Origin of the sequence: Bradyrhizobium sp. AC87j1, assembly GCF_002936975.1 — a bacterium.
Lineage (GTDB): Bacteria > Pseudomonadota > Alphaproteobacteria > Rhizobiales > Xanthobacteraceae > Bradyrhizobium > Bradyrhizobium shewense.
The window spans coordinates 1-55,136 of sequence record NZ_PTFE01000053.1; the positions used below are offsets into that span (position 1 = coordinate 1).

The 55,136-nt window shown below is 64.5% G+C and carries 49 protein-coding genes and 1 tRNA gene; 25 read left to right on the forward strand and 25 right to left on the reverse strand.

Features of this window, described 5'->3' with window-relative positions:
- The 6 genes from CV770_RS24595 to CV770_RS24620 all read left to right on the forward strand — a co-directional run.
- On the forward strand, nucleotides 1–399 hold a 399-nt coding region (locus tag CV770_RS24595; RefSeq protein ID WP_146101342.1), incomplete at its 5' end, for an ATP-binding cassette domain-containing protein.
- The gene (locus CV770_RS24600) at nucleotides 396–1,406 is read left to right on the forward strand and encodes a branched-chain amino acid ABC transporter permease (protein ID WP_091961973.1); all 1,011 of its coding nucleotides are present in this window, start codon (nucleotides 396–398) and stop codon (nucleotides 1,404–1,406) included. The genes CV770_RS24595 and CV770_RS24600, both read left to right, overlap by 4 nt.
- Nucleotides 1,403–2,488 (forward strand): branched-chain amino acid ABC transporter permease, encoded by a 1,086-nt coding sequence (locus tag CV770_RS24605; RefSeq protein WP_201760019.1) that lies wholly within the window; start codon nucleotides 1,403–1,405, stop codon nucleotides 2,486–2,488. The genes CV770_RS24600 and CV770_RS24605 overlap by 4 nt, the downstream gene beginning before the upstream one ends.
- A 174-nt stretch (nucleotides 2,489–2,662) precedes the next feature.
- Nucleotides 2,663–5,785: a bifunctional diguanylate cyclase/phosphodiesterase gene (locus CV770_RS24610; RefSeq protein WP_201760020.1), complete on the forward strand. Its 3,123-nt coding sequence runs from the start codon at nucleotides 2,663–2,665 to the stop codon at nucleotides 5,783–5,785.
- Nucleotides 5,785–6,864, forward strand: a complete 1,080-nt coding sequence (locus CV770_RS24615; RefSeq protein ID WP_104464202.1) for a sensor domain-containing diguanylate cyclase — start codon at nucleotides 5,785–5,787, stop codon at nucleotides 6,862–6,864. The genes CV770_RS24610 and CV770_RS24615 overlap by 1 nt, the downstream gene beginning before the upstream one ends.
- Nucleotides 6,865–6,926: 62 nt before the next feature.
- A tRNA-Arg gene (locus CV770_RS24620) sits at nucleotides 6,927–7,003 on the forward strand.
- Nucleotides 7,004–7,076: 73 nt separating this feature from the next.
- Here the strand turns inward: CV770_RS24620 and CV770_RS24625 are convergent.
- The 8 genes from CV770_RS24625 to CV770_RS24655 all read right to left on the reverse strand — a co-directional run bounded on the left by CV770_RS24625 (nucleotide 7,077) and on the right by CV770_RS24655 (nucleotide 17,731).
- A complete protein-coding gene (locus tag CV770_RS24625) occupies nucleotides 7,077–7,559 on the reverse strand; it encodes a DUF2867 domain-containing protein (RefSeq protein ID WP_091962016.1) in 483 nt (160 codons plus the stop codon).
- An 18-nt stretch (nucleotides 7,560–7,577) separates the two neighbouring features.
- On the reverse strand, nucleotides 7,578–8,099 hold the full coding sequence (locus CV770_RS24630; RefSeq protein WP_161500025.1) for a DUF2867 domain-containing protein: 522 nt from the start codon (nucleotides 8,097–8,099) through the stop codon (nucleotides 7,578–7,580).
- A 296-nt stretch (nucleotides 8,100–8,395) separates the two neighbouring features.
- Nucleotides 8,396–8,716: a hypothetical protein gene (locus CV770_RS24635; RefSeq protein WP_091962022.1), complete on the reverse strand. Its 321-nt coding sequence runs from the start codon at nucleotides 8,714–8,716 to the stop codon at nucleotides 8,396–8,398.
- A gap of 57 nt (nucleotides 8,717–8,773) precedes the next feature.
- Nucleotides 8,774–13,597: an NAD-glutamate dehydrogenase gene (locus CV770_RS24640; RefSeq protein ID WP_104464204.1), complete on the reverse strand. Its 4,824-nt coding sequence runs from the start codon at nucleotides 13,595–13,597 to the stop codon at nucleotides 8,774–8,776.
- A 304-nt stretch (nucleotides 13,598–13,901) separates the two neighbouring features.
- Nucleotides 13,902–14,027 carry a tripartite tricarboxylate transporter substrate-binding protein gene (locus CV770_RS43820; protein ID WP_146101343.1) on the reverse strand — a complete coding sequence of 42 codons (126 nt, stop codon included), beginning with the start codon at nucleotides 14,025–14,027 and terminating at the stop codon, nucleotides 13,902–13,904.
- A complete protein-coding gene (locus CV770_RS24645; RefSeq protein WP_245453855.1) occupies nucleotides 14,024–16,501 on the reverse strand; it encodes a polyamine aminopropyltransferase in 2,478 nt (825 codons plus the stop codon). Before CV770_RS24645 ends, CV770_RS43820 begins: the two co-directional genes overlap by 4 nt.
- Before the next feature lie 482 nt (nucleotides 16,502–16,983).
- Entirely contained in the window at nucleotides 16,984–17,193 is a 210-nt protein-coding gene (locus CV770_RS24650) for a hypothetical protein (RefSeq protein WP_091962029.1), read from the reverse strand.
- Nucleotides 17,194–17,287: 94 nt separating this feature from the next.
- Nucleotides 17,288–17,731 carry a TspO/MBR family protein gene (locus tag CV770_RS24655; RefSeq protein WP_104464205.1) on the reverse strand — a complete coding sequence of 148 codons (444 nt, stop codon included), beginning with the start codon at nucleotides 17,729–17,731 and terminating at the stop codon, nucleotides 17,288–17,290.
- Nucleotides 17,732–17,774: 43 nt separating this feature from the next.
- Between CV770_RS24655 and dinB the strand changes: the two genes are divergently transcribed.
- Both dinB and CV770_RS24665 read left to right on the forward strand, forming a co-directional pair.
- Complete coding sequence (gene dinB / locus CV770_RS24660; protein WP_104464206.1) at nucleotides 17,775–18,875, forward strand: DNA polymerase IV; 1,101 nt, start codon at nucleotides 17,775–17,777, stop codon at nucleotides 18,873–18,875.
- Between the two features lie 104 nt (nucleotides 18,876–18,979).
- Complete coding sequence (locus tag CV770_RS24665) at nucleotides 18,980–20,392, forward strand: sensor histidine kinase (protein WP_104464207.1); 1,413 nt, start codon at nucleotides 18,980–18,982, stop codon at nucleotides 20,390–20,392.
- 92 nt (nucleotides 20,393–20,484) lie between these two features.
- Here CV770_RS24665 and CV770_RS24670 read toward each other — a convergent pair whose 3' ends face one another.
- The 3 genes from CV770_RS24670 to CV770_RS24680 all read right to left on the reverse strand — a co-directional run bounded on the left by CV770_RS24670 (nucleotide 20,485) and on the right by CV770_RS24680 (nucleotide 21,990).
- Nucleotides 20,485–20,778: a hypothetical protein gene (locus CV770_RS24670; RefSeq protein WP_018319488.1), complete on the reverse strand. Its 294-nt coding sequence runs from the start codon at nucleotides 20,776–20,778 to the stop codon at nucleotides 20,485–20,487.
- 201 nt (nucleotides 20,779–20,979) lie between these two features.
- Nucleotides 20,980–21,273: a DUF1330 domain-containing protein gene (locus CV770_RS24675; RefSeq protein WP_104464208.1), complete on the reverse strand. Its 294-nt coding sequence runs from the start codon at nucleotides 21,271–21,273 to the stop codon at nucleotides 20,980–20,982.
- A gap of 30 nt (nucleotides 21,274–21,303) precedes the next feature.
- Nucleotides 21,304–21,990, reverse strand: a complete 687-nt coding sequence (locus CV770_RS24680) for a DNA-3-methyladenine glycosylase I (RefSeq protein WP_104464209.1) — start codon at nucleotides 21,988–21,990, stop codon at nucleotides 21,304–21,306.
- Nucleotides 21,991–22,145: 155 nt separating this feature from the next.
- On the opposite strand from CV770_RS24680, the gene CV770_RS24685 reads away from it, so the two are divergent.
- Nucleotides 22,146–22,973: a metallophosphoesterase family protein gene (locus CV770_RS24685; RefSeq protein ID WP_091962051.1), complete on the forward strand. Its 828-nt coding sequence runs from the start codon at nucleotides 22,146–22,148 to the stop codon at nucleotides 22,971–22,973.
- On the opposite strand, the gene CV770_RS24690 is transcribed toward CV770_RS24685, so the two are convergent.
- From CV770_RS24690 to CV770_RS24710, 5 genes are all read right to left on the reverse strand, one after another.
- A complete protein-coding gene (locus tag CV770_RS24690) occupies nucleotides 22,912–23,397 on the reverse strand; it encodes a Crp/Fnr family transcriptional regulator (RefSeq protein WP_091962054.1) in 486 nt (161 codons plus the stop codon). The two genes, CV770_RS24685 and CV770_RS24690, sit on opposite strands and share 62 nt — an antisense overlap.
- A gap of 78 nt (nucleotides 23,398–23,475) precedes the next feature.
- A complete protein-coding gene (locus tag CV770_RS24695; RefSeq protein WP_104464210.1) occupies nucleotides 23,476–24,012 on the reverse strand; it encodes a GNAT family N-acetyltransferase in 537 nt (178 codons plus the stop codon).
- Between the two features lie 122 nt (nucleotides 24,013–24,134).
- Entirely contained in the window at nucleotides 24,135–24,875 is a 741-nt protein-coding gene (locus CV770_RS24700; protein WP_104464211.1) for a di-trans,poly-cis-decaprenylcistransferase, read from the reverse strand.
- Nucleotides 24,876–24,906: 31 nt separating this feature from the next.
- The gene (locus CV770_RS24705) at nucleotides 24,907–25,281 is read right to left on the reverse strand and encodes a winged helix-turn-helix domain-containing protein (protein ID WP_165637569.1); all 375 of its coding nucleotides are present in this window, start codon (nucleotides 25,279–25,281) and stop codon (nucleotides 24,907–24,909) included.
- Nucleotides 25,268–25,885 (reverse strand): hypothetical protein, encoded by a 618-nt coding sequence (locus CV770_RS24710; protein WP_091962069.1) that lies wholly within the window; start codon nucleotides 25,883–25,885, stop codon nucleotides 25,268–25,270. The genes CV770_RS24705 and CV770_RS24710 overlap by 14 nt, the downstream gene beginning before the upstream one ends.
- Nucleotides 25,886–26,080: 195 nt before the next feature.
- Here CV770_RS24710 and CV770_RS24715 point away from each other — a divergent pair, with 195 nt between their 5' ends.
- On the forward strand, nucleotides 26,081–27,328 hold the full coding sequence (locus CV770_RS24715) for a S1C family serine protease (protein ID WP_104464212.1): 1,248 nt from the start codon (nucleotides 26,081–26,083) through the stop codon (nucleotides 27,326–27,328).
- Between the two features lie 12 nt (nucleotides 27,329–27,340).
- On the opposite strand, the gene CV770_RS24720 is transcribed toward CV770_RS24715, so the two are convergent.
- Nucleotides 27,341–27,619 carry a DUF3551 domain-containing protein gene (locus CV770_RS24720; protein WP_104464213.1) on the reverse strand — a complete coding sequence of 93 codons (279 nt, stop codon included), beginning with the start codon at nucleotides 27,617–27,619 and terminating at the stop codon, nucleotides 27,341–27,343.
- A gap of 149 nt (nucleotides 27,620–27,768) precedes the next feature.
- Nucleotides 27,769–28,743, reverse strand: coding sequence for a Bug family tripartite tricarboxylate transporter substrate binding protein (locus CV770_RS24725; protein ID WP_091962081.1), 975 nt, complete (start codon nucleotides 28,741–28,743; stop codon nucleotides 27,769–27,771).
- 125 nt (nucleotides 28,744–28,868) lie between these two features.
- On the opposite strand from CV770_RS24725, the gene CV770_RS24730 reads away from it, so the two are divergent.
- Nucleotides 28,869–29,279, forward strand: coding sequence for a VOC family protein (locus CV770_RS24730; protein ID WP_104464214.1), 411 nt, complete (start codon nucleotides 28,869–28,871; stop codon nucleotides 29,277–29,279).
- Between the two features lie 246 nt (nucleotides 29,280–29,525).
- Nucleotides 29,526–31,106, forward strand: coding sequence for an AMP-binding protein (locus CV770_RS24735; protein ID WP_104464215.1), 1,581 nt, complete (start codon nucleotides 29,526–29,528; stop codon nucleotides 31,104–31,106).
- Nucleotides 31,107–31,240: 134 nt separating this feature from the next.
- Here the strand turns inward: CV770_RS24735 and CV770_RS24740 are convergent, their stop codons facing one another.
- The 3 genes from CV770_RS24740 to CV770_RS24755 all read right to left on the reverse strand — a co-directional run bounded on the left by CV770_RS24740 (nucleotide 31,241) and on the right by CV770_RS24755 (nucleotide 35,484).
- Complete coding sequence (locus CV770_RS24740) at nucleotides 31,241–32,335, reverse strand: HD-GYP domain-containing protein (protein WP_104464216.1); 1,095 nt, start codon at nucleotides 32,333–32,335, stop codon at nucleotides 31,241–31,243.
- 375 nt (nucleotides 32,336–32,710) lie between these two features.
- On the reverse strand, nucleotides 32,711–34,996 hold the full coding sequence (locus CV770_RS24750) for a xanthine dehydrogenase family protein molybdopterin-binding subunit (RefSeq protein ID WP_104464218.1): 2,286 nt from the start codon (nucleotides 34,994–34,996) through the stop codon (nucleotides 32,711–32,713).
- Entirely contained in the window at nucleotides 34,993–35,484 is a 492-nt protein-coding gene (locus tag CV770_RS24755) for a (2Fe-2S)-binding protein (RefSeq protein ID WP_028139556.1), read from the reverse strand. The genes CV770_RS24750 and CV770_RS24755 overlap by 4 nt, the downstream gene beginning before the upstream one ends.
- A gap of 488 nt (nucleotides 35,485–35,972) precedes the next feature.
- Here CV770_RS24755 and CV770_RS24760 point away from each other — a divergent pair, with 488 nt between their 5' ends.
- The 4 genes from CV770_RS24760 to CV770_RS24775 all read left to right on the forward strand — a co-directional run bounded on the left by CV770_RS24760 (nucleotide 35,973) and on the right by CV770_RS24775 (nucleotide 38,542).
- A complete protein-coding gene (locus CV770_RS24760) occupies nucleotides 35,973–36,737 on the forward strand; it encodes an alpha/beta fold hydrolase (protein WP_104464219.1) in 765 nt (254 codons plus the stop codon).
- Nucleotides 36,738–36,759: 22 nt separating this feature from the next.
- On the forward strand, nucleotides 36,760–37,101 hold the full coding sequence (locus CV770_RS24765) for a hypothetical protein (protein WP_091962096.1): 342 nt from the start codon (nucleotides 36,760–36,762) through the stop codon (nucleotides 37,099–37,101).
- Nucleotides 37,102–37,266: 165 nt separating this feature from the next.
- Complete coding sequence (locus tag CV770_RS24770; protein WP_104464220.1) at nucleotides 37,267–37,938, forward strand: dienelactone hydrolase family protein; 672 nt, start codon at nucleotides 37,267–37,269, stop codon at nucleotides 37,936–37,938.
- A gap of 121 nt (nucleotides 37,939–38,059) precedes the next feature.
- Nucleotides 38,060–38,542, forward strand: a complete 483-nt coding sequence (locus CV770_RS24775; RefSeq protein ID WP_104464221.1) for a hypothetical protein — start codon at nucleotides 38,060–38,062, stop codon at nucleotides 38,540–38,542.
- Between the two features lies 1 nt (nucleotide 38,543).
- On the opposite strand, the gene CV770_RS24780 is transcribed toward CV770_RS24775, so the two are convergent.
- The 3 genes from CV770_RS24780 to CV770_RS24795 all read right to left on the reverse strand — a co-directional run bounded on the left by CV770_RS24780 (nucleotide 38,544) and on the right by CV770_RS24795 (nucleotide 40,751).
- On the reverse strand, nucleotides 38,544–39,290 hold the full coding sequence (locus tag CV770_RS24780; RefSeq protein WP_104464222.1) for a polysaccharide biosynthesis/export family protein: 747 nt from the start codon (nucleotides 39,288–39,290) through the stop codon (nucleotides 38,544–38,546).
- 289 nt (nucleotides 39,291–39,579) lie between these two features.
- Entirely contained in the window at nucleotides 39,580–40,236 is a 657-nt protein-coding gene (gene msrA / locus CV770_RS24790; RefSeq protein WP_091962113.1) for a peptide-methionine (S)-S-oxide reductase MsrA, read from the reverse strand.
- 197 nt (nucleotides 40,237–40,433) lie between these two features.
- Nucleotides 40,434–40,751, reverse strand: coding sequence for a hypothetical protein (locus CV770_RS24795; RefSeq protein ID WP_104464224.1), 318 nt, complete (start codon nucleotides 40,749–40,751; stop codon nucleotides 40,434–40,436).
- 378 nt (nucleotides 40,752–41,129) lie between these two features.
- Between CV770_RS24795 and rpsT the strand changes: the two genes are divergently transcribed.
- From rpsT to murA, 9 genes are all read left to right on the forward strand, one after another.
- A complete protein-coding gene (rpsT, locus tag CV770_RS24800) occupies nucleotides 41,130–41,396 on the forward strand; it encodes a 30S ribosomal protein S20 (protein ID WP_018319466.1) in 267 nt (88 codons plus the stop codon).
- 1,239 nt (nucleotides 41,397–42,635) lie between these two features.
- A complete protein-coding gene (dnaA, locus tag CV770_RS24810) occupies nucleotides 42,636–44,045 on the forward strand; it encodes a chromosomal replication initiator protein DnaA (RefSeq protein WP_091962116.1) in 1,410 nt (469 codons plus the stop codon).
- A 260-nt stretch (nucleotides 44,046–44,305) separates the two neighbouring features.
- Nucleotides 44,306–45,424 carry a DNA polymerase III subunit beta gene (gene dnaN, locus CV770_RS24815; RefSeq protein WP_018319464.1) on the forward strand — a complete coding sequence of 373 codons (1,119 nt, stop codon included), beginning with the start codon at nucleotides 44,306–44,308 and terminating at the stop codon, nucleotides 45,422–45,424.
- Nucleotides 45,425–45,623: 199 nt separating this feature from the next.
- Nucleotides 45,624–46,760 carry a DNA replication/repair protein RecF gene (gene recF / locus CV770_RS24820; RefSeq protein WP_091962119.1) on the forward strand — a complete coding sequence of 379 codons (1,137 nt, stop codon included), beginning with the start codon at nucleotides 45,624–45,626 and terminating at the stop codon, nucleotides 46,758–46,760.
- A 119-nt stretch (nucleotides 46,761–46,879) separates the two neighbouring features.
- The gene (locus tag CV770_RS24825) at nucleotides 46,880–47,623 is read left to right on the forward strand and encodes a hypothetical protein (RefSeq protein ID WP_104464225.1); all 744 of its coding nucleotides are present in this window, start codon (nucleotides 46,880–46,882) and stop codon (nucleotides 47,621–47,623) included.
- A 157-nt stretch (nucleotides 47,624–47,780) separates the two neighbouring features.
- The gene (locus CV770_RS24830; RefSeq protein ID WP_104464226.1) at nucleotides 47,781–49,937 is read left to right on the forward strand and encodes a hypothetical protein; all 2,157 of its coding nucleotides are present in this window, start codon (nucleotides 47,781–47,783) and stop codon (nucleotides 49,935–49,937) included.
- 339 nt (nucleotides 49,938–50,276) lie between these two features.
- Nucleotides 50,277–52,712, forward strand: coding sequence for a DNA topoisomerase (ATP-hydrolyzing) subunit B (gene gyrB, locus CV770_RS24835; RefSeq protein ID WP_104464227.1), 2,436 nt, complete (start codon nucleotides 50,277–50,279; stop codon nucleotides 52,710–52,712).
- 234 nt (nucleotides 52,713–52,946) lie between these two features.
- The gene (yidI, locus tag CV770_RS24840) at nucleotides 52,947–53,405 is read left to right on the forward strand and encodes an inner membrane protein YidI (RefSeq protein ID WP_104464228.1); all 459 of its coding nucleotides are present in this window, start codon (nucleotides 52,947–52,949) and stop codon (nucleotides 53,403–53,405) included.
- Nucleotides 53,406–53,522: 117 nt separating this feature from the next.
- Nucleotides 53,523–54,818 (forward strand): UDP-N-acetylglucosamine 1-carboxyvinyltransferase, encoded by a 1,296-nt coding sequence (gene murA, locus CV770_RS24845; RefSeq protein ID WP_028139540.1) that lies wholly within the window; start codon nucleotides 53,523–53,525, stop codon nucleotides 54,816–54,818.
- A gap of 131 nt (nucleotides 54,819–54,949) precedes the next feature.
- On the opposite strand, the gene CV770_RS24850 is transcribed toward murA, so the two are convergent.
- On the reverse strand, nucleotides 54,950–55,136 hold a 187-nt coding region (locus CV770_RS24850), incomplete at its 5' end, for a transposase (RefSeq protein ID WP_146101290.1).

Genomic DNA, 55,136 nt, shown 5'->3' on the forward strand with positions numbered 1-55,136 from the left:
CTCGACGACACCCAGCTCGACTGGATCTTCGGCTTCTTCCCGGCGCTGCGCCGGTTCTGGCTGTCGCGGGCGGGAAGCCTCTCGGGTGGGCAGAAACAGATGCTCTCGATCGCGCGCGCCATCATCGAGCCGCGCAAGCTCTTGCTGATCGACGAGCCGACCAAGGGGCTCGCACCGGCGATCGTGATGGCGCTGATCGAGTGCCTGAAGGAGATCAAGCGCAAGGGCGCGACCATCCTCCTGGTCGAGCAGAATTTCTTTGCCGCCCGCGAGCTCGGCGACAACGTGCTCGTGATGGACAACGGCACCATCGTTCATCGCGGCGAGATGGCGGCGCTCGCCGCCGACGTGCCGCTGCAGGAGCGGCTGCTCGGCCTGAGCCTGGAGACGCATCAGTGACTGACCTTGCCGCAACCGATCCGCTGCCGAAGCCGAAGCGCGATATCGCGCCGATCCTGCTGCCGGTCGCGCTCGCCCTCGTGACCATCCCCCTGATCGGCTCGCCCAGCACCTGGCTGACGCTGACCGCGGCGAGCCTCGCCATGGGCATGATGATCTTCATCATGGCCTCGGGCCTGACGCTGGTGTTCGGCCTGATGGACGTGCTCAATTTCGGCCACGGCGCCTTCATCGCCGTCGGCGCCTATGTCGCGACCCTGGTGCTGGCGCCGTTCGCAGCGTCCATGCAGGCGGATTCGCTCTGGATGAACCTGGCGGTGCTGGCGCCGGCCGCTCTGCTCTCGATGGCGGTGTCGGGCGCCCTTGGCCTCGTCGTCGAGCGCGTGCTGATCCTGCCGGTCTACGGCCAGCACCTGAAGCAGATCCTGATGACGACCGGCGGCCTGATCGTCGCCGAGCAGACGCTCTATGCGCTGTGGGGACCCCAGATCATCCCGATGCCGCTGCCGGCGTCGCTGCGCGGCTCCTTCATCCTCGGCGACGTCGCGATCGCCAAATACCGCGTGCTGGCGATGCTGATCGGCCTTGCCGTCTTCATCGCGATCCAGCTCGTGCTCAACCGCACCAAGCTCGGACTCCTGATCCGTGCCGGCGTGGAGAATCGCGAGATGGTGGAAGCGCTCGGCTATCGCATCCGCCGGCTATTCCTCGGCGTGTTCATGACGGGATCGGCGCTGGCCGGCCTCGGCGGCGTGATGTGGGCGCTCTATCGCGAGCAAGTTCATGCCTCCATGAGCGACGATCTCACCGTCTTGATTTTCATCGTGGTCATCATCGGCGGCCTCGGCTCGATCGGCGGCTGCTTCATCGGTGCGATCCTCGTGGCCATGGTTGCCAATTACGGCGGCTTCCTGGTGCCGAAGCTCGCCCTCGTCTCCAACATCCTGCTGATGGTCGCCATTCTGATGTGGCGGCCGCGCGGCCTCTATGCGGTGACCAGCCGATGATGATCCTGTCAGGCGATCCGCCGCGTAGCCGGATCCTCACGCTCGTTCTCGTCGTCATCATCCTGGCGCTGGCGGCGACGCCGTTCCTGTTTCCGGGTGCCAAGGCACTGAACGTCGCAGCCAAGATCTGCGTGTTCGCCGCGCTGGTCGCCTCCTACGACCTCCTGCTTGGCTATACCGGCTCGGTGTCGTTCGCCCACACCATGTTCTACGGCATCGGCAGCTACGCCATCGCCATCGCGCTGTACGGGATGGGCCCGAATTGGGCCGCGGTCGCCACCGGCATCGTCGTCGGCCTGCCGCTCGCAGCCCTGCTCGCGCTCGCCATCGGGCTGTTTTCGCTGCGCGTCGCCGCGATCTTCTTCGCCATGATCACGCTGGCGGTCGCCTCCGCCTTCCAGGTGCTGGCTTCGCAGCTGTCCTGGCTGACCGGAGGCGAGGACGGACGCAGCTTCCAGCTGCCGGAGCTGCTGCGGCCCGGCACGGTGCTGATCTCGAAAAACCTGTTCGGCTTCGAGGTCAACGGCCGCATCCTGACCTTCTATCTGGTGTTCGCCGTCTCAGCCCTGATGATCCTCGCTTTGCTCCGCGTCGTGAACTCGCCGTTCGGGCGCGTGCTGCAGGCGATCCGCGAGAACCGCTTTCGCGCCGAGGCGCTCGGTTTCCGCACGGTGTTCCACCTGACCTATGCCAACTGCATCGCCGCGCTGGTCGCTGCCAGCGCCGGCATCCTGAATGCGCTGTGGCTGCGCTATGCCGGTCCCGATACCTCGCTCAGCTTCTCGATCATGCTGGACATCCTGCTGATGGTCGTGATCGGCGGCATGGGCACGATCTATGGCGCGATCATCGGCGCCACCATTTTCATCCTCGCCCAGAACTATTTGCAGTCGCTGATGGGGGTCGCCTCCACGGCGGCGTCGGAGGCCGGCCTGCCGCTGCTGCCGGGGCTGCTGCATCCCGACCGTTGGCTGCTGTGGCTCGGCCTGCTGTTCATCGCCAGCGTCTATTTCTTCCCGACCGGCGTGGTCGGACGGCTGCGCAATCCCGCTGGCGACAAGAGCGCCGGCAGCTCGCATTAAGGCGCGATTAATGATGCGGTGCGGCGATTGCTGCGCCGGCCACACAACCAAGGCGCGATTCCCGCTCCGCTGCACACGGACGCGATTGCGCAACTGGATTAATGCTTAGGTAACTGGCTTTCCTAAGGTTTAGGCCATTTGTGCGGTGTATTCGTGTTCCTCCAGGGAGGGGGAATGCGCGAGGTTTTTTCCACGGTGGCAGCCGGAATGTCTCGAGCCGCAAGGAACGGCTGGGAGGCTTTGGCGCGACGTGGTCCTGTCCTGTGGCTGACCCTGTGCGGCGTGTTGCTGGTCGCGGGCATCTTCGGTGTCACGGCCGTGGCCGTCGGTGAATTTCGCGAGCGCACCCTGGCCAACCGCGAGCGCGAGCTGGAAAACACGGTCCAGCTGATCGCCCGGCATTTTGATCAGCAATTCGAGGACTCCGACGTCGTCGCCGCCGATCTGATCGGTCAGATGAGCCTGACGGAGATCACCTCGCCGACGATGTTCCGCGAGCGCATGTCCGGAGCTGCGGCGAACCAGATGCTGCGCAGCAAGATCAGCTCCGTGTCTTACCTCGGCGATATCGCGATCTACGATGCCGACGGCGAGCTGATCAACTGGTCGCGGGCCCAGCCCCTGCCCAAGATCAACGTTTCGTCGCGGGCCTACTTTCAGACATTCAAGACCAATCCGCAGTCCGAACCGGTGCTGCTGGAATCAGTCCGCAGCTTCATCATCAACAAATGGACCACGATCGTAGCGCGCCGCTTGAACGGCGCGGACGGCACCTTCCTCGGCGCGATGGTCCGCCGGATCGATCCGGACAGCTACCAGCATTATTTCGCATCGGTCGCGCTTGCCGAGGGCACGGCCATCTCGCTGTTCGATCGCGAAGGCAAGATGCTGGCGCGTTATCCGCATCATGAGGAGCTGATCGGACGGAGCTTCAAGGATGCACCGCTGATGCGGAAGGTGCTGACCAAGGGCGGTCAGCAGACGCTTCGCGTCAGGAGCCCGCTCGACGGCGAGGAGCGGCTCGGCTCAGCGGCGTCGCTGACGCATTTTCCGCTGGTCATCGTCGCCACCAACACGACAATCGCGGCTCTGGCGGACTGGCGGCAGCAGACCGGCTTCATGGTCACGACCGCCGCCCTTTCGGCTGCCGTGATCGCACTGATCCTCTATCTGATCATCCGCCTGATCAACCGGCAGAACCGCGAAGCGCAGGAACGGCTGGAAGCGGAGCGGCTGCGGCTCGACACCGCCCTGAACAACATGACGCAGGGGCTGATCCTCTACGACGCGAGCGGCACCATCGTCACCTGCAACCGACGCTACGCCGACATGTTCGGCCTCTCCCACGACGTCATCAAACCCGGCTGTCACATCCGCGAGGCGATGTATCATCGCCAGGAGCGCGGCGCGTTTGACGGCGACGTCGAGGAATTTTGTGCGGACGTGATGAGGGTCGTCGCCGAAGGCACGGTCTCCACGCGAATTCATCAACTGGCCAATGGCCGCGCCTTCCAGGTCATCAACACCCCGCTCGCCCAGGGCGGCTGGGTCGCCACGATCGAAGACATCACCGATCGCCGCCACCTGGAACAGGAGCGCGATCGCAACCACACCTTCCTGCGCGAGATCATCGACCATATTCCCTCGCGGATCACCGTGAAGGATGCCCGAACGCGGCGCTACCTCCTGGCCAACCAGGTGGCCGAGCAACAGCTCGGCGAAACCCCTGACACGATCGTCGGCAAGAGCGCGTTCGACCTTTACCCGACGGAAGACGCCGAGATCATCACCCGGGACGACGACAAGCTGCTGCAATCGCCGAACGGCCTGTTCCTGGATGAGCACATCTGGAATACCCCGGCCACCGGACGGCGCTATATCACCTCGACCCGGATCGGCATCCGCGACAAGTCCGGCGAGCCGCGCTACATCATCAATGTCGTCGAGGACGTCACCGAGCGGCGGCGCGCCCACGAGAAGATCGCGCATATGGCGCATTACGATGCGCTGACCGACCTGCCGAACCGCACGCTGTTCCGCGAGCAGATCGAACGCGAGCTGGCGAGGGTCGCCGATGGCGGACAGTTCGCGCTGCTCTACATCGACGTCGACGAATTCAAGGGCATCAACGATTCGCTCGGCCACCACGTCGGCGACGAGCTGTTGAAGGCGATCGCGGGCCGCCTCCGTGGCTGTCTCAAGCACGGCGATCTCATCGCGCGACTCGGCGGCGACGAGTTTGCCGTCATCCAGACCGGGATCCAGTCCTCGGCCGACGTGGTGTCCTTCGTGACGCGGATCTACGAGGCGATCCGGCAGCCCTATCATTGTCTCGGCCATCAGCTCTCTACCGACGCGAGCATCGGAATCGCGCTGGCGCCGCAGGACGGCACCGATCTCGACCAGCTCATCAAGAACGCCGATCTCGCGATGTACGGCGCCAAGGCCGAGGGACGTCGCACCCACCGTTTCTTCGAGCCGGAGATGGATGCCTGCGCCAAGGCGCGCTTGAGCATGGAGCAGGATCTGCGGCAGGCCCTGGTGAACGGCGGCTTCGAGATTCACTATCAGCCGCTGGTCGACCTGCGCACCAACGACGTGGCGGGCTGCGAGGCGCTGCTGCGCTGGCGCCATCCCGAACGCGGCATGGTGTCGCCGGCGGAGTTCATTCCCGTCGCCGAGGACACCGGCCTGATCAACGAGCTCGGCGACTGGGTGCTGCGCATGGCCTGCAACGAGGCCGCGACTTGGCCGTCGCATGTGCGCGTCGCGGTCAACGTGTCGCCGGTGCAGCTCAAATGCGACACGCTGGCGCTGCGGATCGCGGGCGCTCTCGCCGCCTCCGGGCTGGACCCGCGCCGGCTCGAGCTCGAGATCACCGAGGCCGTGCTGATCCGCGACGACGAAGCTGCGCTTTCGATCCTGCACCAGCTCCGCTCGATCGGCGTGCGCATCGCGCTCGACGATTTCGGCACCGGCTACTCCTCGCTCAGCTATCTCAAGCGCTTCCCGTTCGACAAGATCAAGATCGACCGCTGCTTCGTCGCCGACATCGCGGAGACGAGCGGCGCACCCGTGATCGTGCAGGCGGTGGTGAACATCGCGGCCGCCAGCAGCATGACCACGGTCGCCGAAGGGGTCGAGACCGAGGCGCAGCGCGAGCTGCTGCGCGCGCTCGGCTGCACGCAGATGCAGGGCTACCTGTTCAGCCCGCCGAAGCCGGCCAGCGAGGTGCGGAAACTGTTCGGCTCGGGCGATGGCCTGCCCGGAGCGTTGCCGGTGGCGGCGGTGGCCTGATGGCGAAGCCAGGGAAGTCGTCAGGAAAGGTCTCGAACAAGACGTCGGCAAAAACCGTCGACGTCGCGGATTCCTATGCCGTGCGGCTGATGCAGCATCTGGTGGTGCCGACCTTCGTGATCGACCCCAAGCGCCGCGTCGTGATCTGGAACAGGGCCTGCGAGCGGTTGACCGGCCTCGCCGCATCTGAGGTGATCGGCACCAACAAGCACTGGCAGGCGTTCTACGAGACGAGGCGCCCCTGCCTTGCAGATCTCGTCGCACTCGACCGGCCCGAGCGGCTTCCGGAGTTCTATTCGGAGTATGCCGCGCGCGGCCATAACGGGCTCGGCTTTTCCGCGGAGAACTGGTGCACGATGCCGAAGCTCGGCAGCCAGCTCTATCTCGCCATCGACGCCGGTCCGATCCACGACGAGGCCGGCCATCTGATCGCCGTGGTGGAGACGCTGCGCGACCTCACCGACCAGAAGCGCGCCGAGATGGCGCTGAAGGAGCTCGCCACCAAGGACGGGTTGACCGGCCTATCGAACCGCCGCTCGTTCGACCAGATGCTGATGACCGAATGGGCCCGCGCCCACCGCACGCAGAAGCCGCTGGCGCTGCTGTTCGTCGACGTCGATCATTTCAAGCTGTTCAACGACCACCACGGCCACCAGATCGGCGACGAATGCCTGCGTGCGGTCGCTTCGGTGGTCAGCCGGTATGCCGTGCGCCCGCTCGATCTCGCCAGCCGCTATGGCGGCGAGGAGTTCGCGCTGATCCTGCCGGACATGGATTGCGATACCGCCTGCGTCATCGCCGACGAGATCCGGTGCGCCGTCATCGCCTTGCGGATCGCCCACGGCGCCATCGGCGCCGGCGACCACGTCACCCTCAGCGTCGGGGTCGCCAGCCACGTTCCCGGCGGCGCCGATGGCGGGCCCGACCGGCTGCTGGGCGCGGCCGACGAGGCGCTCTATGTGGCCAAACGCCTCGGCCGCAACCGCGTCATTTGCGCCGAAAGGGTGCTCGCCGAATTCGCAAGCCTCGGTAGGGAGGCCGCAGCGGTTCCGGGCCCTTTCCAGCGCAAAACCGCTTAAAGCGCAATGTGGCGAGAACCGGTTGCCCGCCCCGCGCCAATCGGCTAAATGAGCGTCGACTAGCACCCGTAGCTCAGCTGGATAGAGCGTTGCCCTCCGAAGGCAAAGGTCACACGTTCGAATCGTGTCGGGTGCGCCATTTCGTTACAAAACTGGGCACCCCAAAACCTGCGGTACTTGCGCTTTCAGCGGTGGCCGGCGTGCGCGTCGATCTAACCCTCCACCGCCCTTGCCGCCTGTTCCAAACTCGCCCGCGCGATCACGCGGTGGAACGGCGCGATCGCCGCCAGGTACGTCCGCCCAAGCCGGTTATGGCAATGCACGACCGTCACCACGACGAGATCCCGGCCGCCCGCCGCGCCCGTGCGCAGCAGGATCGCGACTCGGAAGTCGAGATGCCGGTCGTCCTCGCCGACCACCAACTCGCCCGCACTCTGCGACAGCAGCGGAAAGAAGCCGATCACCGGCCCCCGCGCCGCCGCGGCAGCACCGACCGCGCGAGACGATTTGACGCCGACCGTCGCCATCATCACATCGCGCACCCGCGTCAGCGCGCGTCGGCCTGCTATCGCAGGAGCCGCCCTGATCGAACTTCGGCATGCTCTATGACCGCCTCCGGATGAAGGGCAACAACCTGAAATCGCTGTTGCAGCAGGTTGCTTTAAGCAACCAAGCCACAATAGCGCGGAGCCCATTGAGGGGCAAACCGCGCCTCATAGACGCTGCGCGGCAAGCGCGTTGGCGAGCAGCTTCTGCAAGCCAAATCTGTGAAAAGGAGTAATGCAGGACAAGTAGCATTGCCCGAACTTGTTGTGAGCCATGCAAAGAGTAGACACCACGGCGCTTGGCCTGGTGCCGTCGTGTACCTTCATGACCGAGAGCCTGAAATCCATATGCTTGTTGTCCCGGCCGGCAACGAGCTCGTCCGGGCCCAGAAAAAAGATGGGCCATGGTCCGATCTTTTCGCCGACAGAGTAGTGGGCTCTCCTTTCCACCTTCATGATCTCCGACGTGGTCGGCACCTCCAGACCGGCCAAAGCTGCGGCCCTGTTGCGCGCAATCAGCATCAGATTCATCCAGCCGGGCCGCTCCGCGAAAATTGCGAAAAAGATTTCAACGACACTAAGGTCCGAGCGGCTCAGCGGTACGCGGTAAGCGTCACGAAAATCAGCACGTTCGATCAAGTCGTTGCCCAATACGCCGTGGCGGGGCCCGTCGCATTCGACAACATTCATAACTGCCCTCCGGGCACCCGGCCCCTCGTCCCTGTCGGGAATCGACCCTCGCCTGTCCGCAGGATGTTTTCCATCAAAGGCATCGCTCCCATGCACTGATCCGGTCAGACCGCATGCGCCATGATGTATAGCGGAAAATCGCAGGGCGTCGCGGACTCGCAGATCTTGGCGCATGGCCGGTGCGGCATCATAGTGCCACGGCGAAGCAATAGTGCCCATCTTCCATCGGCCGTGGCGTGCCATTTCGGCTTCGTATGCCGCCAATCAATTGTGGCCCTTGCTGCGCTCGCCGTGGCTTACGGGATCCTTGCCACAACGTTGGGCCGGTTTTTCTCGAGCCAGGCGACGGCCTCGGGTCCATCGACGACACATTCGAAGGTTTCCCAGGTCGGATCCTCCAGCGATTCCAACTGCAGTCGCTTCACAGCGTATTCAACGAGATCGTGCAAGCCTTCGTAGCCTCGTCGGTGCTCGAGGGATTCTGCGATCGCCAAGCTGGTCCATCCGCGTCGGGCCAAATCGATAATGCTCGGAGCGTCAGCCTCGCTGAACCACGGTGTGGCATCGAACTCGATGCAGCGGACATTGTCGGCGGTATGGCAAGTGGCGTGGATCATTGGCTTCCTCCGTTCTGCGCTAGCATTGCACGTCTCGCGTCGCTGCCTCGCACGCCCTCAGGCTTTGACCAGGTCCCCCAGCAGATTCGCCGCCACCATCAGCTTGGCGAGCGTCAGGCCGCCAGCAGCAATCTCTTCGACCGCACGGCGGATGCGCGTCGCCTCGGGATGAGCTGCAAGCCAGGTCTCCGCCGCCTGCTGACCGGATTGGCCGATGGTCAGCATGTCTGCAGCCAGGCGTTTTTCGGCTGCCGCGATCAGCTCGACGGCGCGGTCGATGGCCAGGCGCTCGAAATGATCGCTGGCCGGCACGCTGCGCGCGGCGGCGGTGATGCGGTCGAGACGGAAACTGGCCTCGGCGGCAAAGAATGTCGCGGTGGCATCGCCGATGCTGCGGCTGGTGCGCTCGGCGACGGTCACGATATCAGGCGCCGAGACCAGGGCGTCGAGGTCGGCCAGCTCGCCGGCGAGTCCGGTCGGCACGCCGGCACCGGTCAGGTCCTGCCGGCGCTTGCTGCGTGCGGCCTGCAAGTCCGGTGGCAGGGCGTCGTCGAGCGAGGCTGCGACCTCGCGGACGGCAGGGCCAAACCGGGCGATCACTGCGCTGAGACCATCCCTGAAGTCGACATTGCGCACATACCAGACCATGCGGGAGAGCAGGAGATCCTGGATCGCCGCGTAGAGGCTGAGCTGCAACTGTCCGTCGATGCCGGTGTCGAGCGCGTCGATCGCGTCATTGAGCCGCCTGAGCTCGTAGATCGAGTCCACCGCCACCTGGGCCATGACGATGGTCGAGATATCGGCCTCGGTCTCGTCGGTCAGGCGTACGATGCAGGCCGGGCCCCCGCGGTTGATCACGGCATTGACGAGACTGGTCGCGATGATCTCGCGTCGGAGTCGATGGAGCTCGACCGCGGCCGGGAATTTGTCGAGAACCTCGCGCGGAAAATACAGGGACAGTCTGCGGGCAAGATAAGGATCATCAGGCACGCCGGTTTCGAGCAGGTCACTGTAGAGCGTCAGCTTGGCGTAGGCGAGCAGCACGGCAAGCTCGGGCCGTGTCAGGGACTGCCCGCGCCTGGTCCGTTCGGCGATCGCGGCGTCGTCAGGCAGGAATTCGACGGCGCGGCTGAGCAGGCTGCGTTGCTCGAGCGACTGCATCAGGCGCGTGAGGAAGCCGGTCTCGGCCATGCCCTTGCGTTCGGCGAGCGAGAGCGCCAGCGTCTGCAGATAGTTGTTGCGCAGGACCAGCGCACCGACTTCGCCGGTCATCGCGGCAAGCAGGGTGTTGCGGTCAGCCGGGCTGAGGCGTCCCTCGCGCTCGGGGCGCGCCAATGCGATCTTGATGTTGACCTCGACGTCGGACGTATTCACGCCGGCCGAATTGTCGATCGCGTCGGTGTTGAGCTTGACGCCCTTCTGCGCCGCTTCGATGCGCCCGCGCTGGGTTACGCCGAGATTGGCGCCTTCGCCGATCACCCTGGCGCGAACGTCGGTCCCGCTGATGCGGATCGGATCGTTGGCGCGGTCGCCGGCCTGATCGTCGCTCTCCGCCGACGACCGGACATAGGTGCCGATGCCGCCGAACCACAACAGGTCCGCGCGCGCCTTCAGGATCGCCGTCATCACCTCGAAGGGCGTTGCCTGCGGCTTGTCGAGATCGAGCAGGGTGCGCATTTCCGGCGCGAGCGGGATCGCCTTGAGCGAGCGCGAGAACACGCCGCCGCCCTGCGAGATCAGCGATTTGTTGTAGTCCTGCCAGCTCGATCGCGGCAGGTCGAACAGGCGCTTGCGCTCAGTGAAGCTGGTCGCCGGGTCAGGGGAGGGATCGATGAAGATGTCGCGGTGATCGAACGCCGCAACGAGCTTCGTCGCCGGCGAGAGCAGCATGCCGTTGCCGAAGACGTCGCCGGACATGTCGCCGACGCCGACCACGGTGAAAGGCATGGCCTGAATGTCGGTGCCGAGCTCGCGGAAGTGGCGCTTGACCGCCTCCCAGGCGCCGCGCGCCGTGATCCCCATCTTCTTGTGGTCGTAGCCCTGGCTGCCGCCGGAGGCGAAGGCATCGCCGAGCCAATGGTTCTTCTCGGCCGAGATCGCGTTGGCGATGTCGGAGAAGGTGGCGGTGCCCTTGTCGGCGGCGACGACCAGATAGGGATCGTCGCCGTCATGCCGCACGGTCAAGTCGGGCGGCACCACGATGTCGCCGTCGAGATTGTCGGTGAGTTCGAGCAGCGAGCGCACGAAGATGCGATAGGCTTCGGTGCCTTCCGCGAGCCACGCCTCGCGGTCGGAGGGCGGCGGCAGGCGCTTGGGCACGAAGCCGCCCTTGGCGCCGACCGGCACGATCACGGCGTTCTTGACTTGCTGCGCTTTCACGAGGCCGAGGATCTCGGTGCGGAAATCCTGCGGCCGATCGGACCAGCGCAAGCCACCGCGCGCAACCTTGCCGAAGCGCAGGTGAATGCCTTCGACACGCGGTGAATAGACGAAAATCTCGTAGAGCGGTCGGGGAGGGGGCAGATCCTCGATCTTGCGCGCGTCGAACTTGAAGGAGATCACCGGGCGCGGATGTCCGTCCGGGCCGAGCTGCCACAAATTGGTGCGGATGGTCGACTGCACCAGATTGGTGAAACGGCGCAGGATGCGGTCTTCATCGAGCGAGGCGACGGATTTGAGCTGCTCCTCGATCTCGGCAAGGAGAGTTATCTCGCGCGCCGAACGCTCGCGATCGGTCAGGACGAGGCGCGGATCGCGGCGGGCCTGGAACAGCGCGACGAGGTTTGCCGTGATCGCGGCGTTCTTGCGCAAGGTCTCCCACATATAGTCCTGGGTGAACGGTGCGCGGATCTGGTGCAAATAGCGCGACAGCGCCCGGATGGTCGAGATTTCCCGCCAGCCCAGGGCCGTGCGCAGGATCAAGGCATTGTACCCGTCGGATTCGGCGCGATCGGTGACCACCGCCATGATCGAGGCCTCCAGGCGATGGCTGAAGTCCGGGCTGATCTCGATCGGCTGGCAGTCGCTGGTCTCGATCGTCATGTCGTGCAGCCAGACCGGCTCGGGCCTGTTGCCGGGCACGATCTGATAGGTGCGTTCGTTGACCACGCGCAGGCCGTGATTTTCGATCACCGGCACGCGGTAGGACAGCGACAGCGGCGCGGCATCCGAAAACACCCTGAGGCCGAAGCGCCTGGGATCATCCTCCTCGAAGCGATGAACCGAAATCGTCACCGGGCGGGCCGGTGTGAGCTTCTCGATGGTGGCGATATCGGCGATCGCCTGTTCCGCCGTGGAAGCCTCGGTATAGCCGCCGCTGAAGGCCTGGGCATAGCGATTTGCGAGCATGCGCGCCCGCATGCCGTCGGTCGACGCAGCCAGCGCCGCCTTCAGCTTGTCGGCCCAGGTCGCGGCAATGGCGCTGATCCCGGCTTCCAGCGTGGCGCGCTCGACGGCGGGGGTCTTACCTTCATAGCGTCCGACGATGTAGTGGACGCGCGCCAATGCTCCTTCGGGGAAGGACACGTAGGAGGCCGACAGTGCCCCCTTGTAGCTCTGCGAGAGGAAGGCGCCGACGCGCATGCGCACGTCGGTGTCGTATTTGTCGCGCGGAATGAAAACGAGGATGGAAACGAAGCGATCGAACTTGTCGACCCGCGCCAGCGCCCGGACGCGGGGGCGCTCATAGAGGATCAGGACCTCCATGACGAAATCGAAGAGGATATCGACGTCGATCTGGAAAAGCTCGTCGCGCGGATATTCCTCGAGAATATGCTGGAGAGCCTTGCCGGAATGGCTGTTCGGGTCGAAGCCGGCGCGCTGGAGCACCCGCGATACCTTGTGGCGAACATAGGGGATCTGTCGTGCCGAGCGCGTATAGGCACCCGAGGTGAACAGGCCGACGACTCGCAATTCACCCTCGAGCCGGCCGTCGGGCGTATAGAGTTTGATGCCGACATAATCCATCCGGATGCGGCGATGAACGCGGCTGCTCACATTGGCCTTGATGACGATGAGCAGGGTCGGCTCGTACATGAACTCACGAATCTCCGGCGTCATCACCACCATTTCGCTGCCGCGGCGCAGGACCTTCACATCGGGATCGCGGAGGATACCGAGGCCCTCGGTGGTCGTGATGTCGTCCGACGCATCGCGGCCGGGCGAGAAGCGATATTCGCGCACGCCGAGAAATGTGAAATTGTCCGCGCACAGCCATTGCAGGAACTGGTTGGCCTCGGCGACCTCGTCGATCGGAAGCGGCGGCGGATTGGACGCGAACGTCTTGACCGCGTCCTCGACGCGGTCGCGCATGGCGCGCCAGTCCGCGACGCAGGCGCGCACGTCGCTCAACGTCCTGGCGAGGCCGTCAATCAGCCTCTCGCGGTCCGCGTCGGCGTCCAGGCGGGTGATGTGGAGGTGAATCAGACTCTCTCGCGCGCCCTTTGCCCCTTCCGGCAGTGCCTCGCCATAGAATCGCAAGAGCTTGCCCTGGTCATCGCGCTCCACCGCGACGATGGGGTGAGCGACGAGGGCGACTTCGATGCCCTGCTCGGTGAGCTCCGCCATGGTGGAATCGAACAGGAAGGGCATGTTGTCGTTGAGGATTTCGAGCACGGAGATCTCGCGCCCGTCCGGCATCATCGGATTGACGACGCGGATATCGGCACGCCCCGCCGTGCGCCGCTGCACATGCTCCCAGGCTTGCTCCGCCAGGAAGGCAAGCGAGGAGGCATCGTGACTGGCGAGATCCTCGACATTGGTGAAGGCGAACAGAAGCTCGGCAAAGCTTCGGGGGGCCTTGCCCGGTTGCACGCTTCCTGCTGCCTCGTGGATCAGAGTTGCCCGGGCCTTGTCGTCACGCCATGCCATAGCGTCCTCCATCTCCCGGCCGACGAGCCGCAATTACGGTCGGGCATTGTTCTTGGAGTGCGCCTCTTCGAGCGCATCTTCTTGACCGCGTTTCAATCGCCTCGGCGGAATCTACGGTCTTGCGGCTTCGACGATATTAGCATTCCGCAGCCGTCATGGCGCGCGGAGTTGTGAGGCGCGCTTTGGGGGGCGGAAAATCGGTGCCGACGACCATCGCGCCGTTGGGTGCCCTGCAAAATGACGAGGAATTTCAATCGTGTATGAGTTCGTGATTTTATTCTGAATGGCGCGCCACGTCGGTACAAAACTGGTGATGTCAAGGACGCGCGCGGGCGTTTTCGCGGGCGCCCTCGCCGGCGAGATGATTGGTCGTACCGTTCCCCGACGCCCCGACATTGATCGCGCCGGCCTTCGCCTTCGCGAGTGCGATCAGCTCCTTCACGTCCTCGCGGCGGCCTGCGGCGACGGAATGGGCGAACCGATCGGAGAGGCAACGTCGTCCGGTACCAGTCCTGGTCCCTGGATCAGCTCGACCACAGGCAGAACGGGATGACTTTCCTTACGCCTGAGGGCGAGCAGGACGGCAGAGACAACGTAGAGGGCGACGCCCAACGCATATGTCGAGGCGATGCCGAACAGGATGGAAAGGGTCACGCCCAGCACCGAGGCTAGCATCGAGGTAATGCCGTTGGCGCTCCAAAGGAACGGAAGTATTTCCGAGTGGCGGCGCCAGATGCTTAAGCCGAGCGGGAACATCATGCCCATGCAGAACGCCGGCGGCGCTAACAAGGAGACGGAGATCAGTATCCGGATGTCGGTCGCTTCCGACCGCGCCCAGGTGCTCACCAGCGGTGTAAGGAAGCCCGCCACGGTGAGCGTGACGAGAAGAGCAGCCACCCGGCCGAGCACTACGCCGCGATGAGGGGTTAGCGCACCAACCGTCGCACTGCCGATACCACTGAAGATGAGAATGGTGAAGAGAACGACGCTCAATCCGTAAACGGGATGTCCGAGAAAGACCATCAACCGCTGCATCTGCGACACTTCGATCAGCATAAATCCGAGGCCGATCGCGCTGAAATAGACCACCGGCGGCGTCAGTCTCGATAGCGGCATCTGTCGTGCCAGACGCACAAACGGAACGACGATGTAATATGCGCAAGCGCCGAGCGCGACACCGAGCACCAGCAAGATCATGCTGGTGGCCACATTGTTGTTCGTGACGGTGGACGACGGTTTGGTGATGAAATTCGTAAAGCGCTGCGTGAAGAAGAAGAACGGACTATCGTCGGTCGAAGCGGTGATATTCTCCGGCAATGACGCCAAGAAAGCAGGGCCTGCGTTGCCGGAGAGCAATTTAGAAGTGATGGCGTCGAAAGCGACGTCGGGTGCCAGGATAATCTTGAAGCCCTGTGCAGCAAGTCTTACCCGCGCGCTTTGCCATTCGGCGTCCGTGAGGGCGTCGGGGCGGGTGATGACGGTCACGATAGGACCAGCGTTGACGGCGATCACATGCCGCGCGAGTTCGCCCACGGGTACACCGTGCCGCTGTAGTGCGTTGGCGGCGATCGCCACAAGCCGGTAAAACTCTCCGCTATGATCCGTGGGATCGTACCAACGCGAGATCGACAGCAGCCCGCCGGGCTTCAAGGCACGGTAGAAGTCGCCCCAGGCCTCCACGGTATAGAGGCGATTTTCCGTCAGCGTCAGCCCGCCGGCGGCCGTGGCGGCCCAGGTGTCGATCAGCGAAATCTGGACGAGATCATACCGATCGGAAGAATGATTGATGTAGCTGCGTGCTTCGGCGTTCACCAGCTTCACACCCGGCTGACGATCAAGATGGCCGGAGAATTCGGCGAATTTGTCGGTCAGGACCTCGAAAATGGCGGGGTTGATCTCGATTCCGCGGATGCGCTTCGCGCCAAACAAAAGTGCAGAAAGGATGTCGCGCCCGCCGCCGACGCCGATGACAGCCACGTCTGTTGGCGGCTGAACTAGGTAGGCCGCATTGATAACGTCGTCTTTCAGATAGGACAGCTTGTCGAGATCGCCGTCGTGCCGGGTGATGACGGTAGCCGCGTCGGAGTCGATATCCAGATAGTTCTGGTCGATCTTTACCTTGGGATCGCGGGCAAAGCCCCAGCCGAACGGAGCTGTCTCTCCGAGCGGCCTAACTCGTACACGGGAATATGTGTTCCAGCGCTCGAACAGTGTCCCGGTCTCCTCCCGCCCCTTGGCCCAGAACACTCCAAGGTGACTTTTGCCAGCAACATCAAGACCAGTGTGCAGGGCGGCCGTAGTCGCCAGCGTCAGCGCGACCACACCGCTCAGTCGCCGGCTGCCGACATCGCCGCCGCTGCGGACCACCATCCAGCCCGCACCTGCGGCAAAGGCACCGAGCCACAACGTGGCGCTGACGGGATCGACGACGAGCAAAGCGAAGATGATGCCGAGGCATCCGAACGCGGCCCCGGTCAGATCCGCGGCATAGAGCCAGCCACCGGCATACGGAAGACGCGTGAGCAGCAGCGTGATGCAGATGCCGCTTTCGCTGAAGGGGATCACGAATGCCAGGGCCGCAAGCGCGAGAGCGCCCTGCGCGAGGACTGCAGGAATCACGAGAGGCACGCAGAGGAAGGCGACCATCGCGCCAACACCCGAGACTGCGAACCACGAGGCGTGGCGTGCGAACTCGGGGCCCACTGCCTCGGGCCCGTAACGCTCGGCGTTGTTGTAGACCTCCATCGCGCCGCGCGTCAGTCCGAGCATCGCAAGCGAAATGGCCGCGAACGCGAAGTGGTAGTATAGCATCACGCTAAAAAAGCGCGTGATCAGGATCTGGAAAGAGAGAGTAGCGCAGGCCAAGACAAAGATTGCAAAATAGTAGCGGCCTGGAATCCTGAGACTTGCCGGCACCGCATTCACCCTTAGTTGGTCATCGGCGAAAAATTAGATCCGTTCTGGCCAACACTGGACAACGTTTCCTAACATCTGGTTGCCTGTTTGGGCGTCTTGCAACTTTTAGGAGAATGTCTTCTTAACGGTCTCTAAAGGCTTGGCGAAAATCGTGCCGAGTTAACGGACTGTGCCGTGCGGCTTTTCAAACTAAGCGACCGTAACTCGGAAACAGGTCCTTGCTTTAAACATTCTTGACGAGCGGGAAGATAGCGATGCCTCTTCTTGGCCCACCGCGCTGTTCCCGAGATTGATCGAAATGGCCGCAACCGCGAAATCGGGAGGACAACAGCCTATGAGGCGTAGCGCAAGATCGCAGTCCGTCGCTGGTTATCGGGCGTGATCGCGTCGCCGGCCGCCGCGTCATAGCGCTACGGCGAAGCAATAGTGCCCATCTTCATCGGCCGTGGCGCGCCAGTCCTACGGCCGTTTCAGGCCGACGCTCACGTCAGCATCGCGACAATCGCCTGGAGCTGGTCGGAGGCGGACGAGACCAATCCGTCATATGACGTCTGGCCGTGTGCGGCGGCGTTCAGGATGCATTCGGCCACGGCCGCTTTCAGGCCGAACACCGATTGATGGGCCGGCACGCTCGCCATCACGGTCTCCAGCGCTTGACGCATCGTGTGAACGAGCTCGGAGCTGTATTGCATTGGCTGTCCTCCGTGCGCTCATATTAGGTCGCGTGACCATGCTTGCCACTCACAAGCCTGAGATTGCGCTTTGAACTGGTTGAGACTGAATGTCTCAATTCAAACGCCAGATGGCCGCATTGAGCACGCCGGCAAACGCGACCCAGCCCGCGTAGGGCACGAACAATGCGGCGGCCAGCCTGTCTCGTGATGCCTCGAGACCGATATAGGTCACGATCGCGACGAACAGGCCGATGAGGATGACGAGCGCAGCGCCGATCTGGTGCATCGTGAACATGACCGGAGACCAGTTGAAATTGAGCGCCAGTTGCGCAGCCCAGGCCAGCATCGCCTTGCCCCCGGGCTCACGGCGAAAGGTCCGCCATCCCGCCATGGCGATCATGATGTAGAGCAGGGTCCAGGCCACCGGGAACGCCCAGTTCGGTGGCACGAAAGCCGGTTTGGCGAGGCCCGCATACCAGTCTCCGGGGAGATTGGTCGCACCGATCAGCCACCCGGTGCCGACCACGGCGACGACGAAGACCAATAACCGAAGCATCCATCACCTCGCGCTTCCCGTGGCGCAATTGTATCATCCTTCCATGAGCGAACCCGACACGGTGACCGGCGAAGCCTCGCCCGTCCGCAAGATCATCCATATCGACATGGATGCGTTCTATGCGTCGGTGGAGCAGCGCGATAATCCGGACCTTCGCGGCAAGCCGGTCGCGGTCGGAGGCTCCGCGGAACGCGGCGTCGTCGCGGCCGCCAGCTACGAAGCCCGCCAGTTCGGCGTTCGCTCCGCGATGCCATCGGTCGCTGCGAAGCGGCAGTGTCCCGATCTGATCTTCGTCAGGCCGCGCTTCGAGGTCTACAAGGCGATCTCCAGGCAAATCCGCGACATCTTTGCCGAGCACACACCCATCATCGAACCCTTGTCGCTCGACGAGGCCTATCTCGACGTGACGGAAAACCTGCAAGGCATCCCGCTGGCGCGCGACATCGCGCTGAAGATCCGCGGGAAGATCAAGGCCGAGACTGATCTCAACGCGTCGGCGGGCATCTCCTACAACAAGTTTCTGGCCAAGCTCGCCTCCGATCATCGCAAGCCCAACGGTCAGTTCGTGATCTCGCCGGAGATGGGCCCCGCCTTCGTCGAGACGCTGCCGGTCGGCAGGTTCCACGGCATAGGCCCGGCGACAGCTGCGAAGATGAATGCGCTCGGCCTGTTCACCGGTCTCGACATTCGCAACCAGACGCTGGAGTTCATGAATGCGAATTTCGGTAAGTCGGGCGCCTATTACTACTGGATCTCGCGTGGTGTCGACGATCGGCCGGTCCGGGCCAACCGGATCCGCAAGTCCATCGGCGCGGAGACCACGTTCTCGACCGACCTTGCCGAATATGGCGCGCTGGCGGGCGAGCTCAGGCCTCTCGTCGACAAGGTCTGGCGCCACTGCGAGGCGACGGGCAACCGCGGCCGCACCGTCACGCTGAAGATCAAATTCGCCGACTTCGAGATCATCACGCGCAGCAGGTCTGTCGCAGCGGCCGTCGCGGGGCGGGACGACCTGGAGCGGCTGGCCTGCGGCCTGCTCGAGATCGAGATGCCACTGCCCAAGCGCGTCAGGCTGCTGGGTGTCTCGCTGTCCGCACTCCAGATCGGGGACGAGGCGGAGCCGCAGCTGACCTTGGGCATTTGAACGAGGCCGCCAGGCCCTCGGCAAACGCGACATCTTTATCCGCGACGCGGGGCAAAACCTGTCGTAGAGACACCAAAACACGATTTTTCGCGATTGATGCTGGAATGCTTGCTCTATTGATACGCCTCGGATTGCGCTTCGAAGACCGCATCGAGGAGCGCCGGTTTGTCGACCAATACGTCCGAGGCAGTCTCGGCTGGACGCAGATCGCGATGCTGCTCGGCGCCGCCACCTATGCCGGCTACACCCTCTGGGATTGGGTGCTCTATCCCGAGGTCGTTCCAACCACGCTTGCCATCCGTGGCGGCACCGCTCTGTTCGTGCTGCTCCCGCTGACCGCGTTACTGTCACGGCGCTTGATGAAGCCATGGGCGGAGACGATTTTCCTCGTCTACTGCGTCATTCCCGGCTGCATCCTGCCGAGCATCTATCTCGTCCTGCCGTCGGGCTTCACCTTTGCCGCCCCCGGCATGATGATGATCATCCTGTTCGTCTCCACCATGCTGCCATTACGAATCGGCTCACTGGCGATTTTCTGCCTGCTGTCGTGGCTGGCGCTGCTGGTCGCCGAGACGTTCGCACCGACGATGCCAATGGGCCTGCGATTCATCAATCATTCCCTCGTCGGCAACGCCTACGCATTATCGCTCTACGCGGTGGCTGCGCGCGAATACCGGGCGCGAAAGCAATTCCGAACGTCGGAGGCCCTGCAGCGGGAAAAGGAACGTTCGGAGAAATCGCTGCGCGATCTGCGCGCGACCCAGGAACATCTGGTGCAGGCGGAAAAACTCGCCTCGCTCGGTCGATTGGTCGCCGGTGTCGCTCACGAGGTCAGCACCCCGCTTGGCCTCGCCCTGACGACCTCGACGGCCATGCAGACCGATCTGCAGACAATGGCCGACGCATTGGGCGGAGCGTCGGTCCGGCGATCCGATCTGACCAAGGGAATTGACAGGCTCAAGCAGGGGCTCGACCTGACCTTCGATAACCTGCACCGCGCATCCGAGATGGTGCACAGCTTCAGGCAGGTCGCAGTCCACCAGGCCGATGAGGACCGGCGCTCGTTCGAGCTTAAGGATTGGCTGGCTGAGCTGATGTCCAAGCTTGGGCCGCTGCTATCGCACCATGCTCTGGCGGTCGACGTCCAATGCCCGGCGGGCATCAAGCTCAACAGCTACCCGGGAGCACTTGCGCAGGTGATCAGCAATCTCGCCCTCAATACCGCGGGGCATGCGTACCCGGACGAGAGAGGCGGCAGATTCGCGATCACAGTCAGCCAGCCGGACGCGAAACGGGTCCGCCTGGTCTGCGCCGATGACGGCGTTGGGATACCCGAGGAATTACAAGCGCAGATCTTCGATCCGTTCGTCACGACCGGCCGCGAGAGCGGACATGCCGGCCTCGGGCTGCACATCGCGTTCAATTTGGTGGCCTCGTCGCTGAACGGGCGCCTGCGCCTCGAAAGCAGGACGGGTCCAGGGACTCAGATCGCGATCGAGATCCCGATCGAATCATGAAACTGCGACCGCTGGAGCCGCCTCGGAAAGCGGCGCGCGGCCGACGGTGACGGGATTTTCAGCCCCGCCACCGGTGGCCCGCTCGGGGGCAATCAATGCCTCACGTGCTCGAACACCACGATCACGCCGGTCGGCTCGGGCTCGTGCGCCATCAGGCGCGTCAGGTCGGAATCACCCCAATCAGCGAGGCTGACGACTTCGCCGCTCTGGCGGTCGGCACCGAGCGATGGTGTGGGCTCGAGGACCTTGAGGCCCATCTCGTCGACGAAGAAGGTATGCTCGCCGAACATGCTGTTGAGTTGCGGCATGGCCGGGTGTTCGTCGGGCAGCACCTGAGCGCCGAGTTGGTTGACGGTCTGCTTCACCTGTTCGGATGTGAGCTTCATGAGCTGCTCCGTTTCTGTGTCCGGTTTCGTTGGCCTGGGCGGGAGCACGCGTTCCCTGCGCCTTTGTCCGCCTGGCTCGACTCCGAACAGGTGCTGCGCACAAATGTTCCCAAAAAATGTATTTCGTGATCGCGCGTTGCATCTGCCGCGCTCGCGGCACGAGATCGCCACAGGATGCACACGATTTATCCGCGGGCGGCTCTAATCGACTGCTTCGACGATCCGGATGTCGCGGTCCGCACCGTCTCCGAGCAGATCGTGAGCTGCCTGGTAGGCCGGGCTTGCATAGGCCGCCTTGGCGCGCTCGACGCTGTCGAACTCGATGAGAACCACGCGCTCCATTTGGCCGAGCTCGAAAGCCGCAGCCGGCACCCCGCGTGCGAGCACGCGGCCGCCCGCCGCTTCGATCGCCGGACGCGACAGTTTGGCGTAAGCCGTCATGGCATCGGGATTCTTGATCGCGCGGTAGATGGCAACCCAGTAGGCTTTGGCCATTTTTCTTTCCTGGTTTTCGGGGGGAATCTGCTACGCGCTGCGGCTTTCACCGACCGAGAGCGCGCAGATCCGTGACAGATATGTGTAGGGCAGGCCGGTCTCCTCGGCCCAGGCATTGAACTGCGCCTGCACCTTGGTGAGATCGCCCTTCGACTTGACCTCTTCGGCAATGTCGAGACCGGCATCGCGCAGGCAAGCCACCACGTCCCCGGACGTCACAAAGCCGTCCCATCCGACGAAGCGCAGCAGCATCTGCCCGGTGTTGCCCCCGAGCCGGCTGCCGCGCTTGGTCATGAGACCGAGCAGGCCGATCTCGTCGGACGAGGGCCACTTCGCCAGAAACTTGCCGAAGCTGCCGTGCTCCTTCGCGATCTCCTGCACGAAGGCGGCATTGTCGCGCACCGACATGATCTTGGCACCATTGCGCACGATGCGCGCATCGCGCAGCAGGCCTTCCCAATAATCCTCGGGCTGGAAGGTGAGCTTGGCCGGCTGGAAATGCAGGAAGGCGTCTTCAAAGCCGTCCCATTTCGTCTCGATCACGCTCCAGGCAAAGCCGGCGCAAAACACCCGCCTGGTCATTTCGGCGAGGACGCGGTCGTCGCCGAGCTTGGCCAGCCGCTTGAGGTCCGGCTTTGCCGGCATCAATTTCTCCAGCGCCTTGGGCCCGCCCTTGCGCTTCTCAGCGCGGGCACGAATGGTCTTGAAGGAGGTCATGCGGACATCCGCGTTGAGGGATCGTCAAGACACCAGAATTCGATGATCCGGTCCAGCCCCGCGGCGATTGACGAGAGCAGGCGGCCATGCTGATCTGCTTCTTGCTTTATAAGCTTTGGAATTCCCGGACATTTTCAATCTCGAACGGATTTCCCATGCGCTGCCTGGTCGTCGCCGACCTGCATTATTCGCTGCCTCAGCTCGACTGGCTCGTCAGCGCGGCGCCGCAGTTCGACCTCGTGATCTTCGCCGGCGATGCGCTCGACATCGGCTCGATGGTGGATTTTCGCGCGCAGATCGTGGTAGTGAAGAAGTACCTTGCGCTGCTCGCCGCCCGGACCCGCGTGATCCTCTGCTCCGGCAATCACGACCTCGACGAACGCAACCCGGACGGCGAGAAGATCTCGCGCTGGATCTCGGAGGTGCGAGAGCTTGGGGTCGCTTGCGACGGCGACGGCCTCACCATCGGCGACACCCTGTTCACGGTGTGCCCATGGTGGGATGGACCGCTGGTCAAGCAGCGCCTCGTCGCGCAGCTTGGCGAGGCCGCGGCCAATCGGCCGAGGCGCTGGATCTGGGCACATCATGCGCCGCCGGCAGAATCACCGACGAGCTGGGGCGGCAAGCGCTTCTTCGGCGACGTCGAGCTGGTGCAGTGGATCACGCAGTATCAGCCCTCGATGGTGATCTCCGGCCATGTGCACCAGTCGCCCTTCATTACGGATGGCTCGTGGTTCGACCGACTGGGCGAGAGCTGGGTCTTCAACACCGGTCTGCAGCCGGGTCGGCCGCCGACCTACATCGTGCTCGATCTCGATGCCGACAAGGCGTACTGGCTTGCAGCGGGCGAAGCGCAATGGATCGATTTGAGCGCGCCGCTGCAGCGGCCCGCCGGTCCGATCACGACGCCGCCGGACTGGCTCACATCCTTGGATCAGATTGCCGATCCGAGCCTGGCGAGACCTCAAGCGGCGGCAGGTTGATCATGCTCTGCAAGACCTCGCCGACCATGGCCAGATGGGTGCCGTGGCCGGCATATTGCCGCTTGAGGTCGGCGAGATAGGTGTTGGCGACGTTGAGCCGCTGCGCCAGCATCTGCGCAATCAGCAATGCCACGCCCGGCTCCTGCTTGAGAAACGAGGAGGCATCTTCGAACTCGTAGATGACCGCGTCGGAGCAGGCCCGCACGGTTGCGGTATGCGGCTGGCCGAGCAGCACCGACATTTCACCGAGCACGGCACCCGGCTCGGTGACGGTTGCGACGACCATCTCGCCCTTGAGCACCTCGAGCTTGCCCTGCATCAGCACGTAGAGATGGCCGGTGGTGCCGCCCTCGGTGACGACGACCGCCCCGGCCTTGACCTGCCGTTCCGTCCCGCCCGTGCAATAGTTCAGAACTGCGCGCATCCTGCGAAAGCTCCCGTCACGGGCGGCAGTAGAGCACGATCCGCGCCGCAAGCTTGCTCAAATTTACAGCAGGCCCGGCTAACGCGACAAGCGCTTCGCGAGATGGACCGACTGCCAATCTCCCAGTCCGGTATCCCTGAAACCTGCTTTCTTCGCCAGGCCGCGCATCTCGGCATTCGTCCGGGCCGTCTCGGCGGCAATCATCTCGTGGCCGAGATCGACCGCGCGCGTCTCCATCGCCGTCATCATCTGAAGGCCAAGGCCCATGCGCTGGAAGGCATCGGCGACCGAGATGGCAAATTCGCCGTGCCGAACGGCCGCGTCATAGGTGTATCGCGCTTCGCCGATGATCCGGCCGTGGCCCTCCTGCCTGAGTTCGGCGAGCAAGGTGAAGTGGTCGAGGCGGTCGGACTTGGCGACGCACTCGGCCGCGACCACGGAGAGATCGGTTCGCGCGCCCATGAAGCGCTTGCTACGCGATGTCGTGGAAAGGCCGGTGAAATAGACCGAGAGGCTCTCGACATCGGATTCGCTGGCGGTCCTGATGCAGACCATGCCCTTCGTTTCGGCCAGTTCGACCGGCTCGACGACGGCTCCCGGAAACAGCTGTGACATGCGTGATGCTTTCGGCAGGTTGCTGGGACTTGCAGACCTAGCCGAGGCTGCGCGCCGTCCGCTTGGACGGAGCTGCCAATCATGCGGATAGAAACGAACAGCTCGTTTTCATGTGCCGCGCGTCACACACGGGAGAGCGAAGGCACCTCCTCGGGCACGATCGCCTGAAGGCCGCCGAAGCGGCGCTCGCGGCCGTGGAAGGAGGCCAAGGCGGCGGCGAGATCGCTCGCGTCGAATTCGGGCCACATCCGCTCGGTGAAGTGCAGCTCGGCATAGGCGCCTTCCCAGAGCAGGAAGTCCGACAGCCGCTTCTCGCCCGAGGTGCGGATGATGAGATCGACGTCGCGCAAGCCGGCTTCGCCGGTGACGAGCTGCGAGAAGGCTTCGCGGGTAAGGCTCGTCAGCGCGGCCGCCTTCGCCGCGGCATTGAGGATGGCGTCGCGCGCGGAATAGTCGACGGCGATACGCAGGTGCAGCGTCGAGCCTTCAGCGGTCGTCTCTTCGGCGCGCGTGATCGCGTTGGCGATGCCGTCAGGCAACCGGTCGCGGCGGCCGATCACGGTGAGGCGCACGCCGTTCTTGACCAGGCTCTGCACCTCGTTGGCGAGATAGAAGCGCAGCAATGTCATCAGCGCCGCGACCTCCACCTTTGGTCTCCGCCAATTGTCGGTGGAGAAGGCATAGAGCGTCAGGGTGCCGATGCCCTGTTTTGGCGCGGCCTCGACGATGCGGCGGATGGTCTCGACGCCGGCCTCGTGGCCGCGCACGCGCGACAGGCCGCGCCGCGTCGCCCATCGTCCGTTGCCATCCATGATGATGCCGACATGAAGCTTCTCGTTGCGGGACGCAAGGTCACTTTGCATTGCAAAGTCTCCGGTCAAAAAGGGGGGAGGATCAGGTCGAGACGATACCGAGGCGGCCGAGCGGCGGCCCCTCGCGGCCGGCAGCTTTCGCAGCGTCGCGCACCAGGCGCTCGAGCACGGCGAGATAGTCGAGGAAACGGCGGCGCCCGGTCTTGGTGAGGCGGCAGGTGGTGTGCGGGCGGTTGCCCTCGTAGCCCTTGGTCACCTCGACGAGGCCGGCCTCCTGCAGCACGCCGAGATGCCGGCTGAGATTGCCGTCGGTGAGGCCGCAGAGCTGCTTGAGGTCGGCGAATGCCAACCCCTTGGGATGCGCCATCAACGAGGTCAGAAGCCCGAGCCTCGCCTTCTCGTGGATCACACGGTCGAGCCCTTCATAGGAGAAGGGCGCGCTGTCAGTCTTCGACATCATGGTCTCCCGATGCGACATAGAGAATGCCCGCCATCACCGACTGCCCGATCACGAAGGGCAGGCCCATGGTCCACGGCGACAACGTGTGCGTCTGGCTCGCGAGCACCACCACGGCGAAGCCGGACACGAAATACCAGGCACCGGCGAGCGCGACGGTGCGCGGCAGCGAGCGGACGGAAGCGAAAATGCCGAGCGACACCAGGATCTGCCACAGGCCCGGGAGCAGCCAAAGCGTCTCGCCCGCGAACTTCCACATCACCACCGCGAGCAGCACGCCGGCAACGCCTGCGGGCAGGAACTGCTCGACCGCCTGGTGGATCATGGCGTCGGCCAGACCCGAATGATGGCGGTGCGAACGCGCACGCATCTCGATCCCGATGATCAGGCCGGACAGCGCGGCGGCCATGAACCAGCCGAGGAAAAAGCCGAGCGGCTCGCCGGTGGGATCGCCCAACAGCCAGAATTGCAGGATCGCGGTGAGCAGCGCGACAGCGCCGGTCGCGGCCATCGTCGCGGGGCCATAGCCGCGGAACGCCGTACCGGCCGCAATCTGGCTGCGAATCGCCACGATGTCAGCCAGTGCCTTGTCGAGATCGCGCAACGCCAGAACCTCGCTCCGCCCGTGTTTCCGGGATTGCTCGTCCCGTTACTTTGTAATGCAAAGTATATGGCATTGCAAAGCAAACGCAAGCCCGAAAGTCGCTGCGAGAGGATACCGCCGGCCCAGACAACTGCCGGTTGCGTACTCCCTGCTCCCGTAGATAAGATGCGGTCCAAAAGCGTCCCGGGGGCTGGTATGTGGCTTAAGTCATTAATTCTCGCATCTTTATTGCAAATAGGTATCGCCGGAGCCGCGAATGCGGCGGGACCGTTCGGCAGCGTCAATGTCGGCAACTGGATCGGCGGCGCCTTCAGCAACGACCAGACCGGCGCCTTCTCCCATTGCGCCGCGACGACACCCTATGCGAACGGCGTCATCCTCGTCGTAAGCCAAAATTCCGCCGGGACCTGGTCGCTCGCCTTTGCGAGTCCCAGCTACCACTTCAACAAGGGTGAGAACGCCGCAATCGACGTGACCTTTGACGGGCGGGAGCAGGCCCGGCTGTACGCGACGGCGTATCAGTCCAACATGCTCACGGCCATCATGCCACTCAACGTCGTGCGCACGTTTCAGAAGGCCAGCCTGATGGTCGCAACAGCCGGCCGCGCCGTTCTGAATTTCGATCTGACATCGACCGGGCCGGTCATCGCGGCATTGGCCAATTGCGTGAGCAAGGTGAAAGCCGACGGGCTCGACAAGGCCGGCGACTTCACCAAGGTTGCGGCGAAGCCCGCAGCGGCCGGCGACAAGCAAGGTGCGCCTCCCGCCAAGCCGGGACGAACCGGAACCTTTACCGGCACTGGTTTTGTGGTCAGTCCCAACGGACATGTCGTCACCAACAGCCACGTGATCGATAGCTGCACCGGAGATATCAAGGGTAATCTCGCCGGTGAGGCCGCGATGGTTCTGCGCGTTGTCTCCAGCGACGCGACAAACGATCTCGCGCTGCTGCAGGCGCCGGCGACAGCAATGTTCAAGGATTTTGCGAAGATCCGGGACCGCTCGATGCACTCCGGCGATCCAGTGGTGGCCATCGGCTTCCCGCTGCACGGCTATCTCTCCTCCGACCTGACCGTGACGACGGGAATCGTCAGCTCCCTCAGCGGCTTCCGCAATCACACCGGACGTTTGCAGATCAGCGCGGCCGTTCAAGCGGGCAACAGTGGGGGCCCCTTGTTCGACCTGTCCGGCCAGGTCGCAGGCATCGTCGTTGCCAAGCTCAACGCGCTCAGGATGATCAAGGAGACCGGGCAGCTGACGGAGAATATCAACTTCGCCATCAAGACCGGCGCGCTGCGCGACTTCCTCGACAACTCCGTGGTGCCCTACCAGACCGCAGAGCCCAAGGGCGAACTGAAGACTGCCGACATCGCCGCCAACGCCCGCGCCTACACGATGCTGATCTCGTGTACCGGCACGGAACAGGCGGACGCGAAGCGGTAAACCGGTGTGCTCTCAATACGGAGCGACGGACCGCACGCGCCGCGGCGGCCGCGGTTCCGCCGGCAGCCCTTGGCCGTAGGCGAAGCGCGGATTGCGATCGCAATACAGCAGCCGGCCGGACACGCTGGCCTGGCATTGTTCATGGGTGTTGTAGCTGCATTCGCCGGGATAATCATAGTCGCCGCCCCGGGCGCACCATGGATAGTCGCGCGCGGCCGCGGGCGTGATGGTGGCGAAGCCGGCCAGGACCGCCGCACTGAACGTCATCAGCACCAAATGCATCTTGCGCATGATCCAACTCCTCTCTAGCTGGCCCGAGATACGGCGCCATCTATCATCAGGTTTCGCAGCGCCATTTTATTCCAGATCAACGAAACAAGACACGCAAGAAAAAAGCCCTGCCAGACGGCAGGGCTCCTATCCTCACGATCACAAGACCGCTACTCGACCTTCAGGCCGGCGAACTCGACGACCTTCTTCCACTTCTCGGTCTCGGCCTTGATCTCCTCGCCGAACGCCTCGGGCGTCTGCGCCCGCGGCTCGCCACCGAGCTCGACCAGACGCTTGGCCATGTCGGGCTCCTTGATCACCGCGTTGACCTCGGCGTTGAGCTTGGCGATGATTTCCTTGGGCGTGTTCTTCGGCGCGCCCATGCCGAACAATGCGCTGGCCTCATAGCCCTTGACGGTGTCGGCGATCGGCTGCACGTCAGGCAGCTGCGCCGAGCGTTCCGTGGTGGTGACGCCGATGGCGCGAAGCGAGCCGGAGCGGATGTGCTGGATGATCGAAGGCATGTTGTCGAAGATCACCTGCACCTGGCCGGCGAGCATGTCGGTGATCGCGGGCGCAGCGCCGCGATAGGGCACGTGCTGCATCTTGCAGCCGGTCATGGCCATGAACATTTCGCCGGACAGATGCACCGAGGTGCCGTTGCCGGACGAGGCCATGTTGACCTTGCCGGGATTGGCCTTCACGTATTCGATGAACTCGGCGACGTTCTTGGCCGGCACGTCCTTGTTGACGGTCATCACGTTCGGCACGCGCTGGAACGAGGCGACCGGCGCGATGTCGCGCACAAAGTTGAACTTCAGATTGGTGTAGAGCGAGGCGTTGATGTAGTTGGCCGGATTGACCAGCTGCAGCGTGTAGCCGTCGGGCTCGGCATTGACGACCGATTCGGTGGCGATATTGTTGCCGGCACCCGGCTTGTTCTCGATCACGAATTGCTGGCCGAGCTTTTCCGACAGGCGCTGGCCGATCAGCCGCGCCAGGATGTCGGTGGCCCCGCCCGGCGGATAGCCGACCACCCATTTGACCGGGCGGGCCGGATAATCGGCGGCAAAGGCCTTCGACAGCGGGGTGGCTGCAAGCGGACTGGCGGCGAGCAGGCCCAGCGCGGTACGGCGAGTGATCATCTCAAGGGTTCTCCCAACGTGTTGTTCTTGAAGCCAGATAGCTTGATGCCGGCGTCGGTGGGGTTGTAACAAAGCTTGCCGCAGGCGCAAAGTGCGCGGGGCGCATCGCGACGAAAGGATAAGGCATGGCGGTCAAGGTCGAAGCCCTCGATCATCTCGTCGTCAACGTCGCCGACGTCGCGGCCACCGCGGAGTGGTACGGCAAGATTCTTGGCATGGAAGTCAAGGTGTTCGACCCAGGCGGCGGCAAAGCGCCGCGGACTTCGCTTCACTTTGGTAACCAGAAGATCAACGTCCGGCCGCGCGATGCCGACAAGGTGGAGTGGTTCACCGCGGACCACCAGACCGCCGGCAGCGAGGATCTCTGCTTCCTCACCTCCGCCACGCCCAATGAGGTGGTGGCGCATTTGCAGGCACACGGCGTCGCGATCGAGGAAGGTCCGGTTCCCAAGCAGGGCGCGCGCGGCACGCTGCGCTCGGTCTATTGCCGGGATCCCGACGGCAGCCTGATCGAGATCTCGTCGTACGAGGATTGAGGTAGGCGGGCGCTACACACTCCATCGTCATGCCCGGGCTTGTCCCGGGCATCCACGTTCTTCGAGCGGCAAGACGTGGATGGCCGGGTCAAGCCCGGCCATGACGGAGGAGAGAGTGCGCGCGCCTCACAAGGCATGATGCACTCATGCCCCTCCCCGATTTGCTCGCCGCGCCGTGCGATGGCAGGAAGACGCAATAATCCAGAAGCAGCCGCCATCAAGATGCAGGCTGCACGGGGAGGATCCATGCCACTTCACCAGACCGCGGCCGGGATTGTCGGCCCATTCGACGGGCTCGACGTACCCTGGCTCTTGAGGATGCGCGCCGAGGTGCGGCGTGATCATCCGTTCCTGATCTGGGCGCCGTTCGATGCGCCGGCGCGGCGCTGGAGCTATGGTGAATTTCACGAGCGGGTCGGCGCGCTCGCGGCAGGGCTGGCACGGCGCGGCGTGAAGCCGGGCGAATATGTGCTCATTCATCTCGACAATTGCATCGAGGCGCTGCTGGCATGGTTTGCCTGTGTCGAGCTAGGGGCCATCGCGGTCACCACCAACACCCGCTCGGCGCCGGCCGAGATCGCGTATTTTGCCGATCATTGCGGCGCGGTCGCCGCGATCACGCAGCCGGCCTATGCGGAGATTGTCGCGCAGAACTGCCGCAACATAAGCTGGATGGCGGTGACCTCGCATGATGCGGGCGCAGCGCCCGCGCACGGCGTCTCGCGCGGCGACAGTTTTGAATCCCTGTTCGCCGACAGCGCCGACCGTCCCAGCCGCGCGGCCGATCCGCTGGCGCCGTGCAGCGTGCAGTACACCTCGGGCACGACCTCGCGCCCCAAGGCCGTGCTGTGGACCCACGCCAACGCGCTGTGGGGCGCCAAGATCAACGCCGCGCACGAGGACTTGCACGCCAGCGACGTGCACCAGACCTATCTGCCGCTGTTCCACACCAATGCCCTCGCCTACTCCATGCTGGCGACGCTGTGGGTCGGCGCCACCTGCGTGATCCAGCCGCGCTTCTCGGCCAGCCGGTTCTGGGACGTCGCGCGCGAGCACGGCGCGACCTGGACCTCGACGATTCCGTTCTGCATAAAGGCGCTGCTCGAGCAGGAGATCCCCAGGGATCACAAATTCCGCCTGTGGGGCACCGCGATCAACGAGCCGCCGGCCTTCGTCGCTTTCGGCGTCAAGATGATCGGCTGGTGGGGCATGACCGAGACCATCACCCACGGCATCGTCGGCGAGGTCGACCAGCCCAACATACCGATGTCGATCGGCCGCGCGGCGCCTGAATATGAAATCCGCATCACCGACGACGAGGGACGGCCGACCGAGGTCGGCGGCACCGGCAATCTCGCGATCAAGGGCATCCCCGGCCTGTCGCTGTTCGCCGAATATCTGCACAACGAGAAAGCGACGCGCGAGAGTTTTGACGCGCACGGCTTCTTCCTCACCGGCGACCGCGTCGAGCGGCTTGCGAACGGCTACATCAAGTTCGGCGACCGGGCCAAGGACATGCTGAAGGTCGGCGGCGAGAACGTCGCAGCCTCCGAGATCGAGCAGGTGATCGCGCTGGTACCGGGCGTGCGCGAGGCGGCCGTGGTGGCCAAGTCGCATCCGATGCTGGACGAGGTGCCGGTCGTCTTCATCATCCCGCAGGGCGGCGTTGCAGGCGCCGCGCCAGACCTGCACGAGCGCGTGATGGAAGCCTGCCGCAAGGGCCTTGCCGACTTCAAGGTCCCGCGCGAGATCCGGTTCGTCGACGACATGCCGCGCTCGACGCTGGAGAAGGTGGCGAAGGCGGAGCTGAGGAAGTTGGTGGGGTAGCGTGCGGCCACACGGCGCGCTGCCGTAGGGTGGGCAAAGCGAAGCGTGCCCACCATTCAAAGTGTGATCGGAGAGAGCTCGTGGGCACGGCGCTTTGCGCCTTTGCCCACCCTACGGCAGCGGAAAACGCTGCGCTAGAACGACCCCAGCGCCACAGGCCTGAACGCCTGCAGCAGCTGCTGATCGAGCTTGCCGCCCATGCCTTCCATCATCCCGAACGCACGGGAATGCGTGAAGGGCATGCGGTAGGCGCGTTTCTCGACCAGCGCGGCATAGATGTCGACGATCGTCGTCAGACGGACGATGTCGCTGATCTGGTTCGACGACAGGCCGTTCGGATAGCCGGAGCCGTCGAGGAATTCGTGGTGATGCAGCACGACGTCGAGCATCTCCGGCGGGAAGCCGCCTTGCGCTGCGAGCGCGTCATAGCCGCGGCGCGGATGCTGGCGGACCTCGGCCATCTCATCGTCGGAGAGCTTGCCGGGCTTGTCGAGCAGCGCGGAGGGAACGAAGGCCTTGCCGACATCGTGCAGCAGCGCGGCGCGGGTCAGGCGGCGCTGGTCGTCCTCGCGCATGCCGAGGTGCTGCGCGAAGGAGACGGCGAAGCCGGTGACGAACAGGCAGTGCCGGTAGCTGCCGACATGGTGGCAGCCAACCGTGGTGAGCCATTCACGCAGCGAGGAATGCTTGATCGCCTTCAGGATCTTGCTCTCGGCGGCGATCACGTCGTCGAAGGTCAGGGGCACGCCGAGCGGCAGCTTCTCGAACATCTTCGCCAGCACCGCGTGCGCCGCCTCGACGCCGCGGTTGAGCGTCTTGCCGCGGTCGGTCGCGTCATAGGCGGCGGTGTCCGGGAAGGCAGCGCGGATGCGCTGAAGGATGGCGTCCGCCTGGAGCGGCCGCGAGATGGTGTCGGTGGCGCCCAGTGCCCAGGCCTGCATGGTGCCGTGATGCAGGGCATCGGCGAGCACGAACAGCCGCGGCATCGAACGATAGGCGTCGCTGCGCAGCTTGTTGCGCACCCGCTGCACGCTCTCGGGCGAGCGCAGGTTGATATCGACCACGAGGCCGGACAGATCGCGCGAGGGCTGCTCGGGAATCCCCTGCGTCGTCACCGTCGAGACATCGCCGACCGCCTTCAGGATGCTGGCGAGCTCGGTGCTCTCGTCGCTCCGGTCGGAGGCGAGCAGAAGCCGGCGTTTGGCGGCGGTTTTGGCTGAGGCGTTCATGACTTCCCCAAAGCACGGGATTGGATTTGGCGTCAGCCTAAGCCGGATCAGGTTCTCCGGCCCTTAAGAGGCGTGCTCAATGGAACCTTCTGAAATCGGGCGCAATTTTAGGGACTTCGGGTTCCAGAAGAGGAACTTTAAAACCGCGAAAACAACCCCATGCACAGTAGAAGGGGCATTGAAAGATAAGGGGAATTTTACCGTCATGGCCGGGCTCGTCCCGGCCATCCACGGCCTTTGACCCCGGAGCACGAAGAACGTGGATGCCCGGGACAGGCCCGGGCATGACGGTGTACCGGATGCAGAGAGATCCAAAACAAATCCGCCGGAGGTTGCCCTCCGGCGGATCGTCTCATTCAGCAATCACGCTCGGCGTTACGCCTTCATGCTCGCCTTCACGGCCTCCGCCGTGATCGGCAGTGCCCGCACGCGGGCGCCAGAGGCGTTGAAGATGGCGTTGCCGATGGCGGGGGCGACCACCGTCACCGCGGGCTCGCCGACGCCGGTCGCCTTCTCGCCATTGGCGATCACGGCAATGGCTACCTCCGGCATCTGGCTCATGCGCAAGGGCGTGTAGCTATCGAAATTGGTCTGCTCGATGCCACCGTCCTTCAACGTCGCCTTCTCGTACATCGCCAGCGACAGACCCCACAGCGCCGCGCCCTCGACCTGGGCACGGATGTTGTCGGGATGCACCTGCGTGCCGACGTCGGTTGCGACCGTGAGCTTCTTCACGGTAACCGCGCCCGACGGCGCCACCGCGACATGGGCGACGCACGCCGTCCAGCTCGCGGTTGCGCGCTCCTGCGACGAGACGCAGGCAACCCCCATGCCCTCGCCTTTCGGCAATGGCCTGGTGCCGTAGCCCGACAGCCCCATCGCGGCGAGCAGCGTGTTGCGCAGCCGCTGCGCGCCGCCGTCGTTCTTGCCGGCGCCGTCGAGCAGGGAGATGCGGAACTGCGCGGGATCCTTGCCCGTGGCAGCCGCGATCTCGTCGATCATGCTTTCGACCGCCCAGAAGGTCCAGCCCGGTGCCACCGAGCGGAGCTGGCCGGACGGCGTGGCGTTGTGCGCGAGCTCGTTCTTGATCGCGCGCACATAATGGTTGGGCACGGTGTAGAAGAAGTCGGCCCCGTTCACCGTGAAGCTGTCGAGCGGACCCTTCTTGTCGACCGAGGGCGTCAGGAAATCGGGGATTCCCCAGCGCGCGGTCGGCCAGGCCGAGACCACGTCGTGGCTGAGCGCGACGAGCTTGCCGTCGCCGTCCACGCCGGCCTTCACTTTCTGGTAGGTGAGCGGACGCGAGAAATCCATCGTCATGTCGTTCTCGCGCGTGTAGATCACCTTGACCGGCTTGCCGATCGCCTTCGCCGCCTGCACCGCGGGAATCATCATGTCGGCATCGAGACGCCGGCCGAAGCCGCCGCCCAGCCAATGCTGATGCATGACGACGAACTTCGGATCGATCCCGGCTGCACCCGCAGCGATCGCGCCGGAGCGCGTCGCGAACTGGTTGCCGGAATAGATGTGCAGGATGTCGCCCTTGAACTCCGCAGTGGCGTTCATCGGCTCCAGCGGCGCGTGGATGTTGATGCTGGTGGTGTACTCGGCCTCCACCAGCTTGGCCGCCGAGCCGAAGGCCGCGTTGGGATCGCCGTCCTTGACGAAGAACTGGCCGGAATCCTCCAGGCCCTGAAGCCGCTTGGCTTCATCCAGCAGCGACTGGCTCGACAGTTTCGCGTTCGGACCGCCGTCATAGGCGATCTTCAGCGCCTGCGCCGCCTTCTTGGCGTTGGCATAGGTGCTGGCAACCGCAACGACCCAGCCGGAGGTCGTGCCGGTCTTGTCGTCGAGGGTGACGGCCTTGATGAAGCCCGGCACCTTCTTCGCCGCACTGTCGTCGACCGATTTCACCGTGGCCCCGAACCGCACCGGCGGGGTAACCACCGCGCCATAGGCCATGCCCGGCAGCATCACGTCGATGCCGTATTTCGCCGTGCCATTGGTCTTGGAGGGAATGTCGAGCTGCGGCACCGACACGCCGATCATGGTGTATTGATCCGGCGTCTTCAGCTTGATCGCCTTCAGCTCGTCCGGCGTGAAGGTCTTGGTCGCCTTGCCGCTCTTGACGATGTCGGCAAACGACATCTGCTTCTTCGACTTCGGATGCACGATCATGGAATCGCGCACCACGAGTTCCGCCGCCGGCACACCCATCGCAGCGGCCGCGCCTTCGGTCATGGCCATGCGACCCGCGGCGCCCGCGCGGCTCATCGCCTCGAAGTTCATCATGGTCGACCAGCTGCCGCCGGTGATCTGCGCGCCGAGCACGGGATCGTTGAACTTCGGATCGTTGGAGGCGAGCGCGACGCGCATGTCGCTCCATTTCGCGCCCAATTCCTCGCAGACGATCTGGGCCATGGTGGAGGCGATGTGCTGGCCCATGTCGGCCTTGCCGCAGGTCACGGTGACGAGACCATCCGGCGAGATCGCATACCAGACGCTCGGCTCGAAATTGGCGGGAGCCGCAGCCGAGGCGGAATCGATGCCGGGTACGCCGGCATAGCCGAGCACGAGGCCGCTTGCGGCGGTGCCGACGAGGAAGGAGCGGCGGCTGAGATCGGTCGTCGCGGGGCTGATGTTCTTGACGTGCTCGTTCATGTGGGCCTCCGTTCGTTGCCGGAGGCGGACGCGGTGCGCATCTCGGATGCGGCGCGCATGATCGCCTTCTGGATCCGCGAATAGGTCATGCAACGGCAGAGATTGCCGTCCATATGCGCCACGACCTCTTCCTTGGTCGGATTGGGATTCTTCGACAGCAGCGAAGCCGCCTGCATGATCTGCCCGGATTGGCAATAGCCGCATTGCGGCACCTGCTCGGCGACCCACGCTTTCTGCAAGGGATGATCGCCCTTGGCGGAGAGGCCCTCGATGGTGGTGATCTTCTTGCCGGCGACATCGCCGACCATCGTCTGGCACGAGCGCACGGCTTCGCCGTTGACGTGCACGGTGCAGGCCCCGCACAGCCCGGCACCGCAGCCGAACTTGGTGCCGGTCATCTGCAATTGCTCGCGGATGGCCCAGAGGAGCGGCGTGTCGTTCGCCGCATCCACGGACATACTCCGCCCGTTGATGGTGAGTGTTGGCATAGGCGTCTTCCCCTGCCGGTGCATGAAGCCGCTTACGGCGGCAACTTGAATAGCGGACGCCCACCGGGCTGGCGTCAGCCTTGGCGGCGAGAATGATCGGGTTCGCGTGCCGTGGCAAATGCAATTTGGAACGAGTCGAAAAAACCGCCTCTGCACTTGCTCGTTGTGCGCCGCGCCAACGGCGCCGACGCAGCCACTGGACACAACAGCGCGTGCGTCAGACATGCGTGCCATCGCGTTCAGGCAGTTTCTTCCAGGTAACTTGGCCGGCTAGAGTGCAACGTCGATGCAGGTGCCCCTTCTCCCCTTGCGGGAGAAGGTGGCGCGAAACGCCGGATGAGGGGTGTTTCTCCGCTCGCAAGACCATTCGTGAGAGAGAACCCCTCACCCGGCTTCGCTCCGCGAAGCCACCCTCTCCCACAAGACAAGGGGAGAGGGTGCACCGGTGTCGAGGCGCGATATAACAAGAAACGAGAAGGGGTGGAGACATGCCGAAGATCAACAGAGACGGCGTCAATATCTACTACGAGATCCATGGCAACGGCCCGCCGCTGCTGCTCACCCACGGGTATTCCTCGACGTCGGCGATGTGGCATGGGCAGGTCGATGCGCTCGCGAAGGATCACACGCTGATCCTGTGGGACATGCGCGGCCACGGCCAGTCCGATTATCCCGATGATCCCAACGCCTATAGCGAAGCGCTGACGGTCGGCGACATGGCGGCGATCCTCAACGCTGTCGGCGCTGAGCGCGCGATCATCGGTGGTCTCTCGCTCGGCGGCTACATGTCGCTCGCGTTCTATCGCACCTATCCGCAAGCCGCCCGTGCGCTGCTGATTATCGACACCGGCCCCGGCTTCAAGAAGGACGACGCGCGCGAGGCCTGGAATGCGCGGGCGCTTGGCACGGCCGACAAGCTCGATCGCGAAGGTCTCGACATGCTGAAGTCGGCGACGCGCGAGCGCGCTACCGCGAACCATCGCAACGCCAGGGGATTGACGCTCGCCGCGCGCGGCATGCTGACCCAGCGGGATGCGCGCGTGATCGAGCTGCTGCCCGACATCAAGGTGCCCTGCCTGATCGTGGTCGGCGCCGACGACACGCCGTTCCTGGCCGCGTCCGATTACATGGCGGCAAAAATCCCCGGCGCACAAAAGGTCGTGATCCCCGCGGCCAGCCACGCCGTCAACATCGATCAACCCAAGGCTTTTGTTGACGCGGTCCAGCCTTTCCTGAAGAACTTGCCGGCATAGGCCAAGCAATCAGAGACGTACCATGATGCGAGCGATCTTCGCGGCGGGCGCAATGGCGGCGCTGCTATCGTCGGCGGCGCAGGCCGAGCCCTTCGGCGCGGTGCCGCCGCGCCAGCCCTTCGTCACGACCTTGTCGAACAATACGCCGCTCGCCTTCGGCATGGATGCCGAGCAGAGCGCCCGCGCTCTCGGGCAGCCGCTGCAATATGTGCGCGGACGTCCCGGCAACGAGATCTATCTCGCGCTGCGCAACATCGGCGGCAGCGGCTTGATCCCCTACCGCCACCGCCTGTTCCTGCAATTCCGTCATGGACGGCTGGCAGGATGGAAGGAGGATTACGGCGAGAACTGGATGTGGGAATAGGTACTGCCCCTCATCCTGAGGAGCTTGCGCAGCAAGCGTCTCGAAGGATGAAAGGCCCCGCTGCTGCATCCCGGCCTTACATCCTTCGAGACGCACGCGAAGAGCGCGCTCCTTCAGGATGAGGGAGGGGAGTGAATTCCGTGACAACCAAGAAGGACAACCCGCGTGGGACAAGACATCAAGCTGACGGCCTCCGACAATTTCCAGTTTGGCGCCTATCGCGCCGATCCCGGTGGTACGCCAAAGGGCGCGGTGGTGGTGATCCAGGAGATATTTGGCGTCAATCACCACATCCGCTCGGTCTGCGACCGTCTCGCCGGGGAAGGCTATGTCGCGATCGCGCCCTCGATCTTTGACCGGACCGCGCCGGGCTTCCAGTCGGGCTATTCGCCCGATGAGATCGCCGAAGCGCGCAAGTTCGTCGCCAACCCCGATTGGGCCGCGATGCTGCGCGACACCCAGGCCGCGATCGATGCGGTGAAGAGCGTCGGCCCCGTGGGCATCATCGGCTTTTGCTTGGGCGGCAGCATCGCCTTTGTCGCGGCGACGCGGCTGTCGGGACTGAAGGCTGCGATCGGTTATTACGGCGGCGCGGTCGTGCGCTTCGCCGACGAGACGCCGAAGGTGCCGACGCAACTGCATTTCGGCGAGAAGGATGCAGGCATCCCGCTGACCGACGTCGAGACCATCAAGTCGAAGCGGCCGGACGTAGGGGTGTTCGTCTATCCGGGCGCCCAGCACGGCTTCCATTGCGACGAGCGCGCGAGCTACGACAAGGCCAGCGCCGACATTGCCTGGCCGCGCAGCATGGCGTTCTTCGCGGCGCATTTGAAATAAGGCGCGTCTCTCCACCGTCATTCCGGGACGTGACGAGCGGAGCGAGCGGAAATCGGGTGGCTGCATCCTGCCGCCCGGCGATAGAGCTGGCCAATCGAGCCAACTTACGCCGGAGACCGCCATGCAGCAAGCCATCACCCACCTCGTCATCCGCAATCCGTTCGGAACCATGGATGTCCCCTCACCCGATGATTCCGAGGTGATGGATTATGCCGCGACGGCCACGCTGCCTGGCGATGCCGCGGACGGCAATGCGGCGGCGTGGGCAGCGATCGCGGCGCGATCGGATCCGCTCGAAGGCATCTGGGCGAGCCGCTGGAATGGCGGCGCCGATCCGACCATCGCCGGCGACACGGCGGAAAAGTGGAAACAAGGGCGCGCGGAAGTGCGCATCACGGGCAGCCGGATCTATCTGCGCTTCGACTGGGACAATGGCCGCCGGCACGGGCTGATCGAGGCCGCGCGCGAGGGCGCGGATCGGCTGGTCGGAAAATACGTCAACCTGACCACGCCGGCGATCACACGTCCCTGGGTCGGACGCGTGATCGACGCTAACAGGATCGACGGATGCTTTCCGGACGGGCGGCTGGATTTCAGGCGGTGAGCTAGAACCAGCGCTCGCCGACGAACACGGTGTCGCCGGGATTCAAGGGGGTGCCGAGCGGCACCACGGCGCGCATGGAGCCGCCGTTCTCGGTGTGCGTGATGGTGACCACGTCGCGCTTGGCGCGGGGCGAGAAGCCGCCGGCGATTGCGACCGCACTCTCGACCGTCATGTTCGGCACGTAAGGATATTGGCCGGGCGCCGTGACTTCGCCGAGAATGAAGAACGGGCGATAGGCCTCGATCTCGACCGCGACCGAGGGCTCGCGGATGTAACCGTTGCGCAGGCGCGCGGCGATCTCGCCGGCAAGGCCCGCCGTGGTGCGGCCGCGGGCCGGCACTGCACCGATCAGCGGCATGGTGATGGATCCGCCGGCGTCGATGGCATAGCTGTTGGTGAGACCTTCCTGGCCGTAGACCACGACGCGGAGCTTGTCGCCGGCGTCGAGATGGTAGGAGGCGTCATAGCGCACCGGCGCCGCCATCGGCGCGGCATAGCCGACCGGCATGGGTGCGGGCGAAGAGGCAAAGGAATTGCGCAGCGCGCCGATGGCGCCGCCGCCGTCAGCGACGACAACCGGTTGCGGCGCACCGTAGGGCTGGCCATAGGCCATGGAATCGAGATCGGCGCGCGGCTGCATGACCGCGACGGGGCCGGCGGTCTGCATGCAGCCGCCAAGGGTCAGCGCGGCGGACGCTGCCAGGGACGCTGCCAAGATCGACCATCGAAACGCGCGTGCAACCGGCACCGGACCAATCCCTCGAAACGAGACGGCTTAAGTGATGCACCGGTTATGGTTAATAAAGCGTTGAGCGGGGCGGCAGTGACCGTCGCACCCTCCCCTGGAGGGGGAGGGTCGATCGCGCGAAGCGCGAGCGGGGTGGGGTGATCTCTCCACTCGGGCGCTGTTGGATGTGGAGAGACCGTCACCCCACCCCGTCTCGCATTTCGCTGCGCTCAATGTGAGCCGACCTACGGGCGAGCTACGCTCGTCCCGGACCCCTCCAGGGGAGGGTAAGCAAGATGCGTCGTCTCGCTTATGCGCTCACGCCGACGCCGATCGGGCAGGACACGCCGGTGCCCCCTAGGCCGCAATAGCCGGCGGGATTCTTCGCCAGATATTGCTGATGGTAGTCCTCGGCGAAATAGAATTCGCCTGATGGCGCGATCTCGGTGGTGATGGCACCGAGGCCCTTGGCTGCGAGCGCCTTCTGATAGAGCGCCTTCGACTCATCGGCCGCCTTCTTCTGCGCATCGGAATAGGTATAGATCGCGCTACGATATTGTGTGCCGACATCGTTGCCCTGACGCATGCCCTGCGTCGGGTTGTGGCTCTCCCAGAACGTCTTCAGCAGCGTCTCGTAAGAAATCCTGTTCGGATCGAACACGACCAGCACCACTTCGGTGTGACCGGTGCGTCCCGAGCAGGTCTCTTCATAGGTCGGGTTCGGCGTGTGGCCGCCGGCATAGCCGACGGCGGTGGTGTAGATGCCGTCGCCGAGCTGCCAGAACTTGCGCTCGGCGCCCCAGAAGCAGCCGAGCCCGAACACGGCCTGCTCGAGGCCGGCGGGATAAGGCGGCTTGAGCTTGCTGCCGTTGACGAAATGGAAGGTCGCGGTCGGAATGGCTTGCGCACGGCCGGGCAGCGCCTCGGCTGCGCTCGGCAACGCGGTGGTCTTGCGCATGAACAGCATGATTGGATCTCCGCAGACGAGCCGTCCGTCGTCCGAACCAGATGCTCAGGCGGCGTGCTCGCGATCAGGTGGGAATATAGGGATCTACGCTGGCGTGGGCAGCCTTGTTACGCCGCACGCCTCGCGAGCGCTCAATCGCGGGAATTGAAGATCAATCCCGGCGGGAATTGAATTTCAATCCCGTCGGGAATTGAAGATCAATCCCGGGAGTAGCCGATCAGCGGTTTCCGCGGCCGGAACAGGATCATCAGCAGGATGCCGAGAATGCCGAGGACGGCGAACACCGGCTGATCCAGCAGCAGGCGGATCACCGAGGTCCAGAGCCAGGGCGCCTTGGCCTCGACCCAGGTGCGGAGTGCCGACTGGCTGGCCTGATTGATGTCGTTCCAGAACTGGCCGAACCGGGTGAATTTGAGGGTCTGGTCGGCCACCCAGCGGGCGCCGTCATAGACCATGAAGATGAACCCGCCAGCGAGCAGCAACAGCCCAATCAGTCGGAAAAAACCGCGGATCATGCCTCACCTTATATGGTCGTCCGATCGGAGGAGCCGACAAAACGCCGCCAGCCAATAGCCGGGAGACGGCAGAAATTCAACCTCTTCAGGGCGTTACGACGCCCCTGGAGGGCCCCGGGGGCCGCTTTTCCAGCCTGGAAAGCGTTGACGGTGCCGAAGACCCTCTCTATAAGGGCGCCAACTGGCGGCGGGCGCAATCCTGCCGCCGCTGTTCTTTGAGCAGTTGCAGGCTCCTTGAGCTTAGAGCTCTTTGCGGCCTCATGTTCCGGGGACAGCCCAGCAACCGAACACCCTAAATCCGAGCGTCGATTCCGCGGTCAAGCAAGCCGGCGCTACCCGACCAAGACGCGACCGGTACCCGCAAAGGATATTGAGACCATGGCCAATACCACTTCCGCCAAGAAAGCGACGCGCAAGATCGCCCGCCGCACCGCCGTCAACAAGTCGCGCCGCACCCAGATGCGCGGTGCCGTGCGTAACGTCGAAGAAGCCATCGCGACCGGCGACCGCGCCGCTGCCGTGAAGGCGCTGGCGAATGCCGAGCCCGCCTTGATGCGCGCCGCCCAGCGCAACATCATTCACAAGAACAACGCCAGCCGCAAAGTCTCGCGCCTCACCGCGCAGATCGCCAAGCTCGCCAAGTAACGAGCCAGGTAACGGCGACCAATCGGTCGGCCGATCCGATCGAACATCGCACGCGTCAAACAGCCCGGCATCGCGCCGGGCTTTTTTGTTGCCCGTCATATTCACTCAACCGGTCACGCCACAGTCGATCTTCGATCGGAAGGTTTGCACCGCCTGCGCTATTCTTCGTTCCGTAGTTCTACCTGCCGATCTTTTGCAACAGTGGAAACTTTCACCGCGTTGCAAAAACCCCTGTGCTGCGGGGCTAAGATGAATTCGCGCGCGCAGGAGTTCTGCACACCGTAGATTCACCGGAACGCGCGTGGCTTGGAGTTACCCTGTGAAACGAGACTCAAAAAGCGATGTCTCGCTAATCACTTATCGACATAGCGACCTCAAGCATTTGGAAAATTCGCCGACACGTCCGGCGCGTGACGAATTTGTAAAAATTTTTTTAGCAGTGACGGAGAATTGTCACATGATGCCCGGCATTCTCGATTCTGTGCACGAATCCAAAAACTTGCTTCCGAGCCTGTGAACAACTCCCGCGCGGCGTTAACCGAGGTCAAGTTTTTTGACGCCTCAAGTGTGAATCAATTTCGTTGCGAGTCTTTCCGCATAGTGTATTCCTTAAGTCGTCAGCGGCGTCCACGATCTTCAGACCAGCGCGGTTTAGGAAACGGGGCGAGCGTGCAAATCGGCGGCGGTGTGCACGTAGGCGACGCTTCAAAAAGCGAATGTCGGATCAAAAACCCATAGCAATATGGGAATGGTATCTCTTTGTCTGAATGTCTCCTAGCGGGATATTGCGTATCCCGATCTCGCGAGGCGCACGGACATCGCAAAGTTACCCCGACAAGAGCGATGGCGAAGCCGAGCGGACGAGCAGTGCAGACGGGCAGGGGCATCAGCGATTTTCGTCGCGGGCGTCTTCAGAAGCAGGACCTTGTCGTGAGCGATCACGGCAGGACGGGGAGGTATCATGTCCTACGGATTCAACGCGGTATTGACACAAGTTCCATCGTTCAACGATGCCGTCTCCGATCCGTCCAGCGTTCAGCCTCCCACATGCGAGGGCGCGTCGAGTACGCGCTGACCTCGCGAACTCTCCATCTCCGACATCGCTGATCTGACCTGCGGCGTTTGCGCCGAACGGTCGAGCTATGCCTGACGATGGACTCGCTTGAGGTCGCGCCATGACAGGAAACCCTGCTTGGCGCTCACCACGCAACCTTATCTCTCAAGAGAAGTTTTCTGACGATGACAATGGAACAGGATCGCTGGTCGCGCGTGAAGGGTCGGCTGCGCTCGAGCGTTGGCGAAGACGTTTACACGAGCTGGTTTGCGCGCATGGATCTGGAAGGCGTGCAGGAGGAGAGCGTGCGGCTCTCGGTGCCGACCCGGTTCCTGAAGAGCTGGATTCAGGCTCATTATGCCGAGCGCGTGCTGTCGTGCTGGCAGGCCGAGATGCCGGAAGTGCATCGCATCGACCTCACGGTGCGTTCGGCCGTGCGCCCGGTGATGCAGCCGAAGGAAGCCCCCGCGCCGGTCGAGACGCGACGCACGCCCACACCGGAGCTGCGCTCGACCGCGACCGCGCCGGTGTCGGCCAATCATGATGCGCTCGGCGGCTCGCCGCTCGATCCGCGCCTGACTTTCGCGAGCTTCGTCGTCGGCCGTTCCAACACGCTGGCGCATGCAGCCGCGCGCCAGGTCGCAGAAGGTCGCCGCGGCGACCCCGTGATGTTCAACCCGCTCTACATCCATGCCGGCGTCGGCCTCGGCAAGACGCATCTGCTCCAGGCGGTGACCTGGGCCGGCAATTCCGGCAACGAGCGCAAGGTGCTGTACCTTACGGCAGAAAAATTCATGTACGGCTTCGTCGCCGCGCTGAAGACGCAGACGGCTCTGGCCTTCAAGGAAGCGCTGCGCGGCATCGACGTGCTGGTGATCGACGATCTGCAGTTCCTGCAGGGCAAGTCGACGCAGGCCGAGTTCTGTCACACGCTGAACGCGCTGATCGATGCCGGCCGCCAGGTTGTGATCGCGGCCGACCGACCGCCGTCCGATCTCGAAAGCCTCGACGACCGCGTCCGCTCGCGGCTCGCCGGCGGCCTCGTGGTCGAGATGGGCTCGCTCGGCGAAGAGCTGCGCCACGGCATCCTCAAGTCGCGCGTCGCCGCGGCCCGCGCCCATCATGCGACCTTCGAGGTGCCTGAGGAGGTGCTGCATTATCTGGCGCGCACCATCACCCATAACGGCCGCGACCTCGAAGGCGCGATCAACCGCCTGCTGGCGCACTCGAAGCTCAACAACCGGCCGGTGACGCTGGAGATGGCCGAGCACGAGGTGCGCGACCTGGTCCGGCCGCAGGAGCCGAAGCGGATCAAGATCGAGGACATCCAGCGCGTGGTGGCGCGGCAGTATAATGTCAGCCGCTCCGACCTGCTCTCCTCGCGCCGCACCGCCAACGTGGTGCGCCCGCGCCAGGTGGCGATGTATCTCGCCAAGACGCTGACCCTGCGCTCGCTCCCCGAGATCGGCCGCCGCTTCGGCGGGCGTGACCACACCACGGTGCTGCACGCCGTGCGCAAGATCGAGGCCCTGGTCTCCAAGGACACCGCGCTATCAGAGGAAGTGGAGTCGCTGAAGCGCCAGCTTCAGGAATAAACGCCTAAGGCGCTCCTGCCATTCCCCCGCCGCCCCGGCCATGCCTGGGCGTCGGTTTTCGTTTGGGCGGTAAATCGTGGGAATCGTGCGGAACTGGCCCCCGATCCCTTGAATCCGGGGGCCATCCGAGCCACCTTGCGCGACCTTGGCGGCTTTGGTCATATCGGTTGGATGGCCCTGACCTGCCGGGGTCATCGGTGCCGCGGCGGGGCTTTTCGACCGCCCGGCTTCTTCATTTTGGGGATCGGGCGAGTAGTGCAATGAAGGTTACGGTCGAACGCGCGCAACTCCTGAAGTCACTGGGCCACGTCCACCGCGTGGTCGAGCGCCGCAACACGATTCCGATCCTCGGCAACGTGCTGGTCCGGGCCGAGAACGCCAAATTGTCGCTGAAGGCGACCGACCTCGACCTCGAGGTGACGGAGACGCTGCCGGCGGAAACCGCGACCGCAGGCTCCACCACCGTGCCGGCGCACATGTTCTACGACATCGTGCGCAAGCTCCCGGACGGCTCGCAGATCGTGCTGGAGGCCGACGGCGACCGCGCGGTGCTGGCGATCCGCGCCGGCCGCTCGCGCTTCACGCTGCAGACCCTGCCGGAGAATGATTTCCCGGATCTGGCCGCCGGCGACATGTCGCACTCCTTCTCGCTGGCTGCCAAGGACGTCAAGCGGCTGATCGACCGCACCCAGTTCGCGATCTCCACCGAGGAGACCCGCTATTATCTCAACGGCATCTACCTGCACGCCGCGGGCACGCCTAAGGCTGCCACCCTGCGCGGCGTCGCCACCGACGGGCATCGCCTCGCCCAGCTCGATTTGGTGCAGCCAAAGGGCGCCGAGGGCATGCCCGGCGTGATCGTGCCGCGCAAGACCGTCGGCGAGGTGCAGCGCCTGATCGAGGACACCGACGCCGAGATGACGATCGAGCTGTCGCAGGCAAAAATCCGCTTTACGATCGGTAACGTCGTGCTGACCTCGAAACTGATCGATGGCACCTTCCCCGACTACGGCCGCGTCATTCCGCAGGGCAACGACAAGGAGCTCGTCGTCGACAAGAAGGACTTTGAGAACGCGGTCGATCGCGTCTCGACGATCTCCAGTGAGCGCGGCCGGGCGGTGAAGCTGTCGCTGTCACCGGGCAAGCTGGTGCTGTCGGTGACCAATCCGGATTCCGGCAGCGCGACCGAAGAGCTCGAGGTCGAATACGCCTCCGACGCCCTCGATATCGGCTTCAACTCCCGCTATTTGCTCGACATCGCCGCCCAGATCGAAGGCGACGTCGCAACGCTCAGACTCGCCGATCCCGGCTCGCCCACCCTGGTGCAAGACCGGGACGACAAGAGCGCGCTGTATGTGCTGATGCCGATGCGGGTGTGAGGGACCTCTCGGCCAGCTATCGAAGCCGTAGGGTGGGCAAAGCTTGCGCCGTAGCTCGAAGAGCGAAGGCGAAAGCGTGCTCACCATGCAGCGGCGCGGATCGCGGCGAGACGTGGGCACGGCGCGCGAAGAGCGCACCTTTGCCCACCCTACGGCATGCTCCCGCAAAGGGAGACCGCGCGTCCATGACGAATAGAACATGACCCCCTCCCGCATTCATCGCCTGACGCTGACGCATTTTCGCAATTATCGGGCGGCGGGGCTCGAGACGGCGGCTGACATGGTGGCGCTGGTCGGGCCGAACGGGGCGGGCAAGACCAATTGCATCGAGGCGATCTCGTTTCTCTCGCCCGGGCGCGGCTTGCGGCGGGCGACGCTGGAAGACGTCGCCGACAACCAGGGCGACGGATCCTGGGCCGTCTCGGCGCAGGTCGAGGGCGCGCTGGGGCTGGCCACGCTCGGCACCGGCATCGATGCGCCGCGGCCTGACAGCGCGGTGAGCCGGCGCTGCCGCATCGACCGCGAGCCGGTAGGGTCCGCGACGGCCTTCGGCGACCATATCCGCATGGTGTGGCTGACGCCGGCGATGGACGGGTTGTTCATGGGCGCTGGCTCGGAGCGGCGGCGCTTCTTCGACCGCCTGGTGCTGGCCATCGACAACGAGCATTCCAGCCGTATCAACGCGCTGGAACGCTCGCTGCGCTCGCGCAACCGCCTGCTCGAAACCCGCAATTACGACGACCATTGGTGCGACGCGATCGAGCGCGAGACCGCGGAGCTTGCGGTCGCGGTCGCGGCAACGCGCGGCCAGACCGCTGCAAGGCTCACCGGCATGCTGAATGCGCGCGCGCAGGCCTCCGCCTTTCCCTCGGCGCAGATCGCGCTCGACGGCTGGATGGAGAACGCGCTGCTGACCGAGACGGCGACGTCGGTCGAGGATCGCTACCGCCAGATCCTGCGCGACAACCGTCCGCGCGATGCCATCGCCGGCCGCACCACCGACGGCCCGCATCTCACCGACCTCCAGGTGATCTATGCGCCGAAAAGCATGCCCGCGCGTGATGCGTCCACGGGCGAGCAGAAGGCGCTGTTGATCGGGCTGGTGCTGGCGCATGCGAGCCTGGTCGCCGAGATGACCGGCATCGTGCCGCTGCTGCTGCTCGACGAGGTCGTGGCGCATCTCGATCCTAGCAGGCGCGCCGCGCTGTTCGACGAGCTGCGCAAGCTCGGCGCGCAGGTGTGGTTGACCGGCGCGGATCCGGCCGCCTTCGCCGAGATCGGCGCTGGAGGCGAAGTCTTCGACGTCGAGAGCGGACAGGTCTCGTCGCGACGCTAGGCCTCCGGGTTGAACCCGCTCTGTTCCATCAGCGACTAGCTGTCTGAAGCGGCGCCGACGGTGTCGCCGTTGTGCAATCGCGCAGGATTTCCCACGCGCGCGATGCTTGGAGCGTAGGCATGACGACGGTAAGGCATGGGGCAACAGCTCCCGCGCGATGGCAACTTCTTGCGTGCGGCCTCGCCCTGATCGCGAGCTGCCTGCTCGCGGCAAGCGCCGGCGCCTGGGTATCGAATTTGTCGCCACTGTTCTCAATGGCGCTTACGCCGGATCCCGATGCGCGGCTGCCCGCGCCAACCCGCTACCTCTATCGAGGCACCCACACCACCGTCATGCCCGGCGTCGAAGCCCCGCTCCGCACCAGGCTCGAAACCACTGTGCCGGCAGAGCTCGGCGACGTCCTCAACTTCTATCGCACGGAGCTCGGAAAGCTTGGCTGGCAGGAGAAGCCGGATGGCGCGGTGATCGCTACCGATCACGCCCAGCTCGCTTTCGCCTCCCCGCTGGGGCCGGCCGCACTGCGGCTCGCCCGCAAGGACAGCAGCACCTCGATCCATCTCGTGCAGAAGAACGCCGATGCGGCGACCCGGGCCAATATCATGCCCGAACCCGGCCAGGCCAAACTGGTGTTCAGCAATATCAGCGGGAGGAACGCCGCGCTCACGATCAACGCACGAACCGTCAAGCGCGCCGCCGGCGCCAATGCGGTATCGCTGGATCTGGCGCCCGGCAAGTATTCCTACGAACTGACCGTACCGGACCATTCAGCCACCACGAACGTCCTCACCCTTGCCGCCGGCGATACCTGGGAGCTCACGATCGGGCGCGACGGCGACGCCTGGCCGCCCCTCCAGCTGTATTGAGCCATGCCTGCCTGATCAGGCCCGGGACGCCGCTCGTACGCCGTCCGTTGAACCTCTCCGGTTCCCATCGCGACTTCTCGTCTGAGGCCGCGCGCCGAGGTGTCGCAGCCTGCCCATGCGCAGGGCGACGGCCCGCGCAATACCCAGGAGTTTGACGATGCGGATGATCCCGCTTGGGGCGCAAGTCCCGGCAAGATGGCTGCTGCTTGCCTGCGGCGTTCTCGCGATGGCGAGCACGTCGTATCCCGCGGACGCGGCAGACGAAAGCTTCGTCGACGTCCATACGCTGCCGCGGCTGGACGGCGCGGTGGAGGATACTTCGCGCCCGGACACCTATCGCGTCATCTACACTGTGCCGACCCCGCTTGCCGTCACGTCCGACGCCACGAAGAAGCTGCTGAGCGCCGACGGCTGGGTGCCCTATGTCTATCCGCTGGACGAGAAGAGTGCCGCGCTGACCTTCAAGAAAGGACGGCAGGGGCTGCGCGTCTCCTTCACACATGCGCGCGGGCGCTCCGACCAATCCGCCGTGTTCTACACGCCGAACCGGATCTATGCGAACGTGCCGTTTCCGGACGGCGCGACCAATCTCGTGTTCGACGAGACCCGACCCTATCTCGGCTGCATCGCGCCCGGTGCGTTCGAGGCGACTTCGGAGTTCTTCACGAAGGACATGGCGGCGATCGGCTGGCGCAAGCTCACGCCTGAAACGTCCTCGCGCTGGCCGAACGCCGATCTTGACGGGACCGTCCCGAACGGCGTGCGCGTCTTTTACGACCATCCCGATCGCGACGCGACGCACATCTACCAGAAGCCGGTAATGCTGACCCTGACACGACGCGACGACGGCCGCACCAATGTCGACATCCGGGTGGCGCCGTTCGCGCTGCCCCAGGAGCTCGAGGCCGACGATGACATGGCCGGCCTGCCGCGGCCGAAGCCGACCAAGTCGGCGAGAGGCCTTGGCAGCGCGAGCTCCAACAAGCGCGAGATGTCGGCCGCCGCGATGGCCGAGCTGCCCGCCGTGCTCGCCTTCTATCACCGCGAGTTCGCCGCGCGTGGCTGGCGGGAAGACGGCAACGCGCCGCTCGCGCCCGGCGACGAGATCGCGATCAATGTCTCATCGGCGGAGGAAACCGGCGTGCTGCGGCTCGGCCGCAAATATGATTTCACGATGATCAGTCTGACCGCGCAGGTGAAGGACTCCGCCCTTGCGGCCCGCGCCAAGGCGAAGAAGGAGGCTGACGCGAGGTTCCTCGGCGATGCATTGGGGGCGGCTCAGCAGCTCATTGCCGCCGATGAGGCCAGGCGCAAGACGCAGGCCGCCGCCCTCTCCGATACGCCGATCACTGCGCTCACGGGCAGCAACACGCCGGTGCCGCTGCCCGAGACCGCCGAGGGCGTGAAATTCGAGGGCGACGACGGCCGGCTGGAATTCTCCTCGACATCGAGCGTGAAGGCGCTCACCGCGTTCTATCGCGCATCGCTCAAGCCCGCCGGCTGGAAGGAGCAGCCCTCCGTCATCAACCAGCCCAACATGGCGGTGATGGAATTCTCCAAGAGCGGCAAGTCGATCTCGATGACCGTGGTGCAGATGGGACCGAAGGTGAATGTCCGCGCCGAAGGATCGGGGCTGGTGATGGCCGCCGCGAAGCCGGCGGCCACCGCGGAAGTGCAGGCCAAATCCTCCGAGCCGCTCCAGCCCGACCCTGAATCCAAGCTCCCCGTGCCGACACAGCGGTCGTCGACCTCGCTCGCCACCACCAAAATGCCGGGTAGTGAGATGCCGTTCCGCCGCGAGCTGGCAGCCAGCATCCCGGCCCCGCTCGGCGATGTCCTGGCCTTCTACCGGGCCGAGCTTTCCAAGCTCGGCTGGCAGGAAAAGGCCGACGGCGCCACCGTGTCCGCCGAACGCGCACAGATCGACTTCACCTCGCCGCAAGGCCCGGCCGTGCTCAAGCTCGGCCGCGCCAAGGGCGAGACCACGGTCAGTCTGGCGCAGAAGAATCCGGATGCCGCTGTGAGGGCCGACATCATGCCGAAGCCCGGCCAGGCCAGACTGATGCTCGGCAATATCGGGACGAAGGAAGCCTCGCTGACGATCAACAAGCAGACGGTGAAGATCGCGGCCGGCGCCGGCGGTCCGCAATCGCCGAAAGGCCCGATGCTCGACCTGCCGCCGGGCACCTACCAGTACGCCCTGCGCATGCCCGGGCGCCCGGCCCACACCGAGACCCTCACCGTCGCCGCCGGCGATGCGTGGGGCCTCCTGGTGGGGCCGAGCGGCGACGTGCTGCCGCTGCAGATGTATTGAGGCTGCTGCGCTTCCGGGCTCTCTGCATCGTCATGCCCGGGACAAGCCCGGGCATGACGACGGCCTGCGAATGCGCCTCACAAGGCGCCTCTGGACATCCTTCCCGAGCCCGCAAAAACCACGCCGTATAACGCCCCGAAACACGCCTTCGAATCGGGCTTTTTGCAGCCCCCTAAATGAGCTTTCAAAAGCCTTGAAAACCGGCCTAAAAACCCCATTTAGTCAAAGGGTTGGCGGAAGATACTTTGCGCTAGGCGCAAGCCCTCTTTCGTGGCACAAATAGCTCGCAAATCAGCGCCTTTTGCGCCGCTGATTCGGGCGACATCTCGAAGGCCTCTCATGACAGAACCTGCTCGGCAGCCCGCTGCCGAAAACGAGCCCTCCAACGCGAGCGATTACGGCGCGGAATCGATCCGCGTGCTCAAGGGTCTCGATGCCGTCCGCAAGCGTCCGGGCATGTATATCGGCGACACCGACGACGGCTCCGGCCTGCACCACATGGTCTATGAGGTCGTCGACAACGCGATCGACGAGGCGCTGGCGGGCCACGCCACGCGCGTCGACGTCGTGCTCAATGCCGACAATTCCGTCACCGTGCGCGACGACGGCCGCGGCATTCCCGTCGACATCCACAAAGGCGAAGGCATATCGGCGGCCGAAGTCATCATGACCCAGCTCCATGCCGGCGGAAAGTTCGACCAGAACTCCTACAAGGTCTCCGGCGGCCTGCACGGCGTCGGCGTCTCCGTCGTCAACGCGCTGTCGAGCAAGCTTGGCTTGCGGATCTGGCGCGACAACAAGGAGCACTACATCGAGTTCGCCCATGGCGATGCCGTCGCACCGCTCAAGATGGTCGGCGATGCGCCGGGCAAGCGCGGCACCGAGGTGACGTTCCTGGCCTCGGGCGAGACCTTCAAGAACATCGAATATGATTTCGCCACGCTCGAGCACCGGCTGCGCGAGCTCGCCTTCCTCAACTCCGGCGTCAACATCGCCCTCTCCGACATGCGTCACGCGGTCGAGAAGCGCGAGGAGATGCACTATTCCGGCGGCGTCGAGGAATTCGTCAAATATCTCGACCGCAACAAGAAGGCGATCGTGCCGGCGCCGATCATGGTGCGCGCGGAAGCCAACGGCATCGGCGTCGAGGCGGCCTTATGGTGGAACGACAGCTACCACGAGAACGTGCTGTGCTTCACCAACAACATCCCGCAGCGGGACGGCGGCACCCATCTCGCCGGCTTCCGCGGCGCGCTGACGCGCCAGGTCAACGGCTATGCCGAGGCCAATGCGAAAAAGGAAAAGATCGCGCTGACCGGCGACGATTGCCGCGAAGGCCTCACCGCCGTGCTGTCGGTGAAGGTGCCCGATCCGAAATTCTCGTCGCAGACCAAGGACAAGCTGGTGTCCTCGGAAGTGCGCCCGGTGGTCGAGAACGTGCTCAACGAGGCGCTCCAGGCCTGGTTCGAGGAGCATCCCAGCGAAGCCAAGATGATCGTCGGCAAGGTGATCCAGGCCGCCGCGGCGCGCGAAGCTGCGCGAAAGGCGCGCGAGCTGACGCGCAAGAGCCCGCTCTCGGTCTCCTCGCTACCCGGCAAGCTCGCCGACTGCCAGGAAAAGGATCCGGCCAAATCCGAGCTCTTCATCGTCGAGGGCGACTCGGCAGGCGGCAGCGCCAAGCAGGGCCGCAACCGCGAATTCCAGGCGGTGCTGCCGCTGCGCGGCAAGATCCTCAACGTCGAACGCGTCCGTCCCGACAAGATGTTGTCGAGCGAGCAGATCGGCACGCTGATCACCGCGCTCGGCACCGGCATCAGCGACGAGTTCTCGGTCGAGAAGCTGCGCTATCACAAGATCATCGTGATGACGGACGCCGACGTCGACGGCGCCCACATCCGCACGCTGCTGCTGACCTTCTTCTACCGGCAGATGCGCGACATCATCGATGGCGGCTATCTCTATATCGCCCAGCCGCCGCTCTATAAGGTCTCGCGCGGCAAGTCCGAGCAGTATCTGAAGGACGAGCGCGCGCTGGAAGACTATCTGATCGATGCCGGCCTCGACGACTGCGTGTACATCCCCGGTACCGGCGGCGACCGGTCCGGCCGCGATCTGCGCGCGCTGGTCGACGACGCCCGCGTGGTCCGGAGCATCCTGCGCAATCTGCACAGCCGCTATAACCGCAAGGTCATCGAGCAGGCCGCCATCACCGGCGTGCTGAACAAGGCGATCTACGGCGATCCCGAGAAGGCCGCTGCCGCGGCAGAATACATCGCGGGCCGGCTGGACAACCAGGCCGAGGAGGTCGAGCGCGGCTGGATCGGGCAATATGTGGAAGGACAGGGCTTCCAGTTCGAGCGCACCGTGCGCGGCGTCAAGGAAGCCGCTGTGATCGACGATGCCTTCCTGGGGTCGGTCGAGGCTCGCAAGCTCGACGAGTTCACGACGAAGCTGCAGGACGTCTACGCCCGCTCCGGCAAGCTGCGGCGGAAGGATACCGAGCACATGGTCCATGGCCCGGTCGACCTGTTCGAGGCGGTGACCGAGGCCGGCCGCAAGGGCATCTCGCTGCAGCGCTACAAAGGTCTCGGCGAGATGAACCCGGAGCAGCTCTGGGAGACGACGCTGGACACCGACGTGCGCTCGCTGCTGCAGGTGAAGGTCAAGGAGGTCGACGAGGCCGACGACATCTTCACCAAGCTGATGGGCGACGTGGTCGAGCCACGCCGCGACTTCATCCAGGAACATTCGCTGAGCGCGACGATCGATATCTGAGGGCTCGCTGCTTCCACAGCGTCATGACCGGGCATAGCCATCCGAAGGACGGCGTCGCTGACGCTCGCCTTTGTCCCGGCCATCCGCGTCCCCGCGGAACAAAGAACGCGGATACCCGGAACAAGCCCGGGCATGACGGCCAGACCAATCCCAGCACCCTGAACCTCACGGCCCGCGATCGCGACGAAGTGGCATGAACCCGCAAGGCCAAATCCGGCCGGGAAGCGCCACGCCATGACCACCTCCACCGCGACCATGCCATCCCGCCGGCTCGGCATCATCGGCAGCATTGTCGGTGTGCTGGCGCTGATAGCGGCTGTGCTGCCGCGTTGGGTCGTGCCGATGGTGTTTCCGCCGCCGCCGGCCGACCAGGTGATCGTCGACACCGGACATCGCATCAAGGATCGCCTGATCGCACGCGTGAAGGGCGCGGAGTATCAGGCGCCGAAGGTCGAGAAATCGGCCGGGAGAAGCTGGAGGGAAACAGCTTCCGCCACCGCGATCGCGCTCGGCCTGCTCGCCATCCTGCTCTCGGTCCTCTCGCTGATCTTCCGGGAGGAACGCCTCCTGGCCGGCGTGGCCGCCATCCTCGGCACCGGCGCCATCGCGATCGAAATCTCCTTCGTCATGATCGGCGCGCTGATCCTGATCGCGATCCTGTATGTGGTGGGGAATATTATCGGCTTGTTCTAAGCCCCCGGGCTGGCGGACGGGCCGGAGTCGCGGCCAGCACAATTGCTACCGCGCTCAATTCTCTGTAGTTTCCGCCTCCGAAACAGCCCGACCCATTAACAGGACAGCGAGAACCCCGTGGCGCCCATCCAATATATCGTCGAGGGCGGTCACCGGCTCTCGGGCTCGATCGAGCCGTCCGGCAACAAGAATTCGGCGCTGCCGATCATTGCCGCGGCGCTGCTCACCGAGCATCCGGTGACGCTGGAGAACGTGCCGCGCATCCGCGACACCGAGACGCTGGTCGAACTGATCCGCTCGGTCGGCGCGGCGGCGGAATGGACCGGGCGCAACACGCTTCACATCCATGCCAAGAGCATCCGCGCCGCCGATCTCGACCCTGAGCTCTGCGTGCGCATCCGCGCCTCGATCCTGCTCGCAGGCCCCCTGCTCGCGCGCTGCGGCGAGGTGATGCTGCCGCCGCCCGGCGGCGACGTCATCGGCCGCCGCCGCCTGGACACCCATGTGCTGGCGTTGGAGCAGCTCGGCGCCAAGGTCACCGCGACCGACCGGCTCGAATTCCGCGCGCCCAAGCTTGCCGGCGCGGACGTATTCCTGGACGAGCCGAGCGTCACCGCGACGGAGAACGCGCTGGTGGCGGCGGTCGCCGCCGACGGCGTCACCCATTTGCGCAACGCGGCCTCCGAGCCCCATGTGCAGGACCTCGCCAATTTCCTGGTCGCGCTCGGTGCGAAGATCGAGGGCATCGGCACCAACACCATGATCATTCATGGGCCGGCAACGCTGGGAGAAGCGACCTATCGGATCCAGCCCGACCATATCGAGGTCGGCTCGCTGATCGGGCTTGCCGCCGTGACGCGCTCGCCGCTTCGCATCACCCGCGCCGGCGTCGAGCATCTGCGCTCGATCCGCATGGGTTTCGAGCGGCTCGGCATCGTCTGCCGCGTCGAGGGCGACGACCTTATCGTGCCGTCGAACCAGACGCTGAAGATCCAGGACGATTTCGGCGGCCACGTGCCGAAGCTGGAGGACCAGCCCTGGCCGGCCTTCCCCGCCGATTTGATGTCGATCGCGATCGTCACCGCCACGCAATGCGAGGGCGTGATCCTGATGTTCGAGAAGATGTTCGAATCCAGGATGTTCTTCGTCGACAAGCTGATCGCAATGGGCGCGCGCATCGTGCTGTGCGACCCGCACCGCGCCATCATCGCCGGCCCCAGCCGCCTGCACGGCGCGACCATGACCTCGCCCGACATCCGCGCCGGCATGGCGATGCTGCTGGCCGCGGTGTGCGCCCAGGGCACCTCCACCATCAACAACGCCGACCAGATCGAGCGCGGCTATGAGCGCATCGAGGAACGGCTGAACGCGCTCGGCGCAAAGATCAAGCGCGTGCCGGAGCGGAAGGGCTGAGGGCTCTATCTTCCTTCTCCCCTTGCGGGCCTGTTGCGTTATCGGCTTTTGAGGTTGAGGACGGCAGGAGAAGGGCCGTGGTTACGGCAATTGCCAGCCAAGTCTGTAAGTGGTCGCCCTCGGCGGGCGGCTCAGGCCGCGATCGTGGCCCACCGCCTCATGTTGAAGGCGATCGAGGCGAGCAGGACCTGCCCGCTTGCCTTCATCAGACCGACGTAGCGGATGCAAGTCAGTCGCATGCGGCGTTTGAGAGTGGCGAAGGTGGTCTCAACCTGGGCTCGTCGGCGCGCGATGAGGCGGTTGTAGCGTTTGAGCCTT

Excerpts from the sequence above, each read along its gene's own strand:
- CV770_RS24675 (WP_104464208.1), bottom strand. The coding sequence starts at position 21,273 with ATGGCCAAAGCCTACTGGGTTGCCATCTACCGCGCGATCAAGAATCCC.
- CV770_RS24760 (WP_104464219.1), top strand. The coding sequence starts at position 35,973 with ATGCCGAAGATCAACAGAGACGGCGTCAATATCTACTACGAGATCCAT.
- CV770_RS24695 (WP_104464210.1), bottom strand. The coding sequence starts at position 24,012 with ATGTCACAGCTGTTTCCGGGAGCCGTCGTCGAGCCGGTCGAACTGGCC.
- msrA (WP_091962113.1), bottom strand. The coding sequence starts at position 40,236 with ATGCTGTTCATGCGCAAGACCACCGCGTTGCCGAGCGCAGCCGAGGCG.
- CV770_RS24720 (WP_104464213.1), bottom strand. The coding sequence starts at position 27,619 with ATGCGCAAGATGCATTTGGTGCTGATGACGTTCAGTGCGGCGGTCCTG.
- CV770_RS24740 (WP_104464216.1), bottom strand. The coding sequence starts at position 32,335 with ATGAACGCCTCAGCCAAAACCGCCGCCAAACGCCGGCTTCTGCTCGCC.
- rpsT (WP_018319466.1), top strand. The coding sequence starts at position 41,130 with ATGGCCAATACCACTTCCGCCAAGAAAGCGACGCGCAAGATCGCCCGC.
- dinB (WP_104464206.1), top strand. The coding sequence starts at position 17,775 with ATGAGCGAACCCGACACGGTGACCGGCGAAGCCTCGCCCGTCCGCAAG.
- CV770_RS24655 (WP_104464205.1), bottom strand. The coding sequence starts at position 17,731 with ATGCTTCGGTTATTGGTCTTCGTCGTCGCCGTGGTCGGCACCGGGTGG.
- CV770_RS24765 (WP_091962096.1), top strand. The coding sequence starts at position 36,760 with ATGATGCGAGCGATCTTCGCGGCGGGCGCAATGGCGGCGCTGCTATCG.
- CV770_RS24625 (WP_091962016.1), bottom strand. The coding sequence starts at position 7,559 with ATGGGCTCCGCGCTATTGTGGCTTGGTTGCTTAAAGCAACCTGCTGCA.
- CV770_RS24735 (WP_104464215.1), top strand. The coding sequence starts at position 29,526 with ATGCCACTTCACCAGACCGCGGCCGGGATTGTCGGCCCATTCGACGGG.
- recF (WP_091962119.1), top strand. The coding sequence starts at position 45,624 with ATGACCCCCTCCCGCATTCATCGCCTGACGCTGACGCATTTTCGCAAT.
- CV770_RS24705 (WP_165637569.1), bottom strand. The coding sequence starts at position 25,281 with ATGTCGAAGACTGACAGCGCGCCCTTCTCCTATGAAGGGCTCGACCGT.
- CV770_RS24605 (WP_201760019.1), top strand. The coding sequence starts at position 1,403 with ATGATGATCCTGTCAGGCGATCCGCCGCGTAGCCGGATCCTCACGCTC.
- CV770_RS24610 (WP_201760020.1), top strand. The coding sequence starts at position 2,663 with ATGCGCGAGGTTTTTTCCACGGTGGCAGCCGGAATGTCTCGAGCCGCA.
- CV770_RS24775 (WP_104464221.1), top strand. The coding sequence starts at position 38,060 with ATGCAGCAAGCCATCACCCACCTCGTCATCCGCAATCCGTTCGGAACC.
- CV770_RS24680 (WP_104464209.1), bottom strand. The coding sequence starts at position 21,990 with ATGACCTCCTTCAAGACCATTCGTGCCCGCGCTGAGAAGCGCAAGGGC.
- CV770_RS24755 (WP_028139556.1), bottom strand. The coding sequence starts at position 35,484 with ATGCCAACACTCACCATCAACGGGCGGAGTATGTCCGTGGATGCGGCG.
- CV770_RS24635 (WP_091962022.1), bottom strand. The coding sequence starts at position 8,716 with ATGATCCACGCCACTTGCCATACCGCCGACAATGTCCGCTGCATCGAG.
- yidI (WP_104464228.1), top strand. The coding sequence starts at position 52,947 with ATGACCACCTCCACCGCGACCATGCCATCCCGCCGGCTCGGCATCATC.
- CV770_RS24830 (WP_104464226.1), top strand. The coding sequence starts at position 47,781 with ATGCGGATGATCCCGCTTGGGGCGCAAGTCCCGGCAAGATGGCTGCTG.
- CV770_RS24795 (WP_104464224.1), bottom strand. The coding sequence starts at position 40,751 with ATGATCCGCGGTTTTTTCCGACTGATTGGGCTGTTGCTGCTCGCTGGC.
- CV770_RS24670 (WP_018319488.1), bottom strand. The coding sequence starts at position 20,778 with ATGAAGCTCACATCCGAACAGGTGAAGCAGACCGTCAACCAACTCGGC.
- CV770_RS24700 (WP_104464211.1), bottom strand. The coding sequence starts at position 24,875 with ATGCAAAGTGACCTTGCGTCCCGCAACGAGAAGCTTCATGTCGGCATC.
- CV770_RS24690 (WP_091962054.1), bottom strand. The coding sequence starts at position 23,397 with ATGCGCGCAGTTCTGAACTATTGCACGGGCGGGACGGAACGGCAGGTC.
- CV770_RS24685 (WP_091962051.1), top strand. The coding sequence starts at position 22,146 with ATGCGCTGCCTGGTCGTCGCCGACCTGCATTATTCGCTGCCTCAGCTC.
- CV770_RS24650 (WP_091962029.1), bottom strand. The coding sequence starts at position 17,193 with ATGCAATACAGCTCCGAGCTCGTTCACACGATGCGTCAAGCGCTGGAG.
- CV770_RS24630 (WP_161500025.1), bottom strand. The coding sequence starts at position 8,099 with ATGAATGTTGTCGAATGCGACGGGCCCCGCCACGGCGTATTGGGCAAC.
- CV770_RS24730 (WP_104464214.1), top strand. The coding sequence starts at position 28,869 with ATGGCGGTCAAGGTCGAAGCCCTCGATCATCTCGTCGTCAACGTCGCC.
- CV770_RS24750 (WP_104464218.1), bottom strand. The coding sequence starts at position 34,996 with ATGAACGAGCACGTCAAGAACATCAGCCCCGCGACGACCGATCTCAGC.
- CV770_RS24825 (WP_104464225.1), top strand. The coding sequence starts at position 46,880 with ATGACGACGGTAAGGCATGGGGCAACAGCTCCCGCGCGATGGCAACTT.
- CV770_RS24725 (WP_091962081.1), bottom strand. The coding sequence starts at position 28,743 with ATGATCACTCGCCGTACCGCGCTGGGCCTGCTCGCCGCCAGTCCGCTT.
- CV770_RS24640 (WP_104464204.1), bottom strand. The coding sequence starts at position 13,597 with ATGGAGGACGCTATGGCATGGCGTGACGACAAGGCCCGGGCAACTCTG.
- CV770_RS24615 (WP_104464202.1), top strand. The coding sequence starts at position 5,785 with ATGGCGAAGCCAGGGAAGTCGTCAGGAAAGGTCTCGAACAAGACGTCG.
- CV770_RS24715 (WP_104464212.1), top strand. The coding sequence starts at position 26,081 with ATGTGGCTTAAGTCATTAATTCTCGCATCTTTATTGCAAATAGGTATC.
- dnaN (WP_018319464.1), top strand. The coding sequence starts at position 44,306 with ATGAAGGTTACGGTCGAACGCGCGCAACTCCTGAAGTCACTGGGCCAC.
- gyrB (WP_104464227.1), top strand. The coding sequence starts at position 50,277 with ATGACAGAACCTGCTCGGCAGCCCGCTGCCGAAAACGAGCCCTCCAAC.
- dnaA (WP_091962116.1), top strand. The coding sequence starts at position 42,636 with ATGACAATGGAACAGGATCGCTGGTCGCGCGTGAAGGGTCGGCTGCGC.
- CV770_RS24665 (WP_104464207.1), top strand. The coding sequence starts at position 18,980 with ATGCTTGCTCTATTGATACGCCTCGGATTGCGCTTCGAAGACCGCATC.